The organism is Streptomyces shaanxiensis (genome assembly GCF_039537145.1).
In the GTDB taxonomy this organism is placed as follows: Bacteria; Actinomycetota; Actinomycetes; order Streptomycetales; family Streptomycetaceae; genus Streptomyces; species Streptomyces shaanxiensis.
The window spans coordinates 169,778-226,342 of sequence record NZ_BAAAZY010000007.1 but is presented as its reverse complement, the minus strand read 5'-3'; the positions used below and the strand labels follow the sequence as shown (position 1 = coordinate 226,342).

The following is a 56,565-nucleotide window of genomic DNA, read 5'->3' as shown; positions in this document are numbered from 1 at the left end:
GGACGCAGACGCCGTCCGCGGCGGAGGTGGAGGCCTCCGTCGAGGCGGTGGTCGACGTGCCGCTCTCCTGGGTCGTGGTGTCGGTCGTGGTGTCGGCCGACGCGAGGCCGGTGACCGCGAGGCCGCCCGCCGCGGCGACGACGCTGCCGCCGATCAGGACGCGACGGCGCCGGATGCCGGGGTCCCTGCGGTGCCGGCCCGGCTGTTGCTCACTGTGCTCTGAGTGGTGCTCTGCGTTTCCCGTCATGTGAAGGAAATTAGGGGCCTATCTGAGGAACGGCTTAATGTGCGGCTGTGAATGACCTGGGGATGGATCGCTCAACTCGGTTGTAAATGGCTGGAGTTCGCCCTGGCTGGTCCTCATCGGGCTCCCTACGATTCCAACGCCTCCGACCTTCACAGAAACCTCACTCTTTCTTCAAAGATTCAACGAGGCGAGGCCGAACGGATCGAGGCACAGCCACCCCCCAACCCCAGGGAGAGATCCATGGCACGTGGACTCCTGCGATTTCTGCTGAGCGGCGGCGCGTTGGCCGCCCTGCTCACCGCGACGCTGCCCGCGCAGGCGGCTCCGTCCCCGACCGGCGCGTTCGACGACCCGCCGCCGGACAAGATCGTCATCAAGGTCGCCACGGTGAACGGGTCCGGCTGCCCGCAGGGCACCACGGCCGTCGCCGTCTCGGAGGACAACACCGCGTTCACGGTCACCTACAGCGACTACCTCGCCCAGGTCGGCGGCAACTCCGACCCCACGGCGTTCCGCAAGAACTGCCAGCTCAACCTGATCGTGCACGTCCCGCAGGGCTTCACGTACGCCATCGCCAGCGCCGACTACCGCGGCTTCGCCGCCCTCCAGCCCGGCGCGAGCGCCATCCAGAGAGCCTCGTACTACTTCCAGGGCTCCCCGAACACCCAGTTCCGCAACCACCCCTTCAACGGCCCCCTCAACGACAACTGGCAGGCCACCGACAGCACCGACTGGGCCCAACTGGTCTGGGCGCCGTGCGGAGTCCAGCGCAACTTCAACATCAACACCGAACTGAGGGTCAGCGCCGGCTCGTCCTCGCCGGACAAGGTCAGCTTCATGACGATGGACTCGACGGACGGGGACATCAGCACGATCTACCACATGGCGTGGAAGGAGTGCCCGGAGTCCTGAACGGCTGACAGGGCGCGGCCCGCCCCGGAGACACCGGCAGGCGGGCCGCGTTCCTGTGGGCGCAGCCATGGGCGAACCGTGCGTGCACGTGACCGACGGCGCCCAGGCCGGCGTCGGCTGGGGTGCCTGTGGTGGCCGCCGCACGGAGTCTTCAGGGAGAAGGACCAGGGCAAGCTCCTGGGCCTGATCGACGACGCCTGGAAGAAGCGCGGCGAGGTGGTGTCCGAGGAGCTGCCCCGCGCGGCCAGGGCCAGAAACACCTGGTCCCGGCCGCGTGCTCGGACGAACAATCACCCCTGAGCGCCGACGTACGGTGAACACCGCAAAGGACACCACCATGCTTTCCCCCGACCGCCTCCGGGAGCTCCTGCGCGAGCTGGACGACCCCGACCCCAAGCACCTGGAGGTCCCCCGGGACTATGACGTTCCGGCTGCCCGGCAACGTTTTCATCAGCTCGCCGGCGCCCTGAAGCGGCGGTTCGGGCCCTCCGTTTCGGCCGGCATGGGGCAGGACGCCAGCTTCCTCGGTGTCTTCGAGGTCCCCACTGAAGCCACGGGAACGGACCGGGCCCTGCGGGTGCTGATAAGCAATTTCGGTCCCTTCGTCACCGCCGGAACGGGCGGTGGACTGAGGCTGCCCGGCTGCGAAGAGGGCCTGGGCGACGAGTTCGTGACCTGGCTCGACGAGGTGTGTACGGAACTCGGTTGCGTCTACGTGCCCGTCGAACTGGTCAAGGAGCCGTACTACGGACCGACCCTGCAGGAGGACGAGGAGGCCGAGGCGGTGCTGGCGGCACTGGCGGCCGAGTCCGGGGACGAGGAGGAGGAAGAAGAGGAAGACGATCTTCCGCCGACCTGGCTTGACCGGTACTTCGATTACATGTGAGCGACTGGGGCGGCCCGCACCGGCCTGAGGGCGGTACGGGCCGCTTCTCCGGGGGTGTGTCAGCCCTGCTCGATGCCCAGAGTCAGCGTCCCCGCGTATCCGGCGGACGGTGAACTCCCCAGCGCGGTGAGGGTGAGGAGCCCGGACGCGGCGCCTCCCTCGTCGTAGATGGAGTCCTGGGCGAGGGTGGTGCGGGGGACCGTGTTGGCCGAGTACGGGGACAGCGCGGCGACTCGTGTCGTGATCGTCTCGTCGAAGAAGAGCTGGCCGGTGTGGAGTTCCTGGCCGCCCTCGAACGAGCCGTCGGAGGTCAGGGTGACGTCCGTGTGGACCTTGATGTGGATGTGGATGCAGCGGCCTCTGTACCACCCCGGGTAGACCGTGGTGATCTTGGCGACGCCGCTGGAGTTGGTGAGGACGCCGCCGCGCAGGGACGTGCCGTTGTCGGGCTCGTTGTGGCCGTTGTTGCCGACGAAGCCGGAGTACTCGCCGAGGGCGTCGGCGTGCCAGATCTCGACGAGGGCGTTGCCGAGGGGAGCGCAGGTGTCGTCGTCGACGACGGTGAGGGTCAGCTCCAGCGGGAATCCCGTCTTGTCCTCGCTGATGTCGGCGCGGACGAGCTGTCCGTCGAGGTAGTAGGGGCCTTCGGTCATCTCCTTCGTGAGCGTGCAGACGGCCGCGGCGGCGACGGGGGCCGTGTCGGCCGCCTCGGCTGTGGGGGCTTCGGGCGCGGCGGCGGTGACGGCCAGGGTGGCGGCCGTGGCGCCGGTGGCGATCAGGACGGTGCGGCGCCTGACCGGGGTGGGGGTTGCCTTCGAAGTGTCTGTCATGAACACGACACGATAGGAGGGGTGCTGTTGATGGGCTGTCAGTTCGGCAAAGTGAGTCTCCGTCAAGTTCCTTGTTGGTCAACGAGGATCACTCGAGTGCGCGAACCTCTCCGTCGGGCGAGTCGGGGAGCTGCCCGGTGAATGCTCGCCGACTGTGCACGAGCAGCTCGCGTACCGACGGGTTGTGCGTGCTCTTCCAGACCAGAGCGAGCAGTGCCGGTGTCTCGATGTCGTCGATGGTGTGGGCGGAGAGCCGGTCGCGGTAGCTCGCCGCCATCGAGGCGCTGAGGACGGCGACACCGAGCCCGCGGGCGGCGAGGTCGGCGATGGCATCCGCGGCACTGGCTTGCAGCGCGATCGAGGGCTGGAGGCTCTGGGCGGCGCAGGCACGGTCGAACACCGTGCGCAGGCCGGTGCCGGGTGGCATGCACACAATGGGGTGGGCTGCCAGGTCCCGCAGAGTGACCCGCCGCTGTTTCGCCAGGGGGTGCCCGGGCGGAACCGCCGCGACGAGCCGCTCGCTGATGATGGTCAGCGCGTCCAGCCCGTCGGGGGTGGCGGTCGCCGTCCCGATCAGAGCCAGGTCGACGGTGCCGGCGCGCACACTCTCGACGAGCCGGTCGGAGTTGTCCTCCAGCAGCGAGATCTCGACACCGGGATGCGCCCGGTGGAACGCGGCGAGGGCGTCGAAGAGCGGAGTGACGGTGCAGCCGATGACCATGCCGACCGTGAGTCGGCCCCGGATCAGGTCGGTCACCTCACCCACTGCCTGGCCGACCGCCCCGGCTGCGGCGAGTGCGGCGCGCGCGTGTTCGAGCGCTGCCTTTCCCGCAAGGGTCAGGGTGGCGGTGCGCGCCGACCGGTCGAACAGCTCGGTACCGAGCTCCCGTTCCAGCTGGCGGATCTGCGCGCTGACGCCGGACTGGCTGATGTGCACCCGCTCGGCGGCCCGGGTGAAGTTCTGCTCTTCGGCGACCGCGACGAAGTATTCCAGCTGCCTGAGCTCCATAACTCTGGATTCTAGCTTCCAGTAATTCCATCTGTTGGACTTCTGGTCTTCGGGCGACCACGCTGGGAAGCACCCGGAGCCCGACCCCAGGAGGAACCCAATGCCGGAGTACGAGAAGGCCCTGCGGCCCGAGGACATCATCCGCCTGTTCGTCGAGCGGTCCAACGCCGGTGACGCGGCCGGGGTCGCCGCGCTCTACGAAGAGGATGCGGTGATGGCCTATCCCCCCGGCGAACTGACGGTGGGGCGGGAGGCGATCCGTGCGCTGTGGGAGAAGGTGCTGACCGCCCGTCCCCGCTTCGAGCCGGAACAACCGCTGCCGACGCTGATCAGCGGCGACATCGCCCTCACCTCGACCCCGCCCAAGGACGGCGCCGGCGCGCGGGCGCAGGTCGTCCGGCGCCAGCCCGACGGAAGCTGGCTGCGGCTGCTCGACCAGCCCGAGTTCGTCCCGACCACCCGCTGACTCCCTCGGCTCCGCGCGTTCGATTCGACCCAGATCGAAGGCGGGAGCGGGGCGTGGTGCACGGACCGCAGGCTGGTGGCCGTACGCACGACAACGGGGAAAGGAAGCACCTCATGCCCATCATGCCCCTCCGCTCGCGCCGTCTCGGCCTCGGTCTGGCCGCCCTCGTCGGCACCGCCGCCATGCTGGCGATGCCCACGTCCGCCCAGGCGGCCGGGGACCCGGCCACCTGGCCGTGCGACCCGTCCGAGTTCTGCATCTACCACGACGCCCAGGGCGGCGGCGCGCACTACTCGCTGGCGGACGGCGCGTCCAACCTGGGCGCGCTGGCGGGCGGTCTCAACGACCACGTGTGGTCGGTGAAGAACATCTCCGGCGACGACTGGTGCCTGTACCGGGACGCCGACTACGCGAACGAGATCCAGGTCATCCTCGACGGGCAGGCACTGGACCTGGCCTCACCCGTCCGGGACCAGGTGAGCTCCGTCGAGCCCTGCTGACGGCCCACTCGAGCGCCCCGCCGCACCTGGCCGTGCGGCGGGGCTTCGGCTGTGTGTCTGTGGGCTCCGTGTCCGTGCGCCACCCCGAGACTTCTGAGGATGGCAAGAGGTGAGGATCGTCGCAGCATGTGAGTGCACACCGAACGGGGATGGCTCACATGGCGGTACGCATTCATTTCACCGACGCAGACCTCGCCCATGTCAGGCTGGCGCAGGCGCCCGATCCCATGTGGGAGGCGCTGCTCAGCATGCACATGCTGCAGACCGACACCGGGTCCGCCGTCTTCGGCGGCTGGCGGCAGCGGATACGCCGCGAACTGACCGCCGACGTACGTCCGTTACTCCGACTCGCCCCACCCGTCGGCTGCTCGGCGGACTTCCTGACCCCGGCGGCCGGCACGGGCGGGCTGGACGCCGGGGTCGGTGCCCTGCTGTCGACGCCGCGGCTGCGGTTCCGCGGCGACCTGGTGGAACTGGCCCGCGCGGGCCGGCGACTGCCGCCGTGGGCGAGGTCGCTCGCGGACGGTGACAAGGAGGCCGTCGTCCACCTCGCGCGCTCGTTCCGGGGGTACTTCGCGACGGCGCTGGCTCCTTGGTGGGACCGGGTGCGGGCCCGTTTCGATGCCGAACGTGCCATCCACAGCCGGTACTTGACCGACGGCGACCTCGGTGGGTTGCTGAGCACGCTGCACGCCGGACTGGTCTGGCGGCAGCCGGTCCTGGAGGTCACGGGCATGGGCGCCGACCGAGACGTGCACCTCGACGGGCGCGGACTGCTGGTGCTCCCGTCGTACTTCTGCTGGCGCAAGCCGACGCTGCTGAAGGATCCGGCGCTGCCATGCGTCGTGGCGTACCCGATGACGCATGAGACGGTGCTGAGCGGCGGCGCGCCCGGGCTGCGTTCCCTGAACGCCCTCCTCGGTCGCACCCGTGCCGGGATCCTGGGATCGGTCGCGGAGCACGGGCTCACGACGACCGAACTGGCCCACGACGCGGGCATCTCGCCGGCTACCGCGAGCCACCACGTCGGCATCCTGCGCAAGGCGGGGTTGGTCAGCACGTGCAAGGCGGGCAAGGCGGTACTGCACACCGTCACGCCCCTCGGGCTGGCCCTGCTGGACGGGCGCGTGGGCACTCGGCAACGGCGCTTGGCGTGAACCGATGGCGGCGGATGCCAAGGCCTCTCTAGCGTGGGGCACATGACGGGCAATCGGATCGAACTGGCCGACGCCGTGCAGGCGGTACGGGATGAGCTGATCACCGCGGCGGGCCGCTCGTCCGGGCAGGACGTGACGTTCGAAGTGGGCGACATCGAGCTGGAGTTCAGTGTCGAGCTGCGCAAGGAGGTCATGGGCGGGGTCAAGGTGAAGGCCTGGGTGGTGGAGGCCGGGGTCGACGGGAGTGGGGGTACGACTCGGACACATCGGGTTGCGGTCACGCTGAGGGCGCGGGACGCGCGGACCGGGGAGCCTTGGAAGGTGCGGAACGAGAGCCGGGGGAGCGTCGGCCGGTTCGGCGGAGGTGACGGCGGCCGGTGAGCGGGGGCCGAGCCCTGGACCGGGTTGTCGTGGTGTGGGGCAACGGGCAGGGGAGCGGGGTGCTGCTCAACCGGCGGACCGTGCTCACGGCATGGCACGTGGTGGTGAACAGCAAGCGCATCGAAGTGGTCCACCCTTCGTCGGGCAGACCTGCACCCTGTTATCTCGTTTGGGCGGACGAGGAGCGCGACGTGGCGGTGCTGGCCGCGGAGCGGGACGTGATCAGCGCCGAGCGCGCCGCTCCCCTGGGCCGTCTCAGGTTCGGCAAGGCCGGCACCGGGACCCCGCTGTCGCACTGCCAGATCGTCGGTTTCCCCCAGATCCAGCGCTATGGCGATGACCTGGAGTACGACCAGTACCGGGTGAGCGTGCTGCCGATGGCCGGGCGGATCAGGGGTTCCCTCACCTGCGAACTCGACCAGCCGACAGTCGATGAGCGGGCAGACGGGACCTCAGCCCTCCGTGGGCTGTCCGGGGCCCCGGTCTTCGCCGGTCCCGTGCTGCTGGGCGTGGTGACACAGGTGCCTCAGGGGCGCCGACACGGCAGGATCGAAGCGGCGGCGATGACGGACGCTCCCGAACTGGGGCTCGTTGGGCTCGCGAAGGTCTGGCTGGAGGAGATCACCGAAGTCCACCCCCAGGACGAGCACTTCGAGACCCGGTACGCGAAAGACCTGAGCTCCCAGTACCGCAAGACAGAGATCTTCGGAATCGAGGAACTCGGCCGGGGTGAATCCCGTTGGGACCTCGACACCGCCTATCTGAGTCTGCGAGCCGAGGCCGCCGCGTACCCGTACGTCGAGGACGATCTCTTCGGCCGGTTCCCGGATTCATGGCACAGCGGACCGGCGCGCGACGGCGCCCAGCGCATCGAGACCCTTTTGGCCAACAGGCCGCACGCCCTGCTGCGCGGCGAGGCGGGCGCCGGCAAGACGACCCTCGTCTGGTGGCTCGCCGCCCATGCCGCGAACGGCACCCTGGGCGACGAACTCGCCGAATTGAATGGCCTCGTCCCCTTCGTCATCCCGCTGCGTGAGGTGCACGCGCGCGGTGGACGCTTTCCCACGGTGTCGGAGCTTCTCTCCGCAGGGAGGGGCATCACGGACGGTCAGCCCGACGGGTGGGCCCACCGCGTGCTGGAAGCGCGTCGTGCGTTCCTCCTGGTGGACGGCCTGGACGAGGTCCCGGCACCGGAGCGGGAGGAGGCCCGACGGTGGCTGTGCGCCCTCCTAGACCGCTATCCCGGCACGCGGTGCCTGGCGACCGTGCGCCCGAACGCGGTCGACGAGCAGTGGCTCAACGGGGACGGCTTCACCGAGCTGACCCTCCTGCCCATGAGCGACGACGACATCCGCGCCTTCGTGCACGCCTGGCACAACGCCGCCCGCCTCGAAAGCGGCCATTTCTACGACGCCCGGCGCGGAGGTGAGGAACATGAGCTCCTCACCTCTCTGGAACACGACCTGGTCCACCAGTTGGAGCGGAACACAGCGCTGCGCGGGCTCGCCCGCACCCCGCTGCTGTGCGCCGTGATCTGCGCTCTGCACCGGCGCCGCCGAGGTCTGCTGCCCACCACGCGCTGGCAGCTCTACCGGGCCGCACTCGCGATGCTCCTCGGAGGGCGGGACGCGGGCCGAGGTGTACTCAACGCAGACCACGTCAGACTGGACTCCGATGAACAGCACGCCCTGCTCCAGCGGCTGGCCATGTGGCTGGTCCGCATGGGGCAGCAGCAGCTGACGTATGCCCAGGCCGTCCACCAACTGAGCCTCGCCATGCGGGACATGCCCCACATCCAAGTCCAGGGGCCACCCGAGAAGATCCTGCGCTTCCTGCTGGACCGCAGCGGACTGCTCCAGGAGCGGACCGACGACGCGATCCAGTTCATCCACCGTACGTTCCAGGACTTCCTGGCGGCCAAGGAGTTCCACGAGACCGGCTATATCGACGAACTCCCGAAGCATGCCCACAGCGAGGCATGGCACGACGTGATCGTGCTGGCCGCCGGTCACGCGGCACGCCCCGGCGCCCGCCATCTCATCACCAGCCTGATCGGCCTCGGGGACGCCGCCGAGCAGCGCAGGGAGCAGTACCGCCTGCACACACTCGCGGCGCGGTGCGCGCTCAACGTCCAGTCGCTGAACTCCGGCCTGATGCAAATGGTGCGGGACCGTATGGACGCCCTCATGCCGCCACGGGACCGTGAGGAGGTCGAGGATCTCGCGGGTCTGGGCGACTGGGTCGTAGGGGTGCTGCCGGACGCGGAGCAACTGCGTGACCGCGTGGCCCTGAACACGGTGCGGCTCCTCGCCCGGGTTCGCAGCGCGAAGGCGCGGCAGAAGCTGAGGCAGTGCGCGTCGCATACGGAGCCGCTCATCCGTAGCGAGGTCGGGAGAGCCTGGGACTTCCAGCCGCTGGGGGAGTACGTCGATGAGGTGCTGGCCGGGGCCGATCTGCCCGATCTGCTGATCGACAAGCCTGCGAAGCTTCTTCACCTGCCCCGTCTCGGCTCGGTAAGCAGGATCACGGTGAGCGGTCCGTACTCGGCGGAAGAACTGGACACGTATCTTCCCGTTCGGTGCCTCGAATCAGTCACGATCTGGAACAACGAGGTGATCGAGAGCTTCGAGTTCCTGCGGAGCCGAGTGGATCTGAGACGCCTGGAGCTCCAGGAATGCACATCCGTGCGGGATCTCTCGCGCTTGCCGGACCTCGACCTGACGGAGCTCCGACTGACCGGATGCATCACGGGCGTCCTCACGCCGCATCCGGGTGTTCGCCATCTGGAGGTGGGGATCGAGAACGCCGGACGGCTCGGAGACCTGGAGGACTGGCCGAATCTTCAAACGCTGGGGATCGAGGGGCACAGCCGGAACCCGTCCTGGATTCTCCGGGCCGCGCTGCACGCGCCCGAGCTCACCCGGATCGCGCTGGGGACCGACACGCTGCACGGCTTGACGACACTCGAGCCGCTCCCTCGTATCGAGCGGCTGATGATCACCGGCTTGCGGGACCTCACCGAAATCGCCCAGCTGAGCCGTGTCTTCCCCAACCTGAGAAAGCTGGCACTGGGGCTGGTGGGACGCCCGCCGGCTCGGCTCGATCTGCGACCACTGCACGGCCTGCCCGGCCTGGGACTCAACCTTTGGGGCGATGTTCCGGTGAAGTCCGAGATCGTGGGAGCGGAAGCCTTCGGCGACCGGCTGCGGTCCCACCAAGGCGGCTTGAACTACTGAGCGCTCCCGCGTGCGTACGTGAGGAAGTCCCCCCAGGTGGTGGGGGAGAGGGCGAGTTGGGGGCCCTGCCGGTCCTTGGAGTCGCGGACGTGGATGGTGTGGGGGCAGGTGGCGACCAGCTACAGCAGCAGCGCTTCCGGCGACTGCGAACCCCGCCCCCCGAAACCCGGCGACGTACGACCTCCCCGCCCCCTCGACGAACACGGCCGCGGCCTCGTCCTCGTCGACGCCCTGGCCTCCCGGTGGGAGGTGCTGGACCGCGACCCGGCGCCCGGGAAGACCGTCCGGGTCGAGGTCGATCTCTGGCGGGCGTGGGAGCCGGTGCGAGAGCGACCATGACAGCGGCGTCACGGGGCGAAGTAGGTCAATGCCACCTGGAGGATCTCTCGCTGTCGCGGCCAGCCCTCCTCCGGCCCCGCCACCAGCACCGCGTACTGCGTGCCGTTCTCGGCGACGAACGCGCGGTCGACGACCTGGCGTCGGGTGCCGTCCGTGCGGTCGTACGCGTAGATCAGCTCGGCCGCCTGGTCGCCGGGGCCGTCCGGGACGTTCTGGAGGCTGAGTTCGCGGTAGTTCTTGTTCGCGCGCAGTGTCTGTGAGGTCTGGCGCAGTGAGTCGTACGGGGTCGGGGCCCCCTCCCCGGCGGTGTAGATCTGCACCAGGCTCTGGCCGTCGGGGGAGTTGTAGAAGACGCCGTTGGACTTCTCCTGCCGTTCCCAGCCTTCCGGTACGGCGATCGTGAAGCCCGCCGTGTCCTGCTCGAGCGTGTATCCCGAGGGCACCTCGGTGGGTGACGGCGTCTGCGTGGGCAGGCCGCTGTCCGTCGGGTCGCCGGCCGGGGCGGTGTCCGAGGCCGTTGTCGGCGGCGCGCTGGTCAGGGAGGAGGCGCCGGTCTCGGTCCCGGTTCCGTCGCCCGCCCCGTCGTCCCGTAGCGCCAGCACCCCGAAGGCGACTCCGCCCGCGACCACGGCGACCGTCGCGCCCGCGATCAGGGCCGTCGTACGGCGCGACCTCGGCAGCGGAGCGGGCGGCGGCGTCACCACGTACGTCGGGTCGTCGCCCGTACCCGCGACATCCGCCGGGCCCGGCGGAGCGTACGCCGGTACCGGCGGTGGCGGTGCCGTCGGCGGGACCGCCCTCCCCGACCCGCCCGCCGTCTCCCAGCGCTGCGTCTCGTCGTTCCAGCGGATGCCGCCGTCCCCCGATATGCCGCTCATCCCGCCGTCACCCTCCCAAGAGTGCCGCCACCGCCTGTGTCACCGCCGCGCCCGACGCCGCCAGGCCCACCGCCGTGGCCGCGTCCTGGAGGGCCTGGCGCAGGCGGGTCAGCCGGCCCGGGCTCGCCTCGCCGGTGGTCTGGATCTCGCCCTGCGTCTCGTCTAGCTGCCGCGTCAGCTCGTCGGTCTGGGGGCTGCTCGCGAAGGACCGGAGTTCCTCGCGCAACTGCCGTACCACCCGCAGCAGTTCCTCCTGCTCGGCGGCGAGTGCCGGGCGCGGGGCCTCGTAGTTGTTCGCCGTGCCGTGGGCACCAAAGGCGAAGGCCCCCTTCGCCGTGCCGATGTGGATGTTCTGAGCGCCACCACGCCCGTCGCCGCCCGGCGCCTCCTCAGCCGCTGCCACTGCCCGTCCCTTCCCGTAGTCCGGCTTCCTGGTTGTGGGCCTCGCTGTGCTCGCCGAAGGCGAAAGCGCCGCTGGCCTGCTCGATCAGCACCCCGCCGTTGCTGACGTTGATGATCTTCTGTTCGAATTCCTCGGTCCGGTATCCCGCCTCGCGCAGGGCGCTGCGCACCCCGTTGGCCACCCGGTCCTGGATCGTCTTCAGGTAGCGCTGGTGGTCCATCTCCTGGAAGAGGGACGCGTCGTCGTCCGAGCCCAGTTCGCGTACCGAGAGGGCCGGCCCGTCCGGCATCGCCCGGTCGGAGCCGTGGGAAGCCAACCGGCCCAGCAGGGTGAGGGTCCGCCATACGGTGACCACGGACTGGCCGGCGGTGTGCGGGACGCGGGACAGCGCCCAGACCGCCTTGCCGAGCGGGTTGGCGTGGAGGAAGTCGTGGGCCAGCCGGTCGGCCTGCCGGAACTGCGGCCGGACCGGGCGCAGCACGTGCGGCGCGACCTCCAGCATCAGCATGCCGCCCTGGGTATGGACGCGGACGAACACCGTGGTGACCAGCTCCTCCTCCCAGCCGCCCACCTGCACCCGCAGGAAGTGACGCCGGGTCTCGCCGCCCTCCTCGACGGCGCGGGCCCGGTGCTCTTCGAACTGGCCGGGGCCGTACGGGGCGTACTGCCGGCCGGGCAGTCCGTCCACCGGGAGGAAGACGCACTCGCCGATGTCCAGATGGCGTAGGCGGTCCCGTATCGCTGCCGCGGCCTTCGGGGTGCGCGCGGTGGCGGGCTTGCGCAGGTCCTCCAGCAAGGGTGTGATCCCGTTGAGGACCGTCTGGTTGTCCAGGGGGAGGGCAGGTTCCGCCAGGTCCTCGCGCGGGCGCAGTTCGACGGACAGGGACCAGGTGTCGTACGGGGTTCCCGCACCGCAGAACGGCCGGTCCGCCCGGTACATCACCAGGCCCGCGACCTGCTCGGTCCGGATGCGGTCCCGCAGACGGTGGAAGCGGCTGCCCTCCGTGGTCCGCTCGGCGGGGTCGGCGGCCGCGTCGGGGAACCTCGACCGGGACAGCTCACCGGCCAGCGCGCGGGAGACCTGGTGGCGTTCGACGCCGACGCCCAGGGCCACCAGCAGTGGCAGCGCCAGCGCGATCCAGGCCTGCAGGCGCGAGGTGTCGTAGAGCAGACTCTCGAACGCCATGCCGGGGACCAGCAGGAAGTCCCAGAACTCGTAGACCCGCTCCAGCAGGTCGTGGTCGTCGGTGCCCTTCGCGAACAGCGTCAGCACGGTGTAGACGACGGCGAGCCGTGCGTACAGCCGCAGGATCCAGGCCGGATAGCGGCGGTACCAGGCGGGCCGTGGAGCCGGTCCGCGCATCCTGGCGGCCAGGTACATCAGCGCCACCGGCATCAGGAACAGCAGGCTGACCCAGCTGGTGAGCGGCACGCTGACGATCCACAGCGCCAGGACCGCCGCCGCCCAGCCCAGTTGCAGGCGCTGCGCGCGCAGGGCGTGGGCCAGGACGCGGGCCGCGTCGAAGCCGAACGACGGGGCGACGATGCGCTCGTCGTGGACGTAGAGCTCCTCGATCACCGTGTGGCGGAACGTCTCGTCGAGATAGGCGCCGGCGCACAGGAGGCGTGTCGCCTCGCTGGCATGCGGGGGCGTGCGTCCCACGGCGGCGGGCTCCGGTTGCCGCGGCACCAAGATCTGTTGCGTCACTGTCCCGTCCCCCGAGGTGTTCCGCCTTGCCTGCTAAGCGAGTTGACGTGCCATCACTTCAGGATAGGGAGTGACGCACCGCGTGCGGAGTGAATAAACGGTGTGGAAAGCGCGGCCGGGACGCGTGTGCCGTGGTTGCTGTTGTGGCTGCGCGGGCCATTGACGCGCAAGTGATTCGATTCTACGTTCCGTCCGAAGTCACGATCAGTGTTCGAAATACGGAACGATGCGGAACGACCGCGAACCAGCGAACCAGCGAACAGGAGTGTCCGCATGAGCCGCAAGCGCACGACCCTCCTCGCCCTCCCCGCCGCCGTCCTGCTCGCCCTCATCCCTTCCTCGGCTTCGGCCTACCCCAACCCCGGCCGGGTCACCGGCTCCGTCGTCACGCACGACCCGGCGATGATCCGCACCTCGTCCGGGCAGTACCTGCTCTACGCCACCGGCGGCGGCATCGCCAACAAGACGTCGTCCGACCGCACCGCCTTCAGCGCGGGCGCCGACGCCTTCGGCAGCCGCCCCGGCTGGTGGTCGACCTACTCCTCCGTGCCGGAGGCCTGGGCGCCGGACATCTCGTACCACGGCGGCAAGTACCTGATGTACTACTCCGTCTCGAAGTTCGGCTCGAACACCTCCGCCATCGGCGTCGCCGGTTCCACGACCGGTCAACCGGGCAGCTGGACGGACTACGGCACCGTCTACACGTCCAGCTCCTCCAGCGACTACAACGCCATCGACCCGAACCTCTTCGTCGACGACGACGGCAAGTGGTGGCTGTCCTTCGGCAGTTGGTGGACGGGCATCAAGATGATCCAGATCAACCCCTCCACCGGGAAACAGCTCTCCTCCAACACCACCCGGTACTCGCTCGCCTCCCGCCCGACCGGCACCAAGGCCGTCGAGGCGCCCTTCATCGTCAAACGGGGCGGCTACTACTACCTCTTCGCCTCCTACGACACCTGCTGCGCCGGCCCCAGCAGCACCTACAAGGTGAAGGTCGGCCGTGCCGGCAGCGTCACCGGGCCGTACGTCGACAAGAACGGCGTCTCGATGATGAACAACGGCGGGACGCCGGTCCTCGAGTCGCACGGCAGCGTCATCGGCCCCGGCGGTCAGTCGATCATGAACGACGTCGACGGGGACCTGATCGTCTACCACTACTACGACGGCAACGACAACGGCACGCCCAAGCTGGGCGTCAACCTACTGAACTGGAGCACCGGATGGCCCGTCGCCTACTGACCCTGCTGGCAGCGCTGCTGCTGGCCCTGTCGCTCGGGCAGCCGTCCGCGAGCGCGGCATCCTTCGCCAACCCGATCAAGGCGCAGAAGGGGGCCGACCCCTGGATCTCGTACCACAACGGCAACTACTACCTGGTGGCGACGAGTTGGACCGACGTCATCACCATGCGCAAGTCGCCCACCCTCGCGGGCCTCGCGACCGCGCCCAGCGTCGAGGTGTGGAAGGGCGACGCGGCCAGCCGCTGCTGCAACATCTGGGCGCCCGAGATGCACTTCATCAACGGCCGCTGGTACCTCTACTACGTTGCCGGGCAGAACATCTCCGACTACAACCCGACCCAGCGCACCCACGTCCTGGAGAGCGCCGGCTCCGACCCCATGGGGCCGTACACCTACCGGAACCAGCTCAACTCCGCCTGGATGCTGGACCCGACGGTGGCCACCATCAACGGGCAGCTGTACCTGTTCGGCAGTGCGAGCGGCGGCGGTACGCAGAACCTCGTCGCGGCCCGGATGTCGAACCCGTACACCCTCGCCACCGGCTTCTCCACCGTCTCCACGCCGACCTACGACTGGGAGCGCAACGGCACGGTCAACGAGGGCCCGGAGATACTCCAGCGCGGCGGGCGGACCTTCCTCATCTACTCGGGCAGCGGCTGCTGGACACCCGACTACAAGCTGGGCCAGCTGACCCTGACCGGCTCCGATCCGCTGTCCGCCGCCTCCTGGACCAAGAAGTCCACGCCCGTCTTCCAGCGCAACGACTCCGCGGGCGTCTACGGCCCCGGCCACAACGGCTTCTTCACGTCCCCCGACGGCACCGAGAGCTGGATCGTCTACCACGCCAACGACAGCGCGAGCGACGGCTGCGACAACGGGCGTACGGCACGGGCGCAGAAGTTCACCTGGAACTCCGACGGCACACCGAACCTCGGTACGCCCGTCGCGCTCGGGACGAGCATGACCGGCCCGTCCGGTGAGCCGTCGGCCACCTCGACGACGTACACCATCACCAACCGCAACAGCGGCAAGTGCCTTGACGTGGCCGGGAGTTCGACGGCCGACGGGGCCAATGTCCGGCAGTGGACGTGCAGCGGTGGCAACAACCAGAAGTGGCGGATCGAGGACCAGGGCGACGACACCAGCCGCCTGGTCAACGTCGCCACCGGCAAGGTCCTCGACACCGAGAACTGTTCCTCCGCCGACGGCGCCGACCTGCGCCAGTGGTCCTGGCTGAACAACACCTGCCAGCGCTTCCGCTTCATCGCCACGGACAGCGGCTACGTCCGGATCGCCAACCAGGCCACCGGCAAGGTGGCGGACGTGGCGAACTGCGGGACGGCGGACGGGGCGGACGTACGCCAGTGGAGCTGGCTGGGCAACAACTGCCAGCAGTGGCGGCTGAACCCGGCTTAGCGAGGTCTTACCCGACCTGCCCCATCCCCGCCGCATTGGGCCAGCTCTGACTGTTGGGCCACCCGGTCGCCGGGGCGGGGGCCAGGCCGGGCCCCGTAGTACCCCGTACCTGCGCGGCCGTCAGCCCGCCCCGGGCCGGTACCCCCGGCGGGGTGGGCCCGGGCATCGCCGCCGCGGCGGGGGCCACCGGCGACGGGAACGGCGCCGGAGCGGCGGGGGCGGGCGCGGGCATCGGCGCCACCGGAGCCGGCGCCGGCATCGGTGCCGGAGCGACAGGCGCCGGCATCGGCATCGCCGCGGCGGCAGCGGCCGGCTGCGGCTGAGCCGCCGCAGGCATCCCGGCCCCGGCACCCATGGCCTGAGCGGCAAGGCCCTGCATCCCCGCACCGTTGGTGGAGCTGACCAAACGGTCCACGGCCGCCGTACCCGAGCTGTAGTTGGTCCCTGTACCCAGCTCGGGTACGGCGGCTCCCCTCCTGGACCCGTAGAGCACCTGCTCCAGGCCGGACACCAGGCGACGCACGTCCACCTGGGGGCGCACCACGAGTCGCAGGAAGCGGCTGGACGAACCGATCTTGTTGCCGCACTCGCGGACCAGGATCCGGTGCTCGGTGAGCAGCCGGTCGCGGACCACGGTGCCCTCGGCGCCCACGGGGAGGCGCACGAAGAGGAAGTTGCCCTGGGACGGGTACACCGTCAGACCGGGCAGCGCGGCGAGCTGGCTGGCCATGTCGAGGCGGTCCCGGCGCACCATCTGAAGGCTCTGCGCGTACTCGGGGCCGTGCTCCTTGAGCATGAACACCACGTGCTCGGCGAAGGAGTTGAGATTCCACTTCGGCAGCATCGAGCGGACCATGCCCGCGAGCGCCGGGTTGGCGACCAGGTAGCCGAAGCGGATGCCGTGCAGACCGAAGTTCTTGCCGAGGCTGCGCAGCACGATGACGTTCGGCCGCAGCATGGCCTCCTGGACGACCGACGGCTCCTGCTCGGCGTCGGCGAACTCCAGAAAGGACTCGTCGATGATGACCAGGTCCAGGTCGGCCATCGCGTCCATGAACTGCACGAGCGCGTGCTTGTGCAGGAAGCCGCCGTCGGGGTTGTTCGGGTTGCAGATGACCGCCACCCGGGTCCCCCTGGCCCGGATGAACTCGGCGTACTGGGCGAGGTCCAGGGCGAAGCCGCTGGACTCCTGGAGCGGGAACATGTCGACCCGCTTGCCGGTCTCCATGGGCTGGTCGGTCCAGCGGCCGAACGTGGGGACGGGGATGGCGAGGGACTCCCGGACCATCAGATGGTCGATCCAGGTGATCAGCTCCGTGGAGCCGTTGCCCATCGCCACGCACTGCGGCGGAAGCTGGAGCAGGCTGCACAACTCGGACGTGATCGTGTCGGCGCTGCTCGGGTAGTACGTGATGATGTCCCGCAACCGCGCCGCCATGTGATCGAACATCTCGGGCGTGGGGAAGTACGGGTTGCAGGGAATGCAGAAGTCGACCGGACCGGCTCCGTCGCCGCCCTCCCGCGTCAGCGCCGCCATGGACGGGCTGTGTGCCGCGGTGCTGCGGAACAGCGAGGTGACGTTGTCGGCCATGGAACCTCCGTGTTTGGGTGGCCCGCGCGGGGGAGCACGGGCCGCCCATACATACGGAGGCTGGGGTGGCGCTGTTCAACCACTGAGAAAACGGTGAGAACTTGTGTGCCACCTGTGAAGAAGCGTCAGCGGCAGATCAGCAGCTGAACGAGTGCACCGTCGTCGAACGGTACGTCTGCCCAGGTCGCAGCACCGTCGACGGGAACGCCGACTTGTTCGGCGAGTCCGGAAAGTGCTGCGTTTCCAGGCACAGCGCGTCGCCCTGCCGGTAGGTGCGGCCGGACGGGCCGACGAGGGTGCCGTCGAGGAAGTTGCCGGAGTAGAACTGCAGGCCCGGCTCGGTGGTCGCCATCCGCAGGGTGCGGCCGGAGGACGGGTCCTTGAGCGTGGCGATCCACTCGGGGCGCGGCGAGATGCCCTTGTCGAGCACCCAGTTGTGGTCGATGCCCTTGGCGTACAGCAGTTGCTGGTCGGCCTCGCGCAGGTCCTCGCCTATGCGCTTGGTGCGGCGGAAGTCGAAGGGGGTGCCCGCGACGGGGGCCGGCTCACCGGTGGGGATGAGGCCCGAGTCGACGGGGGTGTAGCGGGACGCGGCGATCTTCAGCTCGTGGTTCTCGATCGTGCCGCTGCCCTCGCCGGCGAGGTTCCAGTACACGTGGCTGGTGAGGTTGACGACGGTGGCCTTGTCGGTGGTGGCCTCGTAGTCGATGCGCCAGTCGCCGTGCCGGGTGAGGGTGTACGTCACCTTCACCTTGAGCGTGCCCGGGTAGCCCATCTCGCCGTCGACGGAGGTGCGGTACAGGTACAGGCCGACGTCCGAGCCCTTGGTGAACGGCTCGATGTCCCACACGTGCTTGTCGAAGCCCTTGGCGCCGCCGTGCAGGCTGTTCACGCCGTCGTTGACGTCGACCTGGTAGGTCTTGCCGTCGAGGGTGAACCGGCCCTTGTCGATGCGGTTGCCGTACCGGCCGATCAGGGCGCCGAAGTACGGGCTCTTGGCGACGTAGTCCTCGATGTCGTCGAAGCCCAGGGAGACGTTGGCGAGCCGTCCGCGGCGGTCCGGGATCTCCAGCGACTGCACGATGCCGCCGTAGGAGAGGACCTTCAGGCGGGTGCCGCCGTTGGCCAGCGACCAGCTGTAGACCTCGGTGCCGTCGGCGAGAGTGCCGAAGAGGGACTTCACCGGCGTATTGCCTCCGTCGCTGAAAGGAACAGGGCCCCGCCTTCCGGCGGGGCCCTCCTGCTGCACTTACGAACCGACCTTGCGCTTGTTCCATACGTCGAACCCGACCGCCGCCAGCAGCACCAGGCCCTTGATGACCTGCTGCCAGTCGGTGCCGATGCCGACGAGGTTCATACCGTTGTTCAGCACGCCCAGGACCAGGCCACCGATGATCGCGCCGAGGACGGTGCCGACGCCACCGCTCATCGACGCGCCGCCGATGAACGAGGCCGCGATGGCCTCCAGCTCGAAGTTGAGGCCGGCCTTGGGAGAGGCGGCGTTGAAGCGGGCGGCGAAGACCAGACCCGCCAGGGCCGCGAGCATGCCCATGTTCAGGAAGACCAGGAAGGTGACCTTCTTGTCCTTCACACCCGACAGCTTGGCCGCGGGCAGGTTGCCGCCGATCGCGTAGATGTGGCGGCCGATGATCGCGTTGCGCATGACGTAGCCGAAGCCGACGAGCAATACGCCCAGGACGAGCAGCACGATCGGGGCGCCCTTGTAGCTGGCCAGCAGCATCGTCAGCGTGAGGATGGCGGCGCCGAGCGCGACCAGCTTCAGCAGGAACAGGTTGAAGGGCGGGACGTCGAGGGAGAACTCCTGCTGCCGGCGGCGGTCCCGGAACTCCTGGAAGACCACGAACGCGATCATCGCGAAGCCCAGCAACAGGGTGAGGTTGTGATAGTTGGTGTTCGGGCCGACCTCGGGCAGGAAGCCGTTGGAGACCTTCTGCAGACCCTCCGGGAACGGGCCGAGCGTCTGGCCCTCCAGGAAGATCTCCGTCAGACCGCGGAAGATCAGCATGCCCGCCAGGGTCACGATGAAGGATGGTATGCCGCCGTACGCGATGAAGAACCCTTGTGCGGCACCCGCGAGGGCGCCCATCGCGAGGCAGAGGATGACGGCGACCGGCCATGGCAGATCGTTCTTGACCATGAAGACCGCGGCCATCGAGCCGATGAACGCCGTCAGTGAGCCGACCGACAGGTCGATGTGGCCCGCGATGATGACCAGCATCATGCCGATCGCGAGGATCAGGATGTAGCTGTTCTGCAGCACCAGGTTGGAGACGTTGCGCGGCAGCAGCAGGTCACCGTCGGTCCACACGGCGAACAGCACCACGATCAGGCCGAGGGCGATCAGCATGCCGTACTGCCGCATGTTGCGGCGCATGCCCTCCAGCACCAGCTGGAGCAGGCCGTCGCCCGCGGCCCCTCCGCTCTTGCCCGGCGGCGCGGGGGCCGGGGTCTTGGCGGTCACATCCGTGCTCATCGGGATACCTCTTTGTCCTTTGTCATCTGACGCATCAGCGATTCCTGCGAGGCCTCGGCCCGCGAGAACTCACCGGTCAGCCGCCCCGCGGCCATCGTGTAGATGCGGTCACACATGCCGAGCAGCTCCGGCAGCTCGGAGGAGATGAAGACGACCGCCTTGCCCTGGGCGGCCAGCTGGTCGATGACCGTGTAGATCTCGTACTTGGCACCGACGTCGATGCCGCGCGTCGGCTCGTCCAGAATCAGCACATCGGGACCCGCGAAGATCCACTTGCTGAGGACGACCTTCTGCTGGTTTCCGCCGGACAGCTTGCCCACCGGCTCGAAGACGGTCGGCGCCTTGATGTTCATGGACTTGCGGAAGCCCTCGGCGACCTGCCGCTCCTCGTGCTCGTCGACCACGCCTCGCTTGGCGACCTTGCCCAGCGCGCTGAGCGAGATGTTGCGGTTGATGGTGTCGATGAGGTTGAGGCCGTAGTGCTTGCGGTCCTCGGTGACGTACGCGATGCCGTGCTTGACCGCCTCGGGGACGGACTTCGTACGGATCTCCTTGCCGTCCTTGAGGACCGTGCCGCCCGCGTAACGGCCGTAGGTGCGCCCGAAGACGCTCATCGCGAGTTCGGTGCGGCCGGCGCCCATCAGGCCCGCGATGCCGACGATCTCGCCACGCCGCACCTGGATCGACACGTCGTCGACGACCTTGCGCTGCTGGTCGATCGGGTGGTGCACGGTCCAGTTGCGGATCTCCAGGGCGGGGGCCGCGCCCTCCTCCGGGTCGTGCGGGGTGCGGTCGGGGAAGCGGTGCTCCAAGTCCCGGCCGACCATGCCGCTGATGATCCGGTCCTCGGTGGTCTCCGGTGCCTTCACATCGAGGGTCTCGATGGTCTGGCCGTCGCGGAGGATCGTCACCGAGTCGGCGACCTTGCGGATCTCGTTGAGCTTGTGGGAGATGATGATCGAGGTGATGCCCTGCTTCTTCAACTCCAGGATCAGATCCAGGAGTTTGTCGCTGTCCTCGTCGTTCAGGGCCGCCGTCGGCTCATCCAGGATGAGCAGCTTCACCTTCTTCGACAGCGCCTTCGCGATCTCCACGAGCTGCTGCTTGCCCACGCCGATGTCGGCGACGCGGGTGTCGGGGTGGTCGCTGAGACCGACCCGGCGCAACAGCTCGGTGGCGTGCCGCAGGGTCTCCCGCCAGTCGATGAACCCGCCCTTGGCGTGCTCGTTGCCGAGGAAGATGTTCTCCGCGAGGGAGAGGAACGGCGACAGCGCCAGCTCCTGGTGGATGATGACGATGCCGCGATGCTCGCTCGCCCGGATGTCCTTGAACTCGCAGACATCGCCCTCGAAGAGGATGTCCCCCTCGTAGGTTCCGTGCGGGTGGACGCCGGAGAGGACCTTCATCAGGGTCGACTTACCGGCGCCGTTCTCCCCGCAGATGGCGTGGACCTCGCCCTGCTGGACGGTCAGTGTGACGTCCGAGAGCGCCTTGACGCCGGGAAAGGTCTTGACGATCGAGCGCATTTCCAGGACGGGTCCCGCCATGGTCGTGCCTTCCAATCAGAGTGGGCCGGCGGTTACTTGAGGTCGCTCTCCTTGATGTAGCCGGAGTCGACGACCTCCTTCTGGTAGTTGGTCTTGTCCACGCTGACCGGGGTGAGCAGGTAGGCGGGGACGACCTTCGAGCCGTTGTCGTAGGTCTTGGTGTCGTTGACCTCGGGCTTCTTGTCGTTGAGCACCGCGTCGACCATGTTCGAGGCCACCTTGGCGAGCTCACGGGTGTCCTTGTAGACGGTCATCGACTGCTCGTCGGCGATGATCGACTTCACCGAGGCGACCTCGGCGTCCTGGCCGGTGACGACCGGCAGCGGCTTGCTCTTGGAGCCGTAGTCGTCCGACTTCAGCGCCGACAGGATGCCGATGGAGATGCCGTCGTAGGGCGAGAGGACCGCGTCGACGCGCTCGTTCTTGTACGCCGAGGTCAGGATGTCGTCCATGCGCTTCTGGGCGGTGCCGCCGTCCCAGCGCAGGGTGGTGACCTGGGTCAGCTTGGTCTGGCCGGAGCGGACGACGAGCTGCTTCTTGTCGATGTAGGGCTGCAGGACCTTCATCGCCCCGCCGAAGAAGTAGCGGGTGTTGTTGTCGTCGTTGGAGCCGGCGAACAGCTCGATGTTGAACGGGCCCTTCTTGGAGCCGTCCTTCAGGCCGAGCTTCTCGACGATGTAGTTGGCCTGGAGCTCGCCGACCTTCTCGTTGTCGAACGACGCGTAGTAGTCGACGTTCTCGGTGCCGAGGATGAGGCGGTCGTAGGAGATCACCGGAATATTGGCGTCGGCGGCCTGCTGGAGCACGTTGTTCATCGACTTGTTGTCGATGGCCGCGACGATCAGCGCCTTCACGCCCTGCGTGATGAGGTTCTCGATCTGCGAGACCTGCTGGTCCGGGTCGTCCTCGCCGTAGACCAGGGTGGTCTTGTAGCCCTTGGACTCCAGGTCCGCGACGACGTTCTTGCCGTCGGCGATCCAGCGCTCGGAGGACTTGGTCGGCATCGCGATGCCGATGGTCCCGCCCTTGGTGTCACCGGCCTCCTCCTTGCTGCCGCCCTCACCGCTCTGGCCACAGGCGGACAGGGTGAGGGCGAGGGAGGCGGCTCCGGCTATGGCGGCGAGTGCGGCTCTGCGGTTACGCATGGTCATCATCCTTGATGTTGTGAGCAGGGCTCGGTCTGGCGATGCGAAGACGCTTCGAGTGCTGAACGGAGTAGACCGAAGGTGTGTGGGATTGTGTTCGACTGCGTCTTCTTCTGTGAAGGGGGTTTGTCCGGAACGTTATGCGGGAGTTTCGAATCGCTTCAGCGTTCCGGGCAGCCGTGAACCGAGAGGCGCCATGTCGCCGTCAGCTCCGTGCCGTGCGAGGAGGTCCAACGCCAGTCGTCCGCGCCGTACGCGTTCCTTGGCGGTGGCCAGCGTCAGGTCCCTCATGTGGTGCCCGTAGGGATAGATCCCGGGGGCCTTGGAGAGCCCGAACTTCAGATACAGCGGTGCGCCGCGCCGGATCAGCTCGGCGACCTCGTACATCCGGATGTAACCGCCGAGATCGTCGGGGGCCTCGATGTACATGTCCATGGGGGCGGCGGAGACCCGGCGGATCTCGGTGAGGTGATCCAGCGTCAGATCGCTCGGCACGTTGATCGAGTCGCCGCCGAGGTTCTCGTAGACGGCGTACGCCGTCGGGTTGACCGGACCGATCAGCGCCGACACCTTGAGCGTCGTGTCGGCCGGCAGGATCCCCGCGACCCGTGCCCGGTGCAGCGTCCACAGCACACCCTCGTCGGCGACGAGGAGGCACTTCACGCCCAGCTCGGTTGCGCGTACGGCGTCCTCGACGCACCCGGCGACCGCGTCGTGGCCCCGGGCGCGCAGTCCGCCGCCCTTGGAGTCGGTGCGGGTGGAGCCGCCGATGTCCCAGGTGCCGCGCGGGCCGGTGAACAGGCAGAGCTCGATGTCGCGTTCGGCGGTCGCCTCCACCATCTCGGTGATCTCGGCGTCGGTGAGCATCCAGATACCGCTGCCCTGGCTGATCCGGTGGACCGGCACATCGAGCCGCGAGGACTCCTTGAGGACCACGGCGAGCGCCTCGGGGCCCTCCACGGAGGGGACCTCGGTGCGCCAGCGGCCGCCGCCGGGGAAGGTGTGCGGAGAGGCGTCGGAGGGGTCGAGGGCGGGTGCTCCCAGGCCGAGTGCGGCGAGAGCCTGCTCGCCGGGTCGGCGCGGCGTCGGAGCGGTGGTGTCGGTCACAAGCTGTCCTTATGTTCGATATTTCGGACGACGGTCGCGGCTCTGGTCGTGCGGGGCTTTGGGTGTACGCCGGTACGAAGTCGTCAGGTACCCCGTACCGGCGTACGGCTCAGGGGTGTGTCATGGCCGCAGCAGGACCTTTCCGACCTTCGGGTCGCCGGACCCCACCAACTCGATGGCCTGCGCGAACTCCTCCAGCGGCAGCTCGTGCGTGACCAGCGGCAGCGGGTCGAGGAGACCCGCCCCGAAGACCCGCACGGTGTGTGCCCAGGCATCCGGCGCCGCGCCGAACACGGTCTGCACCTCCAGTTGCCGTACGACGAGATCGGTCGGGTCGAGCCCGTCCGCGCCCGGCGCCGGGATGCCCGTCAGGACCAGCCGTCCACCGCGGCGCAGCAGGGCGGCGGCGGTGCGCGCCGCGTCCGCGGACCCGGCGGTCTCGATGACGACGTCGAAGTCGTCAGGGAGTCCTGAACCATCGGCGTTCTTGGTTCGAAAGTCCGTTGCGCCGAACTTCTTCGAGAGCTCGGCCCGGTCCGGACGCGTCCCCACGACGAGCAGCTCGGCCGGTGAGCCCGCCTTCAGGAACTGAACGGCGAACATACCGAGCGTCCCCGTGCCCACCACGGCCACCCGCTCGCCCGGCACCGCGTTCGCCTTGAGCGCGGCGGCCGCGATGCACGCGGCCGGCTCCAGCAGCGCCGCCGCCGTCAGATCCGCGTCGTCCGGCAGCACGTGCAGCAGCCGGGCCGGAAGCGTGAGTGTGGTGGCCATGGCGCCCGGCTGGGTGAAGCCGGTCTCCTCGTAGCCCGCCGTGCACAGTGTGGTCTCGCCCGCGTGGCAGCGGTCGCAGACCTGGCAGTTCCGGAAGCCCTCGCCCACGACCTTGCGGCCCACCAGGCTCGCAGGGACGCCGTCACCGACCGCCGCCACCGTCCCGGACCACTCGTGGCCCGGCGTGAGCGGATAGCGGACGTACCCCTCCGGCCGGTTGCCCTGGAAGACCTCGCGGTCACTGCCGCAGATCCCCGAGGCGTGCACCCGGACCAGGGCCTCGCCCGCTTCCGGCTGCCGGGGCTCGTGCGGGACGAGCCGGTGCTCGCCCGGAGCCTCGATCACGACGGCGGTGCTCACTGGGTCCTCCCGGGCCGGCGGGTGTGGGCGCTCACTCAGTGCCCTTGGGCTTGCGCTGCTCCCAGCCGTCGGCCCACAGGTCGAACCGGGCCTGCTGCTGCGGGAACTCCGCGGCGGCGTCGACGTCCAGCTCCACACCGAGACCGGGCTCGTGGGAGAGGTGGAAGCAGCCGTCCTCGGGGTTCACCTGGGGGGCGCCCTTGACGACCTTCTTGATCTCCGCGTCCGCGAAGTCGTTGAAGTGCTCAAGGATCTTGAAGTTGGGGGCGGTGAAGCCGACCTGCAGGGAGGCGGCGGTCAGCACGGGCCCGCCCACGTTGTGGGGCGCGACCAGCATGTAGTGCGTCTCGGCGGTGGCGGCCAGCTTACGGGTCTCCCAGATACCGCCGATGTGGCCGACGTCCGGCTGGATGATGTCCACGGCCTGGCTCTCGAAGAGCTCCCGGAACTCGATGCGGTCGTGGATGCGCTCACCCGTGGCGACCGGCATGTCGACCTTGGCGGCGACCTTCTCCAGCGCCTTCAGGTTCTCCGGCGGCACCGGCTCCTCCAGCCACGCGGGCTTGAAGGGCGCCAGCTCCTTGGCCAGGCGGACGGCCGTGGCGGGGGAGAACCGGCCGTGCATCTCCAGCATCAGCTCGGCGTCCGGGCCGATGGCGTCGCGCACGGCCTCGATCAGGGAGACCGCGTAGAGGCTCTGCTCGTGGTCGAGCTCGAAGTGGCCCGTCCCGAACGGGTCGATCTTGAGCGCCCGGTAACCGCGCTCCATGACCCCCTGGGCCGCCTTGTGGTACGCCTCGGGCGTCCGCTCGGTGGTGTACCAGCCGTTGGCGTACGCCTTGACCTTGTCGGTGACCTTGCCGCCGAGGAGCTGCCAGACCGGCACCCCGAGGGCCTTGCCCTTGATGTCCCAGCAGGCCATCTCGATCACGGCGATGCCGGACATGACGATCTCGCCGGCGCGCCCGTAGTCGCCGTACTTCATCCGCTTGACGAGGTCCTCGACAGCGAACGGGTCGGAGCCGAGAATGTGATTGGTCTTCGCCTCGTGCAGATAGCCGAGCAGCGCGTCGGTGTGGCCCAGCATGCGGGTCTCGCCGACGCCGGTGAGTCCCTCGTCGGTGTGCACCTGGACGTAGGTCAGGTTCCGCCACGGCGTTCCGACCACGTGTGTGCTGATTCCCGTGATGCGCACGGTACTCCCTGTCCTCTTCGGTCTGTTCGAAATATCGGCACTCGTTCGAAATGCTGGTCGCGACAGTAGGGACGACCACATGCGAGTGTCAATGGGTCTACAAACAACGGTTTCGATGCGGCGTGGAGACGGCCGGCGAGGCGGATGCGACAGGGTGTGCCACGAGGGTCGCCGGACTCTTCGAGGGCGCATGCATCCTCTCCCGGCGGGTACTCGGATGGCTCCTGACCAGGTAAAACGCCCTCGGCCCCGCAACCTCCGGCGCCCGTCGCGTTATCCAACCGTGACGACTTCTCTGACGTAGCCCTCTTGACCGGCATGAATTGTTAGCGCTCACAATACGTCCGCATTCACCAGTCGGCCCCGACGGCATGCAAGGAGGTATGAGCGTCGTGTCAGCAGTGCTTCAACTCGCTTTCCCGCCCCGTGCCGTTGGTCCTTCCGGAACACCGGCATGACGCCGCCGGCGCCGAACGATCGGCCCTCGGTACAGGTCTTATCGGCAGACGTCCGCCAAGGAGGTGCGGCTGTGACCCGCTCGCAGCTTCGGCCGCCCACCATGGCCGACGTGGCACGCCAGGCCGGTGTGTCCCACCAGACCGTGTCCCGCGTGCTGGGGGACCACCCCAATGTGCGGGACGAGACACGGGCCAAGGTGCTGCGCGCGATCGAGGAGATGGGCTACCGCCGCAACTTCTCCGCACGGGCCCTGGCGACCCGGCGCACCCGGACCCTGGGTGTGGTCGCCTCCAACACCACGCTCTACGGTCCGGCCAGTACGTTGTTCGCGCTGGAGGAGGCGGCGCGTGCCGAGGGCTATCTGGTCTCGACGGTCAGTCTGCGCAGGCTGACGGTGGAGACGCTGTCCGAGGCCCTGGACCGCCTCAGCGAGGGCGGGGTGGAGGGGGTCATCGCCATCGCCCCGCAGCGGTCGGCGGTCGAGGCCCTCGCCGAACTCCGCCACCCGTTCCCGGTGGTGGCCGTGGGCACCGGCTCGGGCGCCGGAGTCCCCAGCGTCAACGTGGATCAGAATCTGGGCGCACGGTTGGCCACCGGCCATCTGCTCGCCGCAGGCCACCGCAGGGTCTGGCATCTCGCCGGGCCCGAGGACTGGCAGGAGGCGGTGGACCGGGTCGAGGGCTGGCGGGCGACCCTCGAAGAGGCGGACGTGGAACCACCGATGCTGCTGCGGGGGGACTGGAGCCCGCTGTCGGGCTACCGGGCCGGCCAGGAACTGGCGGGCTGGGTGGGGCGCGGCCTGACTGCCGTCTTCGTGGCCAACGACCAGATGGCGCTGGGGGTGTTGCGGGCGCTGCGTGAGGCGGGCGTGCGTACGCCCCAGGACGTCGCGGTGGCCGGCTTTGACGACATTCCGGAGTCGGAGTTCTTCGCCCCGCCGCTCACCACCGTCCGGCAGGACTTCGCGACGGTGGGCAAGCGGAGCATCGCCCTGCTGCTGGACCTGATCGAGGGCCGTACCCCCTCCGGGGCGTCCCAGGTCTCCATCGAACCCCAACTCGTCGTCCGCGCAAGCACGTTCCCGTACCTTCCTCAACTGGGAGCCGCTCCCGGCTGACATCGCACCACCAGGTCGCCTTTCGCCTTTCGGGCAAGCGTGGCCGAGATTTCGAACGATGATCGACAGGCTGGACGCGGCGCAGCCGGTCCACACGAGTACCAACCGAGTACCAGCGGTCCATCCCCGGGCCGGCTCTTCAAAGGAGAAGACATGCTCAACAGAAGGAACTTCCTCACCGCGGCGGTCGGCGTGGCGGCCACGGCCGGTCTGGCGGCCTGCGCCAAGGAGGACGGCTCCTCCGGCGACTCCTCCGGCGGCGGCAGCAAGGCGATCACCCTCGGCTTCGCCCAGGTCGGCTCCGAGAGCGGCTGGCGCACCGCCAACACCGACTCGGTGAAGGCGGCCGCCAAGGAGGCGGGCTTCAGACTGCAGTTCTCCGACGCGCAGCAGAAGCCGGAGAACCAGATCTCCGCGATCCGCAGCTTCATCGCGCAGAAGGTGGACGTCATCGCCTTCTCGCCGGTGGTCGTCAAGGGCTGGGACGCCGTGCTCAAGGAGGCCCAGGCGGCGAAGATCCCGGTCGTCCTGACCGACCGGTCCGTCGAGAGCGACGAGTCCCTGTTCGTCACCCTGGTCGGCTCCGACTTCACCGACGAGGGCCGCCGCGCCGCCAAGATCCTGGAGAAGGTTCTGGAGAAGGCCGGCCACAAGGGCAAGGTGAAGATCGCTCAGCTGGAGGGCACCACCGGTGCCGCCCCCGCGATCGAGCGCGCCAAGGGCTTCAAGGAGGTCATGGACGCGGAGCACAAGGACGACTGGGAGATCGTCGCCAGCCAGACCGGTGACTTCACCCGCGCCGGCGGCAAGCAGGTCATGCAGGCCTTCCTGCAGTCCAACCCGGACATCGACGTGCTGTTCGCGCACAACGACGACATGGGTCTCGGCGCCATCCAGGCCATCGAGGCGGCCGGCAAGAAGCCCGGCAAGGACATCCTCATCGTCACGGTCGACGGTGTGAAGGACGGCTTCATCGCCATGTCCGAAGGCAAGATCAACGCGATCGTCGAGTGCAACCCGCTGCTCGGCCCCCAGCTGATGGAGGTCGTGAAGAAGGTCCACGCCGGCGAGAAGGTCGAGCGCTGGATCAAGACCGAGGAGAGCGACTTCATGCAGGACCAGGCCAAGGACGCGCTCCCCACCCGCAAGTACTGACCGACCGCACCCACCGGCAGGGAGCCTCCGGCCGACCGGCGACCATCCGGCCCGGAAGGCTCCCTGCGGGCCTGAACCCATATCGCGAGGAGCGCTGCCATGGCAGAGCCGCGGCCCGTCCTGGAGATGACGGGCATAGTCAAAGAATTTCCGGGGGTACGGGCTCTGTCGGGCGTCGACTTCCGGCTCTTCCCCGGCGAGATCCACGCCCTCATGGGCGAGAACGGAGCCGGGAAGTCCACCCTCATCAAGGTGCTGACCGGGGTGCACCCCCTGGACGGCGGCACCATCACCCTCGACGGCAAGGCTGTGCGGATCGGCAGCCCGCTGCAGGCGCAGCACGCCGGGATCAGCACGGTCTACCAGGAGGTCAACCTCTGCCCCAACCTCTCGGTGGCGGAGAACATCTTCATCGGCCGTGAACCCACCCGCGCGGGCCGCATCCAGTGGAAGCGGATCCGCAAGGAAGCCGCGGAGATGGTCGACCGCCTCGGCCTCGACATCGACGTGACGGCGCCGCTGTCCTCGTACCCGCTGGCCGTGCAGCAACTGGTCGCGATCGTACGGTCGGTGGGCCACGGCGACAGCGACGGCGAGGGCTCCGGCACCAAGGTGCTCGTCCTGGACGAGCCCACCTCCAGCCTCGACCGCGACGAGGTCCTCGAACTCTTCCGCCTGATGCGGCGGCTGCGGGACGAGGGCGTCGCGATCCTCTTCGTGTCGCACTTCCTCGACCAGATCTACGAGATCTGCGACCGCATGACCGTGCTGCGCAACGGCACCCTGGTCGGCGAGCACATGGTGGCCGACCTCGACCAGGTCGGGCTGATCGAGCTGATGATCGGCAAGGCCCTGGACCAGCTGGAGGGGCTGCACGAGCACCAGCTGCGCTCCGACGTCGGCGAGACGCTCGTCAAGGCCGAGGGCCTCGGCCGCACCGGCGGTATCGCCCCCTTCGACCTGGAGATCAAGAAGGGCGAGGTGCTCGGCCTCGCCGGACTGCTCGGCTCGGGCCGCACCGAACTGGCCCGGCTGCTGTTCGGCGCCGACCAGCCCGACAGCGGCAAGGTGACCATCGCCGGCAAGCAGGTCTCGATGAGCGCCCCCAACGACGCCATCGGCGCCGGTGTCGCGTTCTGCTCGGAGAACCGCAAGACCGAGGGCCTCGTCCCCGATCTCACGGTGCGCGAGAACATCATCCTCGCTCTCCAGGCGTCCCGCGGCTGGACCCGGCCCATCCCGGCCTCCCAGCGCGACGAACTCGTCGCCAAGTACATCAAGGCCCTCGACATCCGCCCCGCCAACCCCGAGGCCCGCGTGGGCCAGTTGAGCGGCGGCAACCAGCAGAAGGTGCTGCTCGCCCGCTGGCTGATCACCCAGCCGAAGCTGCTGATCCTCGACGAGCCCACGCGCGGCATCGACGTCGGCGCCAAGGCCGAGATCCAGAAGCTCGTGGTCTCCCTCTCCGAGGACGGCATGTCCGTGCTGTACATCGCGGCCGAACTGGAGGAGGTGCTCCGGCTCAGCCACACCATCGGAGTGCTGCGCGACCGCAAGCTCGTGGCACAGCTGACCAACGGGCCGGAGATCACCACCAGCAAGATCCTGGAGACCATCGCGAGCGGAGAGCACCAGTGAGTACCCCATCAGCGACCACCCCCTCCCGCTGGCGAGCACTGACGCACCACCACCTGTTCTGGCCGGTCGCGGTCCTGATCGCCCTGCTGCTCGTCAACGTCCCCTTCACACCCGACTTCTTCGCGATCCGGATGGCGGACGGCCACCTCTACGGCAGCCTCGTCTCGATCGTGCTGTTCGGCTCGCCGCTGATCCTGGTGGCGGTCGGCATGACCCTGGTCATCGCCACCGGGGGCATCGACCTCTCCGTCGGCGCCGTGGTCGCCATCACCGGCGCCCTGACCTGTTCGTACATCAGCGACCAGGCCGATCAGAACGCGCTGGCGGGGGTCTTCCTCGCCATGGGCATCGGCCTGGTGGCGGCCGTGGTCTGCGGCCTGTGGAACGGCTTCCTGGTCGCCCGGATGGGCATCCAGCCGATCATCGCGACCCTCATCATCATGGTCGCCGGACGCGGGGTCGCCCAGCTGATCACCGACGGCCAGATCATCACCATCAACAGCGAGCCGTACAAGCTCATCGGCGGCGGCTACTGGCTGACCCTGCCCTTCTCCATCTTCGTGGTGGCCGCCGTCGTGGCCGTCACCGTGGCCCTGACCCGCCGCACCGCGCTCGGCCTGCTCGTCGAGTCGGTCGGCGGCAACGCCGAGGCCAGCCGCCTGGTCGGCATCCGCTCCATGCGCATCAAGATCATGGTGTACATGTTCTGCGCCCTGTGCGCGGGCATCGCCGGCCTGATGATCAGCTCCAACACCTCGGCCGCGGACGGCAACAACGCCGGCCTGTGGATCGAGCTGGACGCGATCCTCGCGGTCGTCATCGGCGGCACCTCGCTGCTCGGCGGCCGGTTCTCCATCGGCGGCACCGTGATCGGCGCCCTCGTCATCCAGACCCTGACCACCACGATCTACACCATCGGCGTGCCCACCCAGACCAACCTGGTCTTCAAGGCCGCCGTCGTCATCGTCGTCTGCCTGCTGCAGTCCCCGAAGTTCCGGGCCAAGGTCTTCGGCGCGAAGGGACGCGCCCGGACCACCGCCCCGGCGGAGCCCGCCACCCCGGCCGACGCCGCCCCGAAGATGGAGGTGTCGCGATGAGCGCGACCACCAAGACCCCCGCGGCGGCGGAAGGCCGTACGGCGTCCAAGCCGGCACAGGCGTCCATGGCCGCCCGCCTGCTCGGCGACCGGCGGCTGCCCGTCCTGGTCACGGTCGGCCTGTTCCTCGCGATGTACATCGGCGGTATCAGCCGCTACCAGAACTACGGTTTCGGCGAACCGCAGGTCTTCCTCAACCTGTTCATCGACAACGGCTATCTGCTGGTCGCCGCCGTCGGCGCCACCTTTGTCATCATGGCCGGCGGCATCGACCTGTCCGTCGGCTCGCTGATCGGCTTCACCACCATGTTCACGGCGTGGCTGGTGGAGCGTCAGGGACTGCCGCTGCTGCTGGTCATCCCGCTCGCCCTGGGAGTGGGCGCGTTCGGCGGCTTCCTCATGGGCTATGTGATCCACAACTTCGAGATCCAGCCGTTCATCGTGACCCTCGCCGGCCTCTTCCTCTTCCGGGGCCTGTGCCTGGTCATCAGCAAGGAGTCCATCTCCATCAGCGACTCCACGGTGAGCAGCATGGCCCAGACCCGGGTGTCGATCGGACTGGGGGAGATGTCGATCGGCGCCCTCGTCGCCCTGGTCGTCCTCGCCGCCGCCTTCTACATCCTCCACTACACGCGCTTCGGCCGCCGGGTGTACGCGATCGGCGGCAACGAGCAGTCGGCGCTGCTGATGGGGCTTCCGCTGGGCGGCACGAAGATCGCCGTGTACACGGTGAGCGGCTTCTGCTCGGCGCTGGCCGGCCTGTTGTTCATGCTGTACATCCAGTCCGGTGACCCGCTGCACGCCGTCGGCATGGAACTCGACGCGATCGCCGCGGTCGTCATCGGCGGCACACTGCTGACGGGCGGCTCCGGTTACGTCCTGGGCACCCTGTTCGGCGTCCTCGTACTGGGCCTGATCAAGACCATCATCCAGTTCGAGGGCACGCTCAGCTCCTGGTGGACGAAGATCGCCACGGGTGTGCTGCTGGGCGCGTTCATCCTGATCCAGCGGGCGATGACGACGCGCAAGCAAACATAGGCCGGTGCCCGGCACTTGGGCCGAGGTGGCCCGTCGCACGGCTTGCGTGCGACGGGCCATTCTGCGTTGCCGTACGGGCCACCTGAGTTGCCGTACGGACCCGGCGCGGAGGATCGCGCCGAATAGTCGGGCTTGACCCCCACCGACCAAACCGGAAACGCCAGTTCCGCACACAACCTTCACAGCAGCCGCTAGGAAAGGTATGCGTCGGTTCCTTAGTCTTCCCGCGTCATGGACTACTGCCACCCGTGCCGACGGCACCTGAATGGCGCCCTCGCCTGCCCCGGGTGCGGCGCCACGATCGAACAGCTACGCGTGCACGCGGGCGCGGGTGACGCGTATCCCCAGATGCCGCCCATGACCCAGCAGATACCGGCCCAGACGCCCGTGCAGGGCGCCGGGTACTCGTACGACGGGTATGCGGGGCAGTACGGGGGTGTCGCGTATGCCGGTGGCGAGTACGGCGGTGGCGAGTACGGAAGCGGCGCGTACGGCGGTGGTGAGTACCAGGACGAGTACGCCGCCCCTGAGAGCGCGTACCCGGCCGACGGCGACGCTCGCGACGACCGTGACGACCGTGATGAGGGGCGTGAGCGTGCGAACGACGACGACCGTCACCACGACGACGACCGTTACGACGACGACCTCGATGACGACGACCTGGACGACGACGAGTCCGCGGGTGGTGTGAGCCGTCGCGATCGCAAGGCCGCCGCGCATCGGCGCCGCCGTCGCCGGGCCCTGCTGGTCGCCGCGGGGTTCGTCCTGGCCGCGGGCGGTCTGAGCCTCGCCGAGCTCGGCATGGACGCCCCCGGCAGCAGCCCGAAGCCGGCGGCGGCCGGGGACGAGTCCGCCGAGGGCGCGGTGTCGGAAGAGGTGTCCGCGTCCCCGGACGCGACGGACGGGACGACACGCACGGACGGCTCACCGTCCCCGGGTCCGTCCACGTCCCCCTCGGCTTCGAAGTCGCCGAAGGACGAGGACAAGAAGAAGGACGACGAGGACAAGACCCCCGACAAGGGCGGCCAGTCGGCGACCACGGGCAGCGGCGGTTCCGGTACGTCCACCTCGGCACCCGCTCCCACGTCCGATCCGGAGACCCAGGCGCCGACGGCGGACCCGACCACGGCGGACCCGACCCCGGACCCGACGCCGTCGGAGACCTGCGACCGCTTCCTGTGGTGGTGCACGTAAATGGTGGTGCACGTGAACCGTTCGGTGGCGCACGCAGATGGTTCGCTTTCGCGAATCTCAGTGGGTGTGGCTACCTGAGGGAAGCGACCTTGGGAACGCCAGTCGGCCCAGGGCCCGCCAGTCCATCCGCGGCCGCGCCCCGGGCACTCCCGGCCGCTCGCGCGGCACCCGCACGCGCAGGGCGCCGGGCGCGACGCGGCAGGTGACCGGCGTGCGCAGCAGGAGCGCCTCGCCGTCGACGCCGACCGGGATCTCGGGGGCGTCGGAGCCGACCACCACCTCGGTCCCGGTCAGCAGGGTGAGTCCGCGCGCCTGCCGGCCCCGCAGCAGTCCGGCCGCCTGGGCGGCGTTGTCGACCTTGATGCCGAGGACACCGAGGACGCCGGAGTCCAGCCGCGGGCGTCGGCCGAGGCCGGCGGCGTCGCCCAGCTGGTAGGGGTTGTTGCTGATCAGGACCCCTTGGGGAGCGTCGACGACCACCTCGCCCGCGTGCACGGTCAGCCGCGGCCCGACCTGATGGGTCAGCAGGTCCGGGAGCTCCCGGAGGATGGTGTTCACCTTGTCGTCGCGGTAGGCGGGGCTCTGCACGACCGCCGCGTACACGCCGAAGGACGCGTTGTTCACGAAGACGCGCTCACCGATGAGGCCCAGGTCGACGCGGAGTTCGACCCCGTCGGTGAGGGCGTCGAGACAGGCCGACGGGTCGCTGCGGTCGAGGCCGAGGTCCATGGCGAAGTGGTTGCGGGTGCCGGCGGAGATCACCACGAACGGCAGGCCGTGCCGTGCCGCCACCCCCGCCACCAGCGCCTGGGTGCCGTCCCCTCCGGCGACCCCCAGCAGGTCCGCGCCCCGCGCCACGGCCCGTCGGGCCAGGTCGGCGACGTCCTGCGGGTGAGCCGGATCGAGTACGGCGACCTCGGCGCCCAGGGCCCGCGCCTTGGCCACCAGGTCGTGTCTGCCGACCTTTCCGCCCCCTGAGCGCGGGTTCATGATGAGGAACGGCGCTGCGGGCGGTGGGGTCGCGTGCTGCCGGGGGTGCGTCCGCCCGGCGTCGGTGCGCAGGGCGGTCCGTCCGATCAGCATCGCCACGGCCCACAGCGCCAGGGTCGCCAGCACGGCCCACAGCAGGCCCACTGCCGCGAGGCGCAGCAGCACCACGATCGGCAGCAGCGCGGCGATCGCGGCGGCGAGCACCCGGGCCGGGCCGTGCCGGGAGAGGGCCCACCACAGCGCGGCCGCGGTGGCGGCGAGCCCCGCCAGGCCGACGACCAGCAGTGCGAGGCTCCTGACCCCGGCGGCCGTCAGCAGCAGGGCGAGCGCGGCGGCCGCGACCAGCAGGGCCAGGCGCGCCGCCCACCGCTGAGCCGCCGGACGGGGACGATCGGGCGTGCCGGACGTCCGAGCGGGCTTCCTACCGCTCACGGAGGCATCTCACTGCTGGCGCCCCGGGCCCACATCACCTGTTCCGGGTGATCCCACCGGGTCGCCGGGCGGTGAGCATGCGGGCATAGGAGGTCCGGTCATGGCCACGATGCACGACGGTCCGCTCTCCCCGACGCACAACGGCGCACTCTCCCCGGCCGACCGTGCGGCACTCGGCAAGGAGGCACGCGCGCGTGTGCCCCGCTCCGCCCACGCCGCCTACGGGCCCGACGAGAAACGGCCGGACCCCGTCGACATCATCGAGCGGCAGTCCGCCACCCGCGTGTCCGAGCTGGTCCCGGTCCGGTACGGCCGGATGCTCGAATCGCCGTTCCGCTTCTATCGGGGAGCCGCGGCGATCATGGCGTCCGACCTCGGCGCCAGTACGCACACCGGGCTGTACGCCCAGCTGTGCGGCGACGCGCACCTGCTCAACTTCCGGCTCCTCGCCTCCCCCGAACGCCATCTCGTCTTCGACATCAACGACTTCGACGAGACCCTGCCGGGCCCGTTCGAGTGGGACGTCAAACGGCTCGCCGCGAGCCTGGTGATCGCCGGCCGGGCCAACGGGTTCCCGGCGAAGCAGTGCGACACCCTGGTGCGCGCCGCGGTCGCGTCCTACCGGGAGCGGATGTGGGAGTTCGCCGGACTGCGCACCCTCGACGTCTGGTACGCACGGGACGACTTCGACCAGATCGCGGAGCTGCTGCCCGAGCCGCTGGGCGAGGGGGACGAGAAGCGGGCCGTGCGGGCGTCGGAGAAGGCCCGGAGCCGCACGAGTCTGCAGGCGGCCGCGAAGCTGACCCGCGTGGTGGACGGTGAGCACCGGATCGTCTCGGATCCCCCCTTGATCACCCCTCTCACGGAGCTGCTGCCCGGCACGAAGGGCGAGGAACTGGCACACACCCTGCGGGAACTGATCTCCGGCTACGCCGACACCCTGACGTCGGAGCGGCGGCACCTGCTGAGCCGCTTCCACGTGGCCGACATGGCGCGCAAGGTCGTCGGGGTCGGCAGCGTCGGCACCCGTTGCTGGATCGTGCTGCTGATCGGCCGCGACGGCGAGGACCCGCTCCTGCTGCAGGCCAAGGAGGCGGGCGACTCGGTCCTCGCCCCCTACTGCGGCGCGAGCGAGTTCGACAACCAGGGCGAGCGGGTGGTGACCGGGCAACGGCTCATGCAGGCCGCCAGCGACATCTTCCTCGGCTGGAAGCACGCCACGGGCATCGACGGCCGCGAACGCGACTTCTACGTACGGCAGTTGCGCGACTGGAAGGGCATCGCCCGCCCCGAGACCATGGACCCCGGCACCCTGGGCCTGTTCGCCCGCCTCTGCGGCGCCTCCCTGGCCCGCGCACACGCCCGCTCGGGCGACCCGATCGCCATCGCCGCCTACCTCGGCCGCGGCGACACCTTCGACCGCGCCCTGGTGGACTTCGCCCAGGCCTACGCCGACCAGAACGAACGCGACCACCGGGCACTGACCGAGGCCGTGTCCGAGGGCCGCGTCACCGCCCGGACCGACTTGACGGCGTGACCCGACGGTGTGACACGGGGTCCCGTCCGGGGCAGAGGATGCGAGCGTCACGGCTGTGCGGGCCCGTCACCGCCTGGACCGACCCGAGGGCGTGGCACGGGTCCCTTCCGGCACGGACGTCCCCTCCCTCAGCCCACGTTCACCGGCCGCGGCGGAGGCGTGTGCGTACCAGCGGCCGTACCGCTTGGCGAGCGCCACGGCCGTGATGCCCTGGAGCAGGATGCTGAGGGCGACGGTGACGGCGACCGCGCGGCCCAGCGTCTCGGTTCCCGGTACGTGTTCCTCGACCAGGAGCAGCCCCAGGACGATCGAGGCGAGGCCGCGCGGCCCGAACCAGCCGATGTACGCGACCGTCGGCCGGCGCAGCCCGCTCCCGGCCAGGGCGACGGCCACGGGGATCATCCGTACGACCGTCAGGCTGAGCACGGCGTACAGGACGATCTCCCAGGTCAGGTGCTGCAGCGCCGGGCCGAGCAGCACTGCCCCGAAGACCATCAGGCTGATCGACGCCAGCAGCGCGCCCAGGTTCTCGGCGAACTCGGGTGTACGGTCCGGGCCCTGCGGCCGGCCGCCGGTCCGGTGGCGGCGCGCGGCTTGTCCGAAGGCGAACCCGGCGACCCAGGCCGCGATGAAGCCGCTGCCGTCGGTGAGGACGGCCAGTTCGTACGCCGCCACGGCGACGCCGAGCACGTACACCTGCCCCCAGTTCCGGGCGACCCAGCCGCGCGCCCGGGCCGCCCGCAGCAGCCGCCCGGCGACGTCGCCGGCCAGCCACCCCAGGGCGGTGCTGAGCAGCAGAGAGCGCCAGAAGGTGCCCGCGACGCCTTCCTGCGCGTAGGACGTGCCGGGGACGCCTGCGGCGAAGACGACGAAGAACGGCAGTATCAGGCCGTCGTTGAGACCGCTCTCCGCGTTGAGACCGTGGCGGACGAGCGGCGGCACGGACGGCTCGGACATGGCCGTCTTCCCCACGGCCGCGTCGGTCGGCGCGAGGATCGCACCCACCAGGGCCAGCTCCCACACGGTCAGCCCGGGCAGCAGCGGCCACGCCAGCAGCCAGCCCGCGGCGATGCACAGCGGGAGGCCGATGCCGAGCAGCCGACCGGGCAGGAAGCCGCCCGAGACCAGGTCACGACGCCGGACGGCCATGGCGTCGGTGAACAGGACCAGCGTCAGGGCGGCCTCCATCAGCGCCGTGACCGGGGCGGCGTAGTGCTCGATGTCGACGACGTCCAGGACGGCCGGACCGATCAGAACACCGCTCCCCGTGAACACGATCGCCGAGGTGACCGGCGTGGCCGACAGCCGGCGCGAGCCGAGGGCGTAGGCGGCGGTGACACCCGCCACCGCCAGTCCCGCCCAGGCACCATCGCTCATCGCGCCGACCTCCTCGGGCTGGCGCCCAAGTTCCCGGGCTCCATGGCAACAGAAAGGCGGTCGGCGCGACCTCACCCTTCCGGGGTGACGACGGGCGCGGCCCTCGGGGATCAAGCTCGGTGGTGTACGGCTGCGCGACGCAGCCCGGTGAGGAAAGGAGGCCGGCCATGGCCACCAGCGCTCGTCCCCAGCATCGAGAGGGGGCGCCTGCAGCCGCCACCGGCCTGACGCTGTTCGCCGGAGTGATGCTGTTCATCGCCGGGATCCTCGACGTCTTCCGGGGGATCATGGCGATCGCCGAGGACGATGTCTACGTCTCCACGCCCAACTACGTCTTCAAGTTCGACCTGACCAGCTGGGGCTGGATCCAGCTGCTGTTCGGGGCGATCGCCGTGGTCGTGAGCTTCGGCCTGTTCGCGGCGAAGACGTGGGCGAGGGTCGTCGGCGTGGGCATCGCGGCACTGTTGCTCATCGCCAACTTCCTGTCCATCCCGTACTACCCGGTCTGGTCGCTGACCCTGATCGCGCTGTACGCGTTCATCATCTGGGCGCTGTGCGTGGTGAAGCGGGACCCACTCGGTTAGCCGAGGGCCGCTCGCCCGTATGGGCCCGCTCGACGTGCCCTTACGGCGGTGCGCGGACGCAATGGAGGGGTAGGGAGGGGCCCCTGGCAGACCTGGAGTCCGCATGAGCGCCGCGCACAAGCCCTCCGCGCCCGGCCGCATCGCCCGGGCCACGGCCTCCGCGGTGCTGATCGTGGTCACCTGCGTCCTCGTGCCGGTCGCACTGATCACGGTGTGGGTGCACGACATCGCGCTCGACACCGACCGGTACGTGTCCACGGTCGCCCCGCTGGCCACCGAGCCGGCCATCCAGGACGCGGCCGTCCACCGGATCTCGGAGGCCGTGGACGTCCGTATCGACGGCGACCAGGCCGCCGCGGAGCTCGCCGGCTGGCTGAGTTCCCAGGGCCTGCCGCCCCGGGCCACCGCCGCCGTACGGGGGCTCGGGCCGCAGATCGACTCGGCCGTGGACGGCGCGGTGAACAAGGTCGTCACGCGGATCGTGCACAGCGACGCCTTCGCCACCGTGTGGACCAACGCCAACGAACGGGCCCACAACGCCGTCGTGCACGCCCTCACCGGTGAGGGCCGGGGCGCGGTCGGGGTAGAGGGCGGCACGGTCACCCTCGATGTCGGCACGGTCGTCGAGCAGGTGAAACAGGAGCTCGTCGACGCGGGGCTGTCGCCCGCGGCGAACATCCCCGACGTCGACAAGCAGCTGGTGCTGTTCCAGTCCGAGGAACTGGAGAAGATCCGCGAGGGTGCGCACCTGCTGGACGAGGTCGGCTACTGGCTGCCCGTCCTCACCGTCCTGATCGGCGTGGCCGGCGTGCTGCTGGCCCGCCGGCGGCGGCGCGCCCTGGTCCGCACCGCGCTGGGCGCCGCCTTCGCCTGCCTGGTGGTGGTCATCGCCCTGGTCGTCGTACGCCGCTTCTACCTGGACCATCTCCCGGCCGCCGTACAGTCGGACGCGGCCGCGGCGGCCGTCTTCGACACGCTGCTGCGCTTCCTCAAGTACGCCCTGGTCACGACGATCGTGCTCGGCGTCGTGGTCGCGCTCGGCGCCTATCTGATCGGCCCCGGCCGGCTCCCGGTGGCGATCCGCCGCGCCTGTGACCGCACCGCGGACAAGGTCGCCGTCTGGGCCGACGGGCACGAGGTCCGGGCCGGACGGGCGGGCGTGTGGGCACAGACCTACCGAAGCTCGATCGCCCTGTCGGCCCTGGCGATCCTGGCCTTCGTCTTCGCGGTCTGGAACCGCCCTACCACGGTCACGATCCTGGTGTTCGCGCTCGTCCTGCTCGCCGCCCTGGCGGTCCTGGCGCTGCTCGCGGCCGGCGGCCGGGTCGAGATGGCGCGGGCCACCCGTGAGGGGTGATGCCGGACGGAACGGCCCGGCGCACGGTGAAGGTCTCGGGACTCCACGAGCCGCGCAGTGATCGCGGCAGTCGGCCGACGGAGGCGACCATGGACTACCCCCTGCTCGACGTCTTCCTCACGATGCTCTGGTTCTTCCTGTGGGTCATGTGGATCATGCTGCTGGTCCGTGTGGTCGTGGACATCTTCCGTGACGACACGCTCAGCGGCTGGGGGAAGGCGGGCTGGACGCTGATGGTGTGCGTGCTGCCGTTCCTCGGCGTCTTCGTCTACCTGATCGCCCGCGGGCGCGGCATGGGCGAGCGCGAGCTGCGCCAGGCCCGCGACCGTGAGCGGGCGTTCCGCGCCTACGTCCAGGAGGCCGCCGCACCGGCCGCGAAGCCGCCGGGTGCCAAGGCGGACGAATTGGGCAAGCTGGCCGCCCTGCACGACAAGGGCGCCATCTCCGACAGCGAGTACGAACAGGCCAAGTCCAAGGTCCTGACGTCCTGACGCGGGTGCCGCCGTGAACGGACTGAACGTCCTGCCCCTGGCCGTGACCATGATGCTCGGCCCGCAGATCATGTCGGCCATCATCTTCGTCACGACCCCGCGGGCCGTCCGGGTGTCGCTCGGCTTCCTCACCGGTGTCGCCGTCGCCGCCACCGTCGGCACCGCGATCATGATGGGCCTCGCCTCACTGCTGGACCTGGGCGATCCCGACGACTCCGGGTCGACCGGCAAGATCATCCAGTATGTGCTGGTCGGCCTCCTCGCGGCGGGCGCGATCAAGAACTGGGTCCGGCGGGAAACCATCCAGCCACCGAAATGGCTGGGCGCGCTCATGTCGGCGGACGCCAGGAAAGCCTTCAAGGTCGGGCTGCTCGTCATCCTGCTGATGCCGTCGGACATCCTCGTCATGCTGACGGTGGGCACCAACCTGGCGCAGGCGGACGCGAACTTCGCCGAGGCGTTGCCGTTCATCGCGGCGACCGTGCTCATCGCCGCGCTTCCGCTGCTGGCCCTGCTGCTGTTCCATCACAGGGCGACCGCCGCCATGCCGCATGTGCGGGACTGGATGAACACCCACAGCTGGCTGATCAACATCGTGGTCTGCGTGCTCTTCATCGTGCTGATCCTCGCCTGAGCACGTCCTGATCCTCGCCGGACCGCGTGCTGATCCTCGCCCGGCCGCGGCCTCGGCCCACGGCGCACACCCCACCCGTTCCGGGTGATGCCCTCCCCGCCCGGCGGGCGCAGCGTGGACCTCATCAGGCTCCGAGTGCCGCCGTGGCGCCACGGCGGCCGGCATGTGGAGGCAACAGTGGACGACTATCCGCTGCTCAACGCATTCCTGACGATGCTGTGGTTCTTCCTGTGGGTCATCTGGTTCGTGATGCTGTTCCGAGTCTTCGGCGACATCTTCCGGGACCACAAGCTGAGCGGGTGGGCCAAGGCGGGCTGGACGGTCTTCGTCTGTGTGCTGCCGTTCCTCGGCGTCTTCGTCTACCTGATCGCCCGCGGCCGCGGCATGGGCGAACGCGACGTGCGCCAGATGCGGCGGCAGGAGGAGGAGTTCCGCTCCTACGTCCAGGAAGCGGCCGCCGAGGCCCCGCCGACCGGGCCCACCCACGCGGACGAACTGACCAAACTCGCCGGGCTGCACGACCACGGCGACATCACCGACGCCGAGTACGAGCGGGCCAAGGCGAAGGTGCTCGCGGGCTGAGCGTCACTCCGGAAGTCATTCCGGAAGCTGACGGAACTCCACCACATGCAGGCCCAGGGACTGGAACCGAATCAACAGGCCGTACAGATGCGCCTCGTCGTTGACCTGGCCGTACAGCAGGGTCTGACGAGGGACGACGAAGCTGTCCAACTCGGGGAACGCCGTGGTCAGCTCGTTCGACATCTGCCCGTCGACGCGGATCTCGTAGAGCATGTCCCCATGCTGCGGGGCCGGGGGACCGGTGGCATCACCCTCGCGAGGTGACAGGCCCGGGCCCCCGGCGAGGTGCGATCCCAGGTCCGCGTGGACGCGGCTCAGAGCAGCCCGAGTTCGCGGGCCCGGCGGACCGCCTCGCCGCGCCGGGTGGCGGCGAGCTTGCGGTAGATGCTCTTGAGGTGGGTCTTCACCGTGTTGACCGACAGGTGCAGATCGGCGGCGATCTCCTCGGTGGACATGAGCTGGGCCAGCCGCTCCAGGACGTCCTGCTCCCGCGCGCTGAGCGGCTCCGGGCGAGGGCTCGGCGACTCCTCCCACGGCCGCGCGTCGACAGGCCGCCGTGAGAGGGCGCCGGTCAGCCAGGCGTGCTCCCGGGCGAGCACGGGCCGGTGCAGCAGCAGCCGCCGGACCCACGGCCCCGCCTCCAGGAACGGCCGCCGCAGATGATGCGGGCGGGCCGCCGCGAGGGCCTTCAGGAGCAGGCTCTCCGCGGCGGCGGAGTCGCCGAGCGCGTCGACGGCCTGTGCGCGGGTCAGCAGGACCCACACGTCGATGACCGGTCCCCGCTTGCGGTGGTCGGGGAGGGCATCGAGGATCCGCAGCGCCCGTTCGCTCTCACCCGCGGCCGCCCGCGCCCGTGCCTCGGCCACCAGGCTCTCCGGGCCGTGCGCCGGCTGTTCCTCGAAGACCTTCACCGCGGCCTGCGGATCGCCGTCGGCCAGCAGTGCCGCGGCCATGGCCATGGCGATGCGGTCGCTCACCCACGGGGAGGGCTCGGCGGAGACCAGAGGCCGGCACGCCAGGTCGTCGAGGGCCAGGAGCGCCGCCCGGGAGTCCCCTCGCGCGGAGAGCAGCCGGGAACGCAGGATCGCCAGCTCCACGGCCACGATCGGATCGCGGCAGGCGGCGGGGGTGGCGGAGGTGGCGGCCGCCCGGTCGAGGTGCTCCCGCGCGGCCGTCAGATCGTCCCGGTCGATCGCCACGGCGGCCAGCACCAGCTGGGCCATCCCGGTCCGGTCGGACACCGCCAGCCCCGAGTGCTCCGCCTCGGCGATCGCGCCCCGGGCGTGCGACTCGGCCCGGCCGGGCAGGCCGTACAGGAAGTCGATCAGCGCCAGTCGGCTCAGCGCCTCGTGCCGGGGGAAGGCCGTCGCGGGGCCCTGGGCGGCCCGGACGGCGTCGGACAGCGTCGAGCGGGCGGCATCGAAGCGGCCCGCCCACAGTTGGGCCGAGCCGAGGTCGGTGAGCATGAGGGCCGTCAGCTCCGGACACTGCTCCAGCCGGTTGGCGGGCAGCGAGCGCTCCTCCTCCGCGACGGCCCGCGCCGCCGACTCGGCCATGTCCGCGGAGCCCGCCACCCGGGCGGCCAGCACCCGCAGCACCGCACAGCTCAACCGCACGGCCGCCGCGTCGCCACCGTCCCCGTCCGGCAGGTTCTCCTCCGCCCGCTGCAGATAGGCCACCCCGCGGTCGACGTCGTGGTGGGCCAGCTCGCGCGCCGCGCGCACCAGGTCGGGGGCGGGCCCGGACACCTCCGGCGCCATCCTGGCGAACAGACCGTCCAGCCGCTCGGCGGCCAGCCCCGTCAGCAGCCGGCCGATCGCCAGACGGTCGATGAACTCGGCGGCGGCCAGCCCCCAGTCACCCGCGTCCGCCGCGTGCGGCAGGGCCTCGTCGAGCAGCCCCGCCCGGATCAGCCACCTGGCGGCCGTACGGTGCAGCTCGGGCTCCAGGCCGGGGTGGCGCACGCCCAGGTGCACGCGCAGGATCTCGGCGAAGAGCGGGTGCAGCCGGTACCACGAATGCCCGATGGGCTCGACGAAAGCGTTCGCCCGCTGCAGCTCCTCCAGGATCGGCTCCGCGTCGTCCCGCCCGGTGAGGGCGTTGGCCAGATCGGGGTGGGTCTCCTCCAGGATGCTGGTGCGCAGCAGCAGGTCCTGGGTCTCGGCGGGGTGGGCGCGCAACACCTCGCCGAGCAGGAAGTCGGCCACCGTGCTGTGCCCGGGCTCGAACTCCTTCAGGAAGCTCTCGGGATCATCGGCCCGCTGCGCGGCCAGGGTGCACAGCCGCAGCCCCGCCGCCCAGCCCCCGGTGCGTTCGGTCAGCACCCGCGCGGCCTCGGCGGACAGCGGCAGCCCGTGCCGGTCGACCAGGGCGGCGGTCTCCTCGGCGCGGAAGGCCAGGTCGTCGGCGCGGATGTCGACGAGTTCACCGGCGGCCCGATAGCGGTACAGCGGCAGCAGCGGCTCCGTACGGCTGATGACCACCAGGCGCAGTCCCGCACCGGCGTGCCGCAGCACGAACTGGAGCCCGTCGGCCACCTCGGCACAGTCGGCCACCCGGTCGAACTCGTCCAGGACGAGGACCACCCGGGAGTCCCGCCCGTTCAGCCAGGCCGCGAGCCGGGCCAGCAGCGAGTGGTCCACCTCGCCGGGGCGGGCCGGGCTGCCGATGTACTCGGGCAGGGCGACCCCATGGTGCCGGAAGGCGTGCAGGACGTACGCCCAGAAGACGCCGGGCGCGCTGTCCTCCGGCTCCACGGTCAGCCAGGCGACGTCCCCCGGCTCACAGGCCGCGATCCAGTCGGCGACCAGCAGCGTCTTGCCCGCCCCCGCGGGGCCGTTGACCAGCGTCAGCGGAGTGCGCGCGCCCTCGGCCAGTTGCTCGACGAGCCGTTGTCTGCGCACGAAGGTCCCGGGGACGGCCGGCACGGTGAGCCGTGCGGCGAGCACCGGATCGCCGTTCGGAGCCAGCGCCGTCATGCTGGGATCGCCGTGGCCCTCTCCTACGGAGTACGACATCACGCCCATCACAGACCTTATGGATGCCCGAGCGGGGTGGTCCGGGGGCCGCGCGGCGGTAGCCGCCCGTCGACACCGTCCCCGGGAAAACACAGCACACCCACGCTCCGATCCTCGCCTCGGACCAGGAAGCCCGCAAGTGACGCTTCAGCCCCTCAGGGCCTGCGTCAGACAGGACCCGCGTCCACACCCAGCATCCGCCGCAGCAGATCCCGCAGCGCCTGCCGCTCCCCCTCGGAGAGCCCGGCGAGGGGCTCCTTGGCGAAACGCAGGGAGTCCCGCAGGCTGCGTGCCACCTGGCGGCCCTCCTGGGTGGCCGCGGCGAGCTTCACCCGGCGGTCCGCCGGGTCCGGGCGACGCTCCACCAGGCCCCGGGACTCCAGCCGGTCCACGATGCCGGTCACGTTGGACGGCTCGCACCGCAGCTTCTGCGCCAGCTTCCGCATCGGCAGCGGCTCCAGCGACAGCAGGCTCAGCAGCCGCGCCTGCGCGCCGGTGAGGGCGTGCTCGGCGGCGGCCTCGTCGTACTCCTCGTGGTAGCGGGCCACGACCGCGCCGATCAGGTCGACGACTTCGAGGGTCAGCTCGTCGGGGCGGTGGGTCTTCTGTGGAGTGGCCATGCTCTCAGGGTAACCCCGTTACTTGACATCCTGAAATATTCAGGAGCATGGTTGTTTCAGGTACTGAAGTAAAAATCCACGCCGCGAAGCGTGAACCGGAAAGGCGCACCCCCCCATGAGCAACCGCGAATGGCACCTCCTCTCCCGCCCCGTCGGCTGGCCCAAGGACGAGGACTTCGCCCTGGTCGAGGCCGAGATGCCGACGCCCGGCGAGGGCCAGGTGCTCGTCCGGAACAAGTACCTCTCCGTCGACCCGTACATGCGCGGCCGGATGTCGGACGCCAAGTCCTACGTCGCCCCCTTCGAGCTCGGCAAGGTCATGCAGGGCGGCGCCGTGGGTGAGGTCGTCGAGTCCAACGCCGAGGGCATCGCCGTCGGCGACCACGTCCTGCACTTCTTCGGCTGGCGCGAGTTCGCCGCGGTGGACGCCAAGACCGCCGTGAAGGTGGACCCGCAGGCGGCGCCCCTCTCCACGTACCTCGGTGTGCTCGGCATGACTGGCCTCACCGCCTACGCCGGCCTCCTGCGCACCGCCTCCTTCAAGGAGGGTGACTCCGTCTTCGTCTCCGGTGCCGCGGGTGCCGTGGGCAGCCAGGTCGGCCAGATCGCCAAGCTCAAGGGCGCCTCGCGGGTCATCGGCTCCGCCGGGTCCGACGAGAAGGTCAAGCTCCTGGTGGAGGAGTACGGCTTCGACGCCGCGTTCAACTACAAGAACGGGTCGGTGAGCGAGCAACTGCGCGAGGCCGCACCCGACGGCGTCGACGTCTACTTCGACAACGTCGGCGGTGACCACCTGGAGGCGGCGATCGGGCAGCTCAACGTCCATGGCCGGATCGCCATCTGCGGCATGATCTCGGTCTACAACAACACCGAGCCCGCCCCCGGCCCGAAGAACCTCGCCCGCCTCATCGCGACCCGCGGCCGCGTCGAGGGCCTCCTGGTCGGCGACCACTACGACCTTCAGCCGCAGTTCGTCCAGGAGGTCGGCCCCTGGGTCGCCTCGGGCCGGCTCAAGTACCGCGAGACGGTCGTCGAGGGCATCGAGAACAACCTGGAGGCGTTCCTCGGGGTCCTGCGCGGCGACAACACCGGAAAGATGATCGTCAAGCTCTGACATCCTCGGACGCCTACTACGACTTTCCGGTATGCGGTAACTTCTTTCCGAAACCGTCGTCGATCGTGGGCGCGAGTCGCGGCGGACCGAGGAGGAGAAGACACCGCATGTCCATCCAGCAGACCGACGTCCTGTACACGGCCACCGCCACCGCCGAGAACGGCCGCGACGGCCGTGTCGCCACCGAAGACGGCAAGCTCGACGTCGTCGTCAACCCGCCCAAGGAGATGGGCGGCAGCGGCGCCGGCACCAACCCCGAGCAGCTGTTCGCCGCCGGCTACAGCGCCTGCTTCCAGGGCGCCCTGGGCGTCGTCGCCCGCCAGGAGAAGGCCGACATCTCCGGCTCGACGGTGACCGCGAAGGTCGGCATCGGCAAGAACGACGACGGGTTCGGGATCATCGTCGAGATCTCGGCGGACATCCCGAACGTCGACGCGCAGACCGCGCGCGACCTTCTTGAGAAGGCCCACCAGGTCTGCCCGTACTCGAAGGCGACGCGCGGCAACATCAGCGTGACGCTGGTCTGACACCGCTCGTTGCGTATGACGGAGGCCGCACCCCTGGACGTGGGGTGCGGCCTCTGTGTTGATGGCTCGGTCGCCTGCGGGGCGCCCTATGCCGGTGTCGTTGGCCCAGTGAGGTTGGTGGGCCGTCGCCGTTGGATGTTGTTGGCCGTCAGCTCGCCAGCGCCGCCCGATGTACCGCCCTCACCAGCCGTTCGTTCTCCGGTGCCGCTCCTCCCGGGAAGGCGCAGCGGCGGCGGGTGTAGCCGTAGGCCAGGCCGCTGCGGGGGTCCGCGAAGGCCTGGGAGCCGCCTGCTCCGCTGTGGCCGAAGGTGCCGGCGCCCAGGAACGGGTACAACGTGTCGGCGAGTGCCTGGAAGCCGAGGCCGAAGGACCTGTGCGCGCGGGCCACCAGGTCGTAGCCGGTCGAGTGGATCTGGCCGACCTCGGCGACGGTGTCCGGCTTCAGGAGCGGCGGGCGGCCGTCCACCTCGCTGATCGCCGCCGCGTACATTCCGGCCAGCCCGCGCGCCGCCGCGACCCCGCCCGCCGACGCGGGCCCCTTCGCCCGCACCGCGCGGGAGTTGGGGTAGTCCACCAGCTCGCCCGGATTCGGCACATGGGCGTTGTACGCGATCGACGCCAGGGTGTGCGGACCCGTCGGCACCGCGTCCAGTACGGCCTGCTGCTCCGGTGTCGGGGCCATCGGCCGCACGGAACGGAAGCGGGGCTCCAGGTCCTCGGGCAGACCGAGGTGGAAGTCGAGGCCGTACGGCGCGCGTACCCGCTCCTCGTAGATCTCCTGGAGCGTTCGGCCGGTGGCACGGCGTACGACCTCCCCGGTGAGCGCGCCGATGACGAGCGCGTGGTAGCCGAAGGCCGTGCCGGGGCGCCAGAACGGCCGCTGGTCCGCGAGGCGTTCGGCGATGGCCTGGTCGTCGGCCAGCTCGTCCTCGGTGAACCCGGCGTCGATGCCGACCAGCCCCGCACGGTGCGCGAGCAGGTCGCGCAGCGTCAGGCCGCCCTTGCCCTCCACGCCGAACTCGGGCCAGTAGTACGTCACTTTGCGGTCCAGCTCCAGCGTGCCCTCCTGCACGAGAAGCGCGACCACCAGGTGAGCGGCGCCCTTGGTGGACGAGAACACGCCGTAGAGGGAGTCGGCCTCGCAGCCGTCACCGGTCCACAGGTCGACGACCTTCCGGCCGTGCACGTAGGCGCACAACTGGCCCTCGTAGTCGGGGAGTTCCCCCGCCACGAACGAGGCGAACTCCTCGCGCACCGCCTCGAAGCCGTCCGCGACGGTGCCGTGGATCCCTTGCGTCATCCGCTCTCCTCAGTCTGAGCCGCTTGCGACTGCCATGCTGAACAATGCCCGCCCCACCTGCGCGAATTCCCCCTTCGGGTGGTCCCGGAAGAGTGGTTCGGTACCGAAGAGCACCGCGTGCGGGCCACTGATCACCGAGGCCCGTCCGGCCGCGTCCGCCGGGCCGCCGGAGCCGTCCTCCGACTCCCGCCAGTGCCCGGAGACGAGCGGGTTCCCGGTCGCGTACGACTGCTCCACCCGGACCTGCGGCCCGAGGTCCGTGAACCACACGGGCGCGTACACGAAGCCGTGGTCCGGGGCACCGGACATCAGGGCGCCACGGGAGTTCACGACCCGCACCACGCCGTTGGCGTCCCCGTTGCCCTCGACCGGCTTCGCGGCCAGCAGCCCGGTCGCCGAGCCGAGCGCGGCACCGCCGGCACCGCGCCCGACGAGGCCGTGTCCGTCGAGGAAGGCGTCGAGGGCCGTACGGGCGCCGGGGGTCAGGTCGTCGTGGTCGAGGCCCGCCGACACGAACAGGGCGTCCACCGACGACCAGTCGAACCCGGCGTTCAGCACGTCCGTCGAGACCGGCGTGACCTCGAAGCCCATCTCCCGCAGCGCGAACAGCTCGCCCGGCGTGACGGCGGCGGCGACGCGGGTGCGGTGGAGCGGGGTGGTGCCGGAGAGCTTCGTCGCGTGGAAGGCGACGTCGTACGTACGGGCGGCCTGTGCGGCCTGCCGTCGCGCCGAGCCCGGCACGATCGCACTGCCGTCGGCGGCCTGCCGTACCGAAATGCCTTGCCTGAGCAGGGAGTTGAGGGCCGCGATCTCGTTCGGGTCGTCGAGCCGCAGCCGCAGGTCGCCGCGCGGGGCGACATAGGCGGCGGGAGCCGCCGCACGGACGGGGCGCAGTACGCCGTACGGCACCCCCGGCAGGGTTCCGACGGACGCGCCCCACAGCCGGCCGAGGCTCCAGCCCGAGATGTCGTACATCGCCGACACCTTGTCGCTGATGTCCCGCCCGTCCGCGAGGAGCACATTCGCGAGCCCGCGCTTGGGCTGGCGCATGTCGACGACGTAGGAGCCCTTGGCGTACGTCGTCCCGCCGAGCCGGAAGGCGTGGGCCGCGCGGGTGACGCGTACGTCATTGGCGAGGAGGTGGTCGACGAGGCGGGCGGCGGCGGTCGCCGAGCGCTGGGTGCCGGTGCCGGCCGGGATGACGTAGGCGCGGGGGAAGCTGGTCGTGTACACGTCCTCGGGGCCGATGCCGGGGACGCCCGGGACGGTCTCCTCGGACACCGGCACCTGCGCGGCGCCCGCTGCACCCCGCCGGAAGACCTCGATCTGGTCGGCGACCAGCGAGGCGCGCCTCGCCTGTACGAAGTCGAAAGTGGCGCGCAGGGCGGCCCCGGCGACGTCGACGTTGATCGCGGACCGGCGGCGCAGCTCGGCGGTCGGCAGGGTGTCGTACTCCTCGTTGTTCACCGCCATCGGGATCTCCACCGTGTGCGCGGCGACCGTGCCGTGGAAGGCCGCGTACTGCGGGGTGAAGATCGGCGGCCAGTCGTCCCAGCCCTCCTCCTGGTCGCGGAACGGTATCTGCGCGGGCTCGACGCCGTCCTTCCCGGGTGTGTAGCCGAGGCCGTTGACGGCGGCCTCCATGCCGAGGGCGTTGGCGTAGGTGTTCTTCAGGAACAGGTCGTACTCGTAGTTCTCGCCGTGCGGGGGAGTGGTGGGCTCGATGAGGGTGCCGTTGACGTAGCCGTGCAGGTCGAGCATGACGGCCGGCTGCTTGTCGACCATGATCTGCCGCATCGCCCGCACCTCGGGCTGCGTGGCGGTGACGAAGTCCCGGTTCATGTCGAAGCCGTTCGCGTTGGTGCGCGTGCCCGCGATACGGCCGTCCGGGTTGGCCGTGATGTTGAAGTAGAGCCGGCTGTGGGCGAGCAGGTCGCGCGTCCGGCCGTCCGTGGCGGTGGCGAGGCGCTCGATGGCCCTGAGGGAGGCGTCGGTGCCCTCCCACTCGTTGCCGTGGATGTTGTTGTTGACGAAGACCGGCGCCTTGTAGGTCTTCCTGATCTCGGGGGACTTGGCGGCGAGCGCGGGAGCGCTCTCGATGAGCTCGCGCATCCGCGCCTGGGCGCGGGTCTGGCGGGCGCTCTCCGGGGCGGTGACGGTGACGAGGTAGAGCCGGTGCCCGCCGGCCGAGCGGCCGGCGACCTCGACGCTCACCCGGTCGCCGAGGGCCTGCAGGGCGTTCAGCTTCGGTGCGACGGCGTGGTACGGGGTGAGGCCCAGCTTGATCGACTTGTCGGCCGGGTTCTCGGGGTCGGGGGTGAGGACCTGGCGGCGGGGATAGCCGCGGCTGTCGTCGGCGATCGCCTCGGAGCCGGCCTCGGCGGTGGCCAGGGCCCGCTGGGCGGCGCTCGTGGGCGTCCGCGCCGCGTGCCGGTCGAGCGCGGCCTCGCGGTGCGGGGGTTCGGGGTGTGGGGGGTCGGCGACGGCGGTCTGCGGGGTGAGCAGCAGGGAGCCCGCCGTGGTGAGGGCGAGGGCGGTGAACAGGACAGGTCTCGCAGGAACGGTTCTCGTGGTGCGCACGCGTACCTCCTCCGGCTTCCAAAGATCGGTACGGCGAGGTGTACCTGTTCGACTCAACGGCAACAAGGGGGAGTTGCCGTCACAGATGCCGTCACAGATGCCCCGGACGGCCCATGCGGGGGCGTCCGCAGGGGCATGCTGTTGAGCGGCACCGCCCCCGACAGCGGCAGGACGAACGGCTGAACGGCGAGGAGAGCCCATGGCTACGATCCCCACGCTCCCCAGCAGAGACGACGTACTGCGCATGGCACGCAGCACGACCGACATCACCGGCCAACTCCTGGACACGGCCGGGAACATCACCCGTATCGCGATCAACACCTTCGACCCCAGAGACGGTTCGGGCGCCGAGGTCCTGCGCGTACTGCGGCAGACCACCGCCGAACTGGCCGAGGCGAGCGCATCGCCGCAGGCCCAGGAGGCGTTCTACCGCATCGTCGAGACCCTCACCCGCCTCGGCACCAGCGGCGCGCCCCTCGCGGTCCACCCGCTCAGCGAACCGGCACACGCCCTGCTGGCGGCCCTCGGCGACAGCCTGCTGCCGGTGCTGGACGCGGTGGAACCCGCTGTGGAGGAGTTCGCGACGGCGCTCGGCGAACTGGTCGAGGCAACCTCGCCCCTGCTGCCGGCCGCGGCCGGCCTGGCGGCGGGCACGCTGCTCGCCCTGACCCCGCTGCTCCGCTCCGCGGCCGAGGTCCTGCGCGAGTCGTCCCCCGAACTCCGCCGGATCGCCGACGCGTTGACGGCCGCGCTGGCTACCCTGATGCCGCTCCAGGTGGCCCTGGCCGAACGCGCGGCCGCCGCCGGCGCCAACGTCGTCCGCGTGACCCTCCCACCCCTCGCCGACCTCACCGAGGCAGCGGCGGCCACCACGAAGGCGGCCCGCCCGGTCCTCATCGCCGGGGAGGAGTTCCTGGTGGCCGGGCTGGAACGCCTGCAGCCCCTCCTGCTGGCCGGGGCGTCGCAGGCGGGGCGGGTGGCACGGGCGTTCGCGGTACGGGTGTCGGCGGCGGTGAGCCCGGCGGCCGAGCAGGGGGTCGTGGTGACCGTCACCCCCATGTGAGGCGGTGACGGTGACCAGGCCCGAAAACCACCGTGACTCCCGTGTGACACCCCCGGACTAGAGTTCCTTCCATGCGCGATCTTGGTGTCGGTTTCGGATATCTCCTCAAGGGCCAGCGATGGGTGGCCCGGCACGGCAAGCAGTACGGTTTCGGGCTGGTCCCGGGCCTGATCACCCTGGTGCTCTACGCGGCCGCGCTGGTCGCGCTCGCGCTGTGGGGCCAGGACTTCGTGTCCTGGTCGACGCCGTTCGCCGACGACTGGTCGAGCCCCTGGCAGGGCCTGTTCCGCGGCCTCCTCACCGCGGTCCTGTTCGCCCTGGGCCTGCTCCTCTCGGTCGTCACCTTCACCGCCGTGACGCTCCTGATCGGCCAGCCCTTCTACGAGAACCTCTCCGAGAAGGTCGACCGGGACGTCTCCCCCGACGGCACCGCCCCCGAGTCCGGCCTGCCGCTCTGGCGCGAGCTGTGGATCTCGGGCCGCGACAGCCTGCGGATCGTGCTGCGCGCCGCCGTCTGGGGCGTGCTGCTCTTCGCCCTCGGCTTCATCCCGGTCGTCGGCCAGACGGCCGTACCGGTGATCGGCATCGCCGTCACGGGCTTCTTCCTCACCGAGGAACTCACGGCCGTGGCCCTCCAGCGCCGCCGGGTGGAACTCCGCGACCGCCTCACCCTCCTCCGCGCCCGCAAGACCCTGATCTGGGGCTTCGGCACCCCCCTCGCCGCGGCCTTCCTGGTGCCGTTCGTCGCGGTGTTCCTGATGCCGGGTGCGGTGGCGGGGGCGACGCTGATGGCGCGGGAGCTGATGGGGGAGGAGACCGAGGAGGGGCGGGGCCGAGAAGACGCGCCCTCTGACGGATGGCCGGCGCACTCCAGCCCGTCCGGCGTCTGAGGCCCAGGTAAATTCAGCCCGTCCGGCGTTTGAGGGCGAGGCCCGTTCAGGGCCGAAGCGGGGGTCCGGGGGCGGCAGCCCCCGGGGACGGGACGGGTAGGGGCGGCGGGGCGAAAGAACCCCGATGCCCGCACCGACACCGAACGCCTACGAACCCGACGGCGACGTCAACGCCGCATCCACAGCCACCCCCAAGATCGCCCGCACCTGCGCGACGATGTCCACCCGGTTCCGCACGAACTCCGGATCCGTCACCACCCCCGTCGCAGGATCCGCGTTCCCCGCCCCGAACTGCAGCACCGGCGTGTGCACATGCCCACCCGGCAGCACATCGTGCAGCCCCAGCCGATCCCGCAGCAGCGTCGCCCGATAGGCGATCTCGTTGGAGAGGTAGTTCCCCCCACCCCCGGCCCGCGCGACGGACCCCGCCGTCGGCCCGTCCGGCCGCACGACCGGCTCCCCGCCGCCCGCCGGAATCTCCGTCACACTCGTGTTGTCGTACACGGGAAAACGACCGGTGCTCGCGGCGACGATCTCCCTGTACGGCAGCGTCGTAGACGTCCACTGCGGCTGCGAGGCCGGGTCCACGACAGGGATCGTCTCGGTCCGCCCGATGTTCTCGTTGTCCGGGAACCCACCCCGCCACGCCCCGTTGGTCCGCTCGATGTCGAACCTCCCGACCCGCCCCTGACTCACGGTCGTGAACAGATCGACCTGCTTCAGATACGGCCGCAGCGTCCGCTCCACCGTCCCTCCCCCAGTGCCGAAAGCCTGGGAGGTGCCCCCAGCGAAGTCCTGCCAGCGCACCGGGAACACGGCGGTCTCCACCCGCGCCGGCCCGTCCGCCGTCTCGATCACCGTGCCGTCGAGCGCGAGCGCGGTGGCCCCGGACGGGTTGGAGATACGGATGTCCCGATCGAGGGTGAAGGGGTCGAACCCGGTCACGAGGACCCTCCTGATCCCCTTCCCACCGTGCGGGTAGCGAAGGTCACCCTGCCCCCGCGAGCTCCGCTCCAGCGCGTCCAGCAGCGCACGCCGCTGACCGTCACTCAACCCGAACCCCGGCTCCCACGTACGCACCTCCCGCGTCATCGACAACCGCGCCCAGTACAACGGCCGATCGTCGTCCCGGCTCAGATCACCGCCCGCCGGCCCCCGCCCCTGCGCCCGGTCGACCGCCCTCCGCCACAGCCGCGCCCCCTCGCGTACGACGACGAGGCGGGCCTCGGCGTAGGAGCGCGCGGTGCCGAGGTCGCGGGTGAAGTCCGCTGTCAGGGCGTCGAATCCGGAGCGTCGCAGGATCTCCTGGGGGACCGCCTTGTCGAGGCGCTGTTCCTCGACGGTCGGCGTGGGCGCCGTCTCGGCGGCGGACGCCCCGGTCGTCGGGGCCGAGAGGCCGGCCATCAGGGCGAGGCCGAGGACGCCGATCCGAACGCGTATGGAATTCAAGGGAGTTCCGGTCCTTCCGTCACGGTGGGGGGTGTGGCAGAGCGTGCGTCGTGCGGGACGCCGGAAGTATCGCCTGGCGGGAGTGGTCTACGCCATGGTGCGGGACATCTTCCCCGCCGCCTCCCGCAGCGCCCCCAGGAACTCCTCCCCGGCCGGCGACAGCGACCGCCCCCGCACCGTCGCCGCGTACACCGCCCGCGCCGGCCCGCCCTCGTCGAGCACCGGCACCAGTCGGACATCCGGCCGCACGGACCCGGCGGCCAGCGCCGGCACCAGGGCGACACCGAGGCCCGCGGCGACGTAGCCCTGCTTGGCGGTCCACTCCCCGACGACGTGCGCGACCCGCGGCCGGAAGCCCTGCCGCAGGGCCGCGTCGAGAAGGGTGCCCTCCGGGCGGGAACTGCCCGAGATCCAGTCGGCGTCGGCGAGTTGGCCCAGCCGCACGGGCCCGTCCCGGTCCACCAGGGGGTGCGCGGCCGGCACGGCGACGTACAGGGACTCGTCGAGAAGGTGATGGACCTCGTACGCCTCCAGCGGTGCCCGGCCGGTCGTCGAGACGACCGCCAGATCGAGGTGGCCCGCGGTGAGCCGGTCCAGCAGGACCGGTGTGAAGCCCTCCTCGCGGGTCACGTGGACGCGTGGGTGGCGGGCACGGAAGGCGGCCAGCGCCTGCGGCACCAGCCCCGCGTCGGCCGTGGCGAAGGCCCCGAACCGCAGCCGCCCGCCGGCCACTTCACGCAGCGCGGCCAGCTCCCGCACGGCCCCCTGCAACGACTCCGCGACGGCCTCGGCGTACGGCACGAGAACCCGCCCGGCCTCGGTGAGCCGCACACCCCGCGGCAGCCGGTCGAACAGCGGGGCGCCGCCCAACGCCCCTTCCAGCGAGGAGATCTGACGGGACACCGCGGACTGGGTCCACCCGAGCGTCCGCGCGGCCACGGTGAACGAGCCCTGTCGGGCGACCTCCAGGAACGCCCTCAGCCACACGGTGGACAGCTCGGGAAACTCATGCTGATTCGGCATGCCTGCCATGCTGGACATTCGCTTGTCGCATCTCAAGCCCGGACCTAGCGTCGACGCCATGCAGATCACCATCGACAACCCGGCCGCCGCACCCCAGCCCCTCAGCCCGTACTACTCCCAGGTCGCCCGCGTCGAACACGCCGACGGCAGCGCCCTGTTGTTCCTCTCCGGGCAGATCGCCGAGGGCGCCACCGTCGCCGAGCAGACCCGCGGCATCTTCGAGACGATCGCCGCGCTGCTGAAGGCCCACGGGGCCGGCCTGTCGGACGTCATCAACATCCGCACCTGCCTCACCGACATCGGCACGCTGGAGGAATACGGCACCGTACGGCGGCAGTTCCTCACCGGCACCCCGCCCACCAGCATGACCTTCGAGGTGCCGAGGCTGTTCCGGCCGGAGGCTCTGCTGGAGGTCGAGGTCGTCGCCGCCGTCAGCGCTGACCCGTCGGGTTCTCGCCCAGCAGCCTGAGGAAGTCCCGGAGCGGTGCGCTCGGGCGTGAGCCCGTTCGGCAGCCGGTCGCCGTACTCGGCGCGCAGCACCTCCGCCATGCTCGCCCGCACGCGCGTGTACCGCTCGGTGAGAATTGATGGTTGCGGTTTCGAGTGCTTCGCAGGTGCCGAGGAAGGGATGGAGACGTGCACGGACTCAACGAGGAGGCATCCCGATGGCGGGAACCCGCACCCAGGCCGATGCAGCACGTGAGGCGGTCGTAGAGGCCGCTCTCGCCCGGCTCGACCTCGACGCGAAGGCGCGGTTGCTCTCCGGCCAGGACACCTGGACCCTGCCCGCGCTCCCCGAGATCGGCCTGCCCTCCCTCGTCATGTCCGACGGACCGATCGGCGTCCGAGGCGTCCACTGGACCGCCGACGACCCCTCCGTCGCGCTGCCCTCGCCCACGGCCCTCGCCGCCACCTGGGACCCCGAACTCGCCCGCAGGGCAGGGGTGCTGCTCGCCCAGGAGGCCCGCCGCAAGGGTGTCCATGTGCTCCTCGCCCCGACCGTCAACCTCCACCGCTCCCCGCTCGGCGGCCGCCACTTCGAGGCGTACAGCGAGGACCCGTACCTGACGGGGACGATCGGCGCCGGCTATGTGAACGGCGTCCAGTCCGGCGGCGTCGGCACCACCGTCAAGCACTTCGTCGCCAACGACGCCGAGACCGAGCGCTTCACCGTCAACAACACCGTGAGCGAACGCGCCCTGCGCGAGCTGTACCTGGCGCCCTTCGAGATCATCGTCGAGAACGCCCACCCCTGGGGCATCATGACCGCCTACAACACGGTCAACGGCACGACGATGACCGAGCACCACTATCTGGTGAACGAGGTCCTGCGCGGTGAGTGGGGCTTCGACGGCTACAACGTCTCCGACTGGATGGCCGCCCGCGACACCGTCGCCGCCATCGAGGGCGGCCTGGACGTCGCCATGCCCGGCCCGCGGACCGTCTACGGCGAGGCCCTCGCCCGGGCCGTCCGCGACG

The 56,565-nt window shown here is 70.2% G+C and carries 51 protein-coding genes and 4 pseudogenes (2 of these 55 only partly in view); 30 read left to right on the top strand and 25 right to left on the bottom strand.

Going from position 1 to position 56,565, the window contains the following annotated elements:
• Positions 1–247: the 5' end (the start) of an intradiol ring-cleavage dioxygenase gene (locus tag ABD932_RS10180; RefSeq protein WP_345010892.1), read on the bottom strand. 605 nt of this gene lie to the left of the window's left edge; 247 of the gene's 852 nt are visible here — the first part of the coding sequence; its start codon is at positions 245–247; its stop codon lies off the left edge, out of view.
• 240 nt (positions 248–487) lie between these two features.
• Between ABD932_RS10180 and ABD932_RS10175 the strand changes: the two genes are divergently transcribed.
• From ABD932_RS10175 to ABD932_RS10165, 3 genes are all read left to right on the top strand, one after another.
• Complete coding sequence (locus ABD932_RS10175; protein WP_345010890.1) at positions 488–1,159, top strand: DUF4360 domain-containing protein; 672 nt, start codon at positions 488–490, stop codon at positions 1,157–1,159.
• A 78-nt stretch (positions 1,160–1,237) separates the two neighbouring features.
• Positions 1,238–1,459: a hypothetical protein gene (locus ABD932_RS10170; RefSeq protein ID WP_345010888.1), complete on the top strand. Its 222-nt coding sequence runs from the start codon at positions 1,238–1,240 to the stop codon at positions 1,457–1,459.
• A gap of 37 nt (positions 1,460–1,496) precedes the next feature.
• Positions 1,497–2,045, top strand: coding sequence for a hypothetical protein (locus ABD932_RS10165; RefSeq protein WP_345010886.1), 549 nt, complete (start codon positions 1,497–1,499; stop codon positions 2,043–2,045).
• Between the two features lie 59 nt (positions 2,046–2,104).
• On the opposite strand, the gene ABD932_RS10160 is transcribed toward ABD932_RS10165, so the two are convergent.
• Both ABD932_RS10160 and ABD932_RS10155 read right to left on the bottom strand, forming a co-directional pair.
• On the bottom strand, positions 2,105–2,875 hold the full coding sequence (locus tag ABD932_RS10160; protein WP_345010884.1) for an intradiol ring-cleavage dioxygenase: 771 nt from the start codon (positions 2,873–2,875) through the stop codon (positions 2,105–2,107).
• An 88-nt stretch (positions 2,876–2,963) separates the two neighbouring features.
• On the bottom strand, positions 2,964–3,884 hold the full coding sequence (locus ABD932_RS10155) for a LysR family transcriptional regulator (protein ID WP_345010882.1): 921 nt from the start codon (positions 3,882–3,884) through the stop codon (positions 2,964–2,966).
• 100 nt (positions 3,885–3,984) lie between these two features.
• Between ABD932_RS10155 and ABD932_RS10150 the strand changes: the two genes are divergently transcribed.
• The 5 genes from ABD932_RS10150 (at position 3,985) to ABD932_RS10130 (ending at position 9,624) form a co-directional block, all read left to right on the top strand.
• Positions 3,985–4,350, top strand: coding sequence for a YybH family protein (locus ABD932_RS10150; protein WP_345010880.1), 366 nt, complete (start codon positions 3,985–3,987; stop codon positions 4,348–4,350).
• Positions 4,351–4,463: 113 nt separating this feature from the next.
• Entirely contained in the window at positions 4,464–4,850 is a 387-nt protein-coding gene (locus ABD932_RS10145; RefSeq protein ID WP_345010878.1) for a peptidase inhibitor family I36 protein, read from the top strand.
• A gap of 158 nt (positions 4,851–5,008) precedes the next feature.
• On the top strand, positions 5,009–6,007 hold the full coding sequence (locus tag ABD932_RS10140; protein ID WP_345010876.1) for a winged helix-turn-helix domain-containing protein: 999 nt from the start codon (positions 5,009–5,011) through the stop codon (positions 6,005–6,007).
• A gap of 42 nt (positions 6,008–6,049) precedes the next feature.
• Positions 6,050–6,388, top strand: a complete 339-nt coding sequence (locus tag ABD932_RS10135) for a trypco2 family protein (RefSeq protein WP_345010874.1) — start codon at positions 6,050–6,052, stop codon at positions 6,386–6,388.
• The gene (locus tag ABD932_RS10130) at positions 6,385–9,624 is read left to right on the top strand and encodes an NACHT domain-containing protein (RefSeq protein WP_345010872.1); all 3,240 of its coding nucleotides are present in this window, start codon (positions 6,385–6,387) and stop codon (positions 9,622–9,624) included. The genes ABD932_RS10135 and ABD932_RS10130 overlap by 4 nt, the downstream gene beginning before the upstream one ends.
• Here the strand turns inward: ABD932_RS10130 and ABD932_RS10125 are convergent.
• Positions 9,618–9,740 (bottom strand): annotated as a pseudogene (locus ABD932_RS10125) (DUF397 domain-containing protein); the annotation flags it as partial. The gene ABD932_RS10130 and the pseudogene ABD932_RS10125 sit on opposite strands and share 7 nt — an antisense overlap.
• On the opposite strand from ABD932_RS10125, the gene ABD932_RS10120 reads away from it, so the two are divergent.
• Positions 9,733–9,963, top strand: coding sequence for an ATP-binding protein (locus ABD932_RS10120; RefSeq protein WP_425587434.1), 231 nt, complete (start codon positions 9,733–9,735; stop codon positions 9,961–9,963). The pseudogene ABD932_RS10125 and the gene ABD932_RS10120 overlap by 8 nt on opposite strands.
• An 8-nt stretch (positions 9,964–9,971) precedes the next feature.
• On the opposite strand, the gene ABD932_RS10115 is transcribed toward ABD932_RS10120, so the two are convergent.
• Genes ABD932_RS10115 through ABD932_RS10105 form a run of 3 tightly spaced genes read right to left on the bottom strand, consistent with a single transcriptional unit; the run spans position 9,972 to position 12,907 of the window.
• Positions 9,972–10,841 carry a serine/arginine repetitive matrix protein 2 gene (locus ABD932_RS10115; protein ID WP_345010870.1) on the bottom strand — a complete coding sequence of 290 codons (870 nt, stop codon included), beginning with the start codon at positions 10,839–10,841 and terminating at the stop codon, positions 9,972–9,974.
• 7 nt (positions 10,842–10,848) lie between these two features.
• Positions 10,849–11,244, bottom strand: coding sequence for a hypothetical protein (locus tag ABD932_RS10110; protein WP_345010868.1), 396 nt, complete (start codon positions 11,242–11,244; stop codon positions 10,849–10,851).
• On the bottom strand, positions 11,231–12,907 hold the full coding sequence (locus tag ABD932_RS10105) for a hypothetical protein (protein ID WP_345010866.1): 1,677 nt from the start codon (positions 12,905–12,907) through the stop codon (positions 11,231–11,233). Before ABD932_RS10105 ends, ABD932_RS10110 begins: the two co-directional genes overlap by 14 nt.
• 318 nt (positions 12,908–13,225) lie before the next feature.
• Here ABD932_RS10105 and ABD932_RS10100 point away from each other — a divergent pair, with 318 nt between their 5' ends.
• Together ABD932_RS10100 and ABD932_RS10095 are read left to right on the top strand one after the other, a co-directional pair.
• Positions 13,226–14,194, top strand: coding sequence for an arabinan endo-1,5-alpha-L-arabinosidase (locus ABD932_RS10100; RefSeq protein ID WP_345010864.1), 969 nt, complete (start codon positions 13,226–13,228; stop codon positions 14,192–14,194).
• On the top strand, positions 14,176–15,609 hold the full coding sequence (locus ABD932_RS10095; protein ID WP_345010862.1) for a family 43 glycosylhydrolase: 1,434 nt from the start codon (positions 14,176–14,178) through the stop codon (positions 15,607–15,609). Before ABD932_RS10100 ends, ABD932_RS10095 begins: the two co-directional genes overlap by 19 nt.
• Before the next feature lie 7 nt (positions 15,610–15,616).
• Here the strand turns inward: ABD932_RS10095 and ABD932_RS10090 are convergent, their stop codons facing one another.
• The 8 genes and pseudogenes from ABD932_RS10090 to ABD932_RS10055 form a co-directional block, all read right to left on the bottom strand.
• The gene (locus ABD932_RS10090) at positions 15,617–17,200 is read right to left on the bottom strand and encodes a pyridoxal phosphate-dependent aminotransferase (protein WP_345010860.1); all 1,584 of its coding nucleotides are present in this window, start codon (positions 17,198–17,200) and stop codon (positions 15,617–15,619) included.
• 136 nt (positions 17,201–17,336) lie between these two features.
• A pseudogene (locus ABD932_RS10085) lies at positions 17,337–18,398 on the bottom strand (aldose epimerase family protein); the annotation flags it as partial.
• Between the two features lie 51 nt (positions 18,399–18,449).
• On the bottom strand, positions 18,450–19,694 hold the full coding sequence (gene mmsB, locus ABD932_RS10080; RefSeq protein ID WP_345010858.1) for a multiple monosaccharide ABC transporter permease: 1,245 nt from the start codon (positions 19,692–19,694) through the stop codon (positions 18,450–18,452).
• The gene (mmsA, locus tag ABD932_RS10075) at positions 19,691–21,241 is read right to left on the bottom strand and encodes a multiple monosaccharide ABC transporter ATP-binding protein (protein ID WP_345010856.1); all 1,551 of its coding nucleotides are present in this window, start codon (positions 21,239–21,241) and stop codon (positions 19,691–19,693) included. The genes mmsB and mmsA overlap by 4 nt, the downstream gene beginning before the upstream one ends.
• Before the next feature lie 32 nt (positions 21,242–21,273).
• On the bottom strand, positions 21,274–22,386 hold the full coding sequence (chvE, locus tag ABD932_RS10070) for a multiple monosaccharide ABC transporter substrate-binding protein (protein WP_425587433.1): 1,113 nt from the start codon (positions 22,384–22,386) through the stop codon (positions 21,274–21,276).
• Positions 22,387–22,524: 138 nt separating this feature from the next.
• Positions 22,525–23,493 (bottom strand): glycosyltransferase family protein, encoded by a 969-nt coding sequence (locus tag ABD932_RS10065; protein WP_345010852.1) that lies wholly within the window; start codon positions 23,491–23,493, stop codon positions 22,525–22,527.
• A 120-nt stretch (positions 23,494–23,613) separates the two neighbouring features.
• Complete coding sequence (locus ABD932_RS10060; RefSeq protein ID WP_345010850.1) at positions 23,614–24,627, bottom strand: zinc-dependent alcohol dehydrogenase; 1,014 nt, start codon at positions 24,625–24,627, stop codon at positions 23,614–23,616.
• Positions 24,628–24,658: 31 nt separating this feature from the next.
• A complete protein-coding gene (locus ABD932_RS10055) occupies positions 24,659–25,822 on the bottom strand; it encodes a mandelate racemase/muconate lactonizing enzyme family protein (RefSeq protein WP_048582372.1) in 1,164 nt (387 codons plus the stop codon).
• 529 nt (positions 25,823–26,351) lie between these two features.
• On the opposite strand from ABD932_RS10055, the gene ABD932_RS10050 reads away from it, so the two are divergent.
• The 7 genes and pseudogenes from ABD932_RS10050 to ABD932_RS10025 all read left to right on the top strand — a co-directional run bounded on the left by ABD932_RS10050 (position 26,352) and on the right by ABD932_RS10025 (position 33,519).
• Entirely contained in the window at positions 26,352–27,398 is a 1,047-nt protein-coding gene (locus tag ABD932_RS10050) for a LacI family DNA-binding transcriptional regulator (RefSeq protein WP_345010847.1), read from the top strand.
• Between the two features lie 153 nt (positions 27,399–27,551).
• Positions 27,552–28,553: an ABC transporter substrate-binding protein gene (locus tag ABD932_RS10045; RefSeq protein WP_345010845.1), complete on the top strand. Its 1,002-nt coding sequence runs from the start codon at positions 27,552–27,554 to the stop codon at positions 28,551–28,553.
• Between the two features lie 99 nt (positions 28,554–28,652).
• Complete coding sequence (locus ABD932_RS10040; protein ID WP_345010843.1) at positions 28,653–30,191, top strand: sugar ABC transporter ATP-binding protein; 1,539 nt, start codon at positions 28,653–28,655, stop codon at positions 30,189–30,191.
• Positions 30,188–31,288 (top strand): ABC transporter permease, encoded by a 1,101-nt coding sequence (locus ABD932_RS10035; RefSeq protein WP_048582369.1) that lies wholly within the window; start codon positions 30,188–30,190, stop codon positions 31,286–31,288. The genes ABD932_RS10040 and ABD932_RS10035 overlap by 4 nt, the downstream gene beginning before the upstream one ends.
• Positions 31,285–32,325, top strand: a complete 1,041-nt coding sequence (yjfF, locus tag ABD932_RS10030) for a galactofuranose ABC transporter, permease protein YjfF (protein WP_345010840.1) — start codon at positions 31,285–31,287, stop codon at positions 32,323–32,325. Before ABD932_RS10035 ends, yjfF begins: the two co-directional genes overlap by 4 nt.
• Before the next feature lie 231 nt (positions 32,326–32,556).
• Positions 32,557–32,631, top strand: a pseudogene (locus tag ABD932_RS43950) (SCO2400 family protein); the annotation flags it as partial.
• Between the two features lie 51 nt (positions 32,632–32,682).
• On the top strand, positions 32,683–33,519 hold the full coding sequence (locus tag ABD932_RS10025; protein WP_425587445.1) for an SCO2400 family protein: 837 nt from the start codon (positions 32,683–32,685) through the stop codon (positions 33,517–33,519).
• Between the two features lie 57 nt (positions 33,520–33,576).
• Here the strand turns inward: ABD932_RS10025 and ABD932_RS10020 are convergent, their stop codons facing one another.
• Positions 33,577–34,941 (bottom strand): diacylglycerol/lipid kinase family protein, encoded by a 1,365-nt coding sequence (locus ABD932_RS10020; RefSeq protein ID WP_345010836.1) that lies wholly within the window; start codon positions 34,939–34,941, stop codon positions 33,577–33,579.
• A 100-nt stretch (positions 34,942–35,041) separates the two neighbouring features.
• Here ABD932_RS10020 and ABD932_RS10015 point away from each other — a divergent pair, with 100 nt between their 5' ends.
• The gene (locus ABD932_RS10015; RefSeq protein ID WP_345010834.1) at positions 35,042–36,478 is read left to right on the top strand and encodes a DUF2252 domain-containing protein; all 1,437 of its coding nucleotides are present in this window, start codon (positions 35,042–35,044) and stop codon (positions 36,476–36,478) included.
• A 66-nt stretch (positions 36,479–36,544) separates the two neighbouring features.
• Here ABD932_RS10015 and ABD932_RS10010 read toward each other — a convergent pair whose 3' ends face one another.
• Complete coding sequence (locus tag ABD932_RS10010; RefSeq protein WP_345010832.1) at positions 36,545–37,855, bottom strand: cation:proton antiporter; 1,311 nt, start codon at positions 37,853–37,855, stop codon at positions 36,545–36,547.
• Positions 37,856–38,022: 167 nt separating this feature from the next.
• Here ABD932_RS10010 and ABD932_RS10005 point away from each other — a divergent pair, with 167 nt between their 5' ends.
• The 5 genes from ABD932_RS10005 to ABD932_RS09985 all read left to right on the top strand — a co-directional run bounded on the left by ABD932_RS10005 (position 38,023) and on the right by ABD932_RS09985 (position 41,503).
• A complete protein-coding gene (locus ABD932_RS10005) occupies positions 38,023–38,439 on the top strand; it encodes a DUF7144 family membrane protein (protein WP_345010830.1) in 417 nt (138 codons plus the stop codon).
• Between the two features lie 103 nt (positions 38,440–38,542).
• On the top strand, positions 38,543–39,796 hold the full coding sequence (locus tag ABD932_RS10000; RefSeq protein ID WP_345010828.1) for a hypothetical protein: 1,254 nt from the start codon (positions 38,543–38,545) through the stop codon (positions 39,794–39,796).
• A gap of 89 nt (positions 39,797–39,885) precedes the next feature.
• On the top strand, positions 39,886–40,287 hold the full coding sequence (locus ABD932_RS09995) for an SHOCT domain-containing protein (protein WP_126391948.1): 402 nt from the start codon (positions 39,886–39,888) through the stop codon (positions 40,285–40,287).
• A 13-nt stretch (positions 40,288–40,300) separates the two neighbouring features.
• Entirely contained in the window at positions 40,301–40,921 is a 621-nt protein-coding gene (locus ABD932_RS09990; protein WP_345010825.1) for a GAP family protein, read from the top strand.
• Between the two features lie 177 nt (positions 40,922–41,098).
• Positions 41,099–41,503: an SHOCT domain-containing protein gene (locus tag ABD932_RS09985; RefSeq protein WP_345010823.1), complete on the top strand. Its 405-nt coding sequence runs from the start codon at positions 41,099–41,101 to the stop codon at positions 41,501–41,503.
• A gap of 15 nt (positions 41,504–41,518) precedes the next feature.
• Here ABD932_RS09985 and ABD932_RS09980 read toward each other — a convergent pair whose 3' ends face one another.
• The 3 genes from ABD932_RS09980 to ABD932_RS09970 form a co-directional block, all read right to left on the bottom strand.
• The gene (locus ABD932_RS09980; protein ID WP_250086262.1) at positions 41,519–41,716 is read right to left on the bottom strand and encodes a hypothetical protein; all 198 of its coding nucleotides are present in this window, start codon (positions 41,714–41,716) and stop codon (positions 41,519–41,521) included.
• Between the two features lie 101 nt (positions 41,717–41,817).
• The gene (locus ABD932_RS09975) at positions 41,818–44,520 is read right to left on the bottom strand and encodes a winged helix-turn-helix domain-containing protein (protein ID WP_345010819.1); all 2,703 of its coding nucleotides are present in this window, start codon (positions 44,518–44,520) and stop codon (positions 41,818–41,820) included.
• A 167-nt stretch (positions 44,521–44,687) separates the two neighbouring features.
• Entirely contained in the window at positions 44,688–45,140 is a 453-nt protein-coding gene (locus ABD932_RS09970; RefSeq protein ID WP_345010817.1) for a MarR family winged helix-turn-helix transcriptional regulator, read from the bottom strand.
• Positions 45,141–45,255: 115 nt separating this feature from the next.
• Here ABD932_RS09970 and ABD932_RS09965 point away from each other — a divergent pair, with 115 nt between their 5' ends.
• Positions 45,256–46,254 carry an NADP-dependent oxidoreductase gene (locus ABD932_RS09965; protein ID WP_345010815.1) on the top strand — a complete coding sequence of 333 codons (999 nt, stop codon included), beginning with the start codon at positions 45,256–45,258 and terminating at the stop codon, positions 46,252–46,254.
• 107 nt (positions 46,255–46,361) lie between these two features.
• Complete coding sequence (locus ABD932_RS09960; RefSeq protein WP_345010813.1) at positions 46,362–46,781, top strand: organic hydroperoxide resistance protein; 420 nt, start codon at positions 46,362–46,364, stop codon at positions 46,779–46,781.
• Positions 46,782–46,929: 148 nt separating this feature from the next.
• Here ABD932_RS09960 and ABD932_RS09955 read toward each other — a convergent pair whose 3' ends face one another.
• Complete coding sequence (locus ABD932_RS09955; protein ID WP_345010811.1) at positions 46,930–48,081, bottom strand: serine hydrolase domain-containing protein; 1,152 nt, start codon at positions 48,079–48,081, stop codon at positions 46,930–46,932.
• A gap of 9 nt (positions 48,082–48,090) precedes the next feature.
• A complete protein-coding gene (locus ABD932_RS09950; RefSeq protein ID WP_345010809.1) occupies positions 48,091–50,661 on the bottom strand; it encodes a M14 family zinc carboxypeptidase in 2,571 nt (856 codons plus the stop codon).
• A gap of 199 nt (positions 50,662–50,860) precedes the next feature.
• Between ABD932_RS09950 and ABD932_RS09945 the strand changes: the two genes are divergently transcribed.
• Together ABD932_RS09945 and ABD932_RS09940 are read left to right on the top strand one after the other, a co-directional pair.
• Complete coding sequence (locus tag ABD932_RS09945) at positions 50,861–51,724, top strand: hypothetical protein (RefSeq protein ID WP_345010807.1); 864 nt, start codon at positions 50,861–50,863, stop codon at positions 51,722–51,724.
• Between the two features lie 71 nt (positions 51,725–51,795).
• A complete protein-coding gene (locus tag ABD932_RS09940) occupies positions 51,796–52,614 on the top strand; it encodes an EI24 domain-containing protein (protein WP_345010805.1) in 819 nt (272 codons plus the stop codon).
• A gap of 147 nt (positions 52,615–52,761) precedes the next feature.
• On the opposite strand, the gene ABD932_RS09935 is transcribed toward ABD932_RS09940, so the two are convergent.
• On the bottom strand, positions 52,762–54,063 hold the full coding sequence (locus ABD932_RS09935) for a pyroglutamyl-peptidase I (RefSeq protein WP_345010803.1): 1,302 nt from the start codon (positions 54,061–54,063) through the stop codon (positions 52,762–52,764).
• An 87-nt stretch (positions 54,064–54,150) separates the two neighbouring features.
• Positions 54,151–55,095, bottom strand: a complete 945-nt coding sequence (locus tag ABD932_RS09930) for a LysR family transcriptional regulator (RefSeq protein ID WP_425587444.1) — start codon at positions 55,093–55,095, stop codon at positions 54,151–54,153.
• A gap of 49 nt (positions 55,096–55,144) precedes the next feature.
• Here ABD932_RS09930 and ABD932_RS09925 point away from each other — a divergent pair, with 49 nt between their 5' ends.
• Complete coding sequence (locus ABD932_RS09925; protein WP_345010800.1) at positions 55,145–55,555, top strand: RidA family protein; 411 nt, start codon at positions 55,145–55,147, stop codon at positions 55,553–55,555.
• Positions 55,556–55,563: 8 nt separating this feature from the next.
• On the opposite strand, the pseudogene ABD932_RS09920 reads toward ABD932_RS09925, so the two are convergent.
• A pseudogene (locus ABD932_RS09920) lies at positions 55,564–55,668 on the bottom strand (TetR family transcriptional regulator); the annotation flags it as partial.
• Positions 55,669–55,751: 83 nt separating this feature from the next.
• Here ABD932_RS09920 and ABD932_RS09915 point away from each other — a divergent pair.
• Positions 55,752–56,565, top strand: the 5' end (the start) of a protein-coding gene (locus ABD932_RS09915; protein ID WP_345010798.1) for a glycoside hydrolase family 3 protein. Its footprint extends 1,622 nt past the window's final position; 814 of the gene's 2,436 nt are visible here — the first part of the coding sequence; it begins with the start codon at positions 55,752–55,754; its stop codon lies off the right edge, out of view.

Excerpts from the sequence above, each read along its gene's own strand:
- ABD932_RS10175 (WP_345010890.1), top strand. The coding sequence starts at position 488 with ATGGCACGTGGACTCCTGCGATTTCTGCTGAGCGGCGGCGCGTTGGCC.
- ABD932_RS10165 (WP_345010886.1), top strand. The coding sequence starts at position 1,497 with ATGCTTTCCCCCGACCGCCTCCGGGAGCTCCTGCGCGAGCTGGACGAC.
- ABD932_RS10160 (WP_345010884.1), bottom strand. The coding sequence starts at position 2,875 with ATGACAGACACTTCGAAGGCAACCCCCACCCCGGTCAGGCGCCGCACC.
- ABD932_RS10155 (WP_345010882.1), bottom strand. The coding sequence starts at position 3,884 with ATGGAGCTCAGGCAGCTGGAATACTTCGTCGCGGTCGCCGAAGAGCAG.
- ABD932_RS10150 (WP_345010880.1), top strand. The coding sequence starts at position 3,985 with ATGCCGGAGTACGAGAAGGCCCTGCGGCCCGAGGACATCATCCGCCTG.
- ABD932_RS10145 (WP_345010878.1), top strand. The coding sequence starts at position 4,464 with ATGCCCATCATGCCCCTCCGCTCGCGCCGTCTCGGCCTCGGTCTGGCC.
- ABD932_RS10140 (WP_345010876.1), top strand. The coding sequence starts at position 5,009 with ATGGCGGTACGCATTCATTTCACCGACGCAGACCTCGCCCATGTCAGG.
- ABD932_RS10135 (WP_345010874.1), top strand. The coding sequence starts at position 6,050 with ATGACGGGCAATCGGATCGAACTGGCCGACGCCGTGCAGGCGGTACGG.
- ABD932_RS10115 (WP_345010870.1), bottom strand. The coding sequence starts at position 10,841 with ATGAGCGGCATATCGGGGGACGGCGGCATCCGCTGGAACGACGAGACG.
- ABD932_RS10100 (WP_345010864.1), top strand. The coding sequence starts at position 13,226 with ATGAGCCGCAAGCGCACGACCCTCCTCGCCCTCCCCGCCGCCGTCCTG.
- ABD932_RS10095 (WP_345010862.1), top strand. The coding sequence starts at position 14,176 with ATGGCCCGTCGCCTACTGACCCTGCTGGCAGCGCTGCTGCTGGCCCTG.
- ABD932_RS10090 (WP_345010860.1), bottom strand. The coding sequence starts at position 17,200 with ATGGCCGACAACGTCACCTCGCTGTTCCGCAGCACCGCGGCACACAGC.
- mmsB (WP_345010858.1), bottom strand. The coding sequence starts at position 19,694 with ATGAGCACGGATGTGACCGCCAAGACCCCGGCCCCCGCGCCGCCGGGC.
- mmsA (WP_345010856.1), bottom strand. The coding sequence starts at position 21,241 with ATGGCGGGACCCGTCCTGGAAATGCGCTCGATCGTCAAGACCTTTCCC.
- chvE (WP_425587433.1), bottom strand. The coding sequence starts at position 22,386 with ATGCGTAACCGCAGAGCCGCACTCGCCGCCATAGCCGGAGCCGCCTCC.
- ABD932_RS10045 (WP_345010845.1), top strand. The coding sequence starts at position 27,552 with ATGCTCAACAGAAGGAACTTCCTCACCGCGGCGGTCGGCGTGGCGGCC.
- ABD932_RS10040 (WP_345010843.1), top strand. The coding sequence starts at position 28,653 with ATGGCAGAGCCGCGGCCCGTCCTGGAGATGACGGGCATAGTCAAAGAA.
- yjfF (WP_345010840.1), top strand. The coding sequence starts at position 31,285 with ATGAGCGCGACCACCAAGACCCCCGCGGCGGCGGAAGGCCGTACGGCG.
- ABD932_RS10025 (WP_425587445.1), top strand. The coding sequence starts at position 32,683 with ATGACCCAGCAGATACCGGCCCAGACGCCCGTGCAGGGCGCCGGGTAC.
- ABD932_RS10015 (WP_345010834.1), top strand. The coding sequence starts at position 35,042 with ATGGCCACGATGCACGACGGTCCGCTCTCCCCGACGCACAACGGCGCA.
- ABD932_RS10010 (WP_345010832.1), bottom strand. The coding sequence starts at position 37,855 with ATGAGCGATGGTGCCTGGGCGGGACTGGCGGTGGCGGGTGTCACCGCC.
- ABD932_RS10005 (WP_345010830.1), top strand. The coding sequence starts at position 38,023 with ATGGCCACCAGCGCTCGTCCCCAGCATCGAGAGGGGGCGCCTGCAGCC.
- ABD932_RS10000 (WP_345010828.1), top strand. The coding sequence starts at position 38,543 with ATGAGCGCCGCGCACAAGCCCTCCGCGCCCGGCCGCATCGCCCGGGCC.
- ABD932_RS09995 (WP_126391948.1), top strand. The coding sequence starts at position 39,886 with ATGGACTACCCCCTGCTCGACGTCTTCCTCACGATGCTCTGGTTCTTC.
- ABD932_RS09980 (WP_250086262.1), bottom strand. The coding sequence starts at position 41,716 with ATGCTCTACGAGATCCGCGTCGACGGGCAGATGTCGAACGAGCTGACC.
- ABD932_RS09975 (WP_345010819.1), bottom strand. The coding sequence starts at position 44,520 with ATGTCGTACTCCGTAGGAGAGGGCCACGGCGATCCCAGCATGACGGCG.
- ABD932_RS09970 (WP_345010817.1), bottom strand. The coding sequence starts at position 45,140 with ATGGCCACTCCACAGAAGACCCACCGCCCCGACGAGCTGACCCTCGAA.
- ABD932_RS09965 (WP_345010815.1), top strand. The coding sequence starts at position 45,256 with ATGAGCAACCGCGAATGGCACCTCCTCTCCCGCCCCGTCGGCTGGCCC.
- ABD932_RS09960 (WP_345010813.1), top strand. The coding sequence starts at position 46,362 with ATGTCCATCCAGCAGACCGACGTCCTGTACACGGCCACCGCCACCGCC.
- ABD932_RS09955 (WP_345010811.1), bottom strand. The coding sequence starts at position 48,081 with ATGACGCAAGGGATCCACGGCACCGTCGCGGACGGCTTCGAGGCGGTG.
- ABD932_RS09945 (WP_345010807.1), top strand. The coding sequence starts at position 50,861 with ATGGCTACGATCCCCACGCTCCCCAGCAGAGACGACGTACTGCGCATG.
- ABD932_RS09940 (WP_345010805.1), top strand. The coding sequence starts at position 51,796 with ATGCGCGATCTTGGTGTCGGTTTCGGATATCTCCTCAAGGGCCAGCGA.
- ABD932_RS09930 (WP_425587444.1), bottom strand. The coding sequence starts at position 55,095 with ATGGCAGGCATGCCGAATCAGCATGAGTTTCCCGAGCTGTCCACCGTG.
- ABD932_RS09925 (WP_345010800.1), top strand. The coding sequence starts at position 55,145 with ATGCAGATCACCATCGACAACCCGGCCGCCGCACCCCAGCCCCTCAGC.